The 57,671-nt window shown below is 42.9% G+C and carries 39 protein-coding genes (2 of these 39 only partly in view); 4 read left to right on the forward strand and 35 right to left on the reverse strand.

What is annotated here, in order from left to right:
- Positions 1-223: the 5' end (the start) of a ribulose-bisphosphate carboxylase large subunit family protein gene (locus NXR94_RS11050; RefSeq protein ID WP_258104688.1), read on the reverse strand. The gene continues 1,028 nt to the left of window position 1, outside the view; only the first 223 of its 1,251 coding nucleotides appear in the window; the start codon lies at positions 221-223; its stop codon lies beyond the left edge, outside the window.
- 187 nt (positions 224-410) lie between these two features.
- Between NXR94_RS11050 and NXR94_RS11055 the strand changes: the two genes are divergently transcribed.
- Complete coding sequence (locus tag NXR94_RS11055) at positions 411-2,483, forward strand: glycoside hydrolase family 127 protein (protein WP_258104689.1); 2,073 nt, start codon at positions 411-413, stop codon at positions 2,481-2,483.
- A 77-nt stretch (positions 2,484-2,560) separates the two neighbouring features.
- Here NXR94_RS11055 and NXR94_RS11060 read toward each other — a convergent pair whose 3' ends face one another.
- The 19 genes from NXR94_RS11060 to NXR94_RS11150 all read right to left on the reverse strand — a co-directional run bounded on the left by NXR94_RS11060 (position 2,561) and on the right by NXR94_RS11150 (position 28,578).
- Complete coding sequence (locus NXR94_RS11060) at positions 2,561-5,116, reverse strand: adenosylcobalamin-dependent ribonucleoside-diphosphate reductase (protein ID WP_258104690.1); 2,556 nt, start codon at positions 5,114-5,116, stop codon at positions 2,561-2,563.
- Positions 5,117-5,244: 128 nt separating this feature from the next.
- Complete coding sequence (locus NXR94_RS11065; protein WP_258104691.1) at positions 5,245-6,315, reverse strand: Gfo/Idh/MocA family protein; 1,071 nt, start codon at positions 6,313-6,315, stop codon at positions 5,245-5,247.
- A gap of 10 nt (positions 6,316-6,325) precedes the next feature.
- Positions 6,326-7,372, reverse strand: coding sequence for an L-rhamnose/proton symporter RhaT (locus tag NXR94_RS11070; RefSeq protein WP_258104692.1), 1,047 nt, complete (start codon positions 7,370-7,372; stop codon positions 6,326-6,328).
- Positions 7,369-8,226 carry an amidohydrolase gene (locus NXR94_RS11075; protein WP_258104693.1) on the reverse strand — a complete coding sequence of 286 codons (858 nt, stop codon included), beginning with the start codon at positions 8,224-8,226 and terminating at the stop codon, positions 7,369-7,371. The genes NXR94_RS11070 and NXR94_RS11075 overlap by 4 nt, the downstream gene beginning before the upstream one ends.
- A 43-nt stretch (positions 8,227-8,269) precedes the next feature.
- Positions 8,270-9,412 carry a CaiB/BaiF CoA-transferase family protein gene (locus NXR94_RS11080; RefSeq protein WP_258104694.1) on the reverse strand — a complete coding sequence of 381 codons (1,143 nt, stop codon included), beginning with the start codon at positions 9,410-9,412 and terminating at the stop codon, positions 8,270-8,272.
- Positions 9,413-9,414: 2 nt separating this feature from the next.
- Positions 9,415-10,554: a CaiB/BaiF CoA-transferase family protein gene (locus NXR94_RS11085; protein WP_258104695.1), complete on the reverse strand. Its 1,140-nt coding sequence runs from the start codon at positions 10,552-10,554 to the stop codon at positions 9,415-9,417.
- A gap of 6 nt (positions 10,555-10,560) precedes the next feature.
- Positions 10,561-11,703, reverse strand: coding sequence for an ABC transporter substrate-binding protein (locus NXR94_RS11090; protein ID WP_258104696.1), 1,143 nt, complete (start codon positions 11,701-11,703; stop codon positions 10,561-10,563).
- Positions 11,696-12,145 (reverse strand): MaoC/PaaZ C-terminal domain-containing protein, encoded by a 450-nt coding sequence (locus tag NXR94_RS11095; RefSeq protein ID WP_258104697.1) that lies wholly within the window; start codon positions 12,143-12,145, stop codon positions 11,696-11,698. The genes NXR94_RS11090 and NXR94_RS11095 overlap by 8 nt, the downstream gene beginning before the upstream one ends.
- A 68-nt stretch (positions 12,146-12,213) precedes the next feature.
- Entirely contained in the window at positions 12,214-13,980 is a 1,767-nt protein-coding gene (locus tag NXR94_RS11100; protein ID WP_258104698.1) for an L-fucose isomerase, read from the reverse strand.
- 111 nt (positions 13,981-14,091) lie between these two features.
- Positions 14,092-14,970: a hypothetical protein gene (locus tag NXR94_RS11105; protein ID WP_258104699.1), complete on the reverse strand. Its 879-nt coding sequence runs from the start codon at positions 14,968-14,970 to the stop codon at positions 14,092-14,094.
- Positions 14,967-15,872 carry a DMT family transporter gene (locus NXR94_RS11110; RefSeq protein ID WP_258104700.1) on the reverse strand — a complete coding sequence of 302 codons (906 nt, stop codon included), beginning with the start codon at positions 15,870-15,872 and terminating at the stop codon, positions 14,967-14,969. Before NXR94_RS11110 ends, NXR94_RS11105 begins: the two co-directional genes overlap by 4 nt.
- A gap of 48 nt (positions 15,873-15,920) precedes the next feature.
- Positions 15,921-16,922, reverse strand: a complete 1,002-nt coding sequence (locus tag NXR94_RS11115; protein WP_258104701.1) for a hypothetical protein — start codon at positions 16,920-16,922, stop codon at positions 15,921-15,923.
- A 33-nt stretch (positions 16,923-16,955) separates the two neighbouring features.
- On the reverse strand, positions 16,956-18,440 hold the full coding sequence (locus NXR94_RS11120) for a sodium:solute symporter (RefSeq protein WP_258104702.1): 1,485 nt from the start codon (positions 18,438-18,440) through the stop codon (positions 16,956-16,958).
- Positions 18,441-18,482: 42 nt separating this feature from the next.
- Positions 18,483-19,427 (reverse strand): dihydrodipicolinate synthase family protein, encoded by a 945-nt coding sequence (locus NXR94_RS11125; RefSeq protein ID WP_258104703.1) that lies wholly within the window; start codon positions 19,425-19,427, stop codon positions 18,483-18,485.
- A 14-nt stretch (positions 19,428-19,441) separates the two neighbouring features.
- Positions 19,442-22,777 (reverse strand): glycoside hydrolase family 2 TIM barrel-domain containing protein, encoded by a 3,336-nt coding sequence (locus NXR94_RS11130; protein ID WP_258104704.1) that lies wholly within the window; start codon positions 22,775-22,777, stop codon positions 19,442-19,444.
- On the reverse strand, positions 22,767-24,359 hold the full coding sequence (locus NXR94_RS11135) for a sodium:solute symporter (RefSeq protein ID WP_258104705.1): 1,593 nt from the start codon (positions 24,357-24,359) through the stop codon (positions 22,767-22,769). Before NXR94_RS11135 ends, NXR94_RS11130 begins: the two co-directional genes overlap by 11 nt.
- Before the next feature lie 108 nt (positions 24,360-24,467).
- Positions 24,468-25,211: a phytanoyl-CoA dioxygenase family protein gene (locus NXR94_RS11140; RefSeq protein ID WP_258104706.1), complete on the reverse strand. Its 744-nt coding sequence runs from the start codon at positions 25,209-25,211 to the stop codon at positions 24,468-24,470.
- Between the two features lie 23 nt (positions 25,212-25,234).
- Entirely contained in the window at positions 25,235-26,314 is a 1,080-nt protein-coding gene (locus NXR94_RS11145; RefSeq protein WP_258104707.1) for a Gfo/Idh/MocA family protein, read from the reverse strand.
- A gap of 8 nt (positions 26,315-26,322) precedes the next feature.
- Positions 26,323-28,578, reverse strand: a complete 2,256-nt coding sequence (locus tag NXR94_RS11150) for an alpha-xylosidase (RefSeq protein ID WP_258104708.1) — start codon at positions 28,576-28,578, stop codon at positions 26,323-26,325.
- A gap of 185 nt (positions 28,579-28,763) precedes the next feature.
- Between NXR94_RS11150 and NXR94_RS11155 the strand changes: the two genes are divergently transcribed.
- Positions 28,764-29,591, forward strand: a complete 828-nt coding sequence (locus tag NXR94_RS11155) for an alpha/beta fold hydrolase (RefSeq protein WP_258104709.1) — start codon at positions 28,764-28,766, stop codon at positions 29,589-29,591.
- 35 nt (positions 29,592-29,626) lie between these two features.
- On the opposite strand, the gene galB is transcribed toward NXR94_RS11155, so the two are convergent.
- The 9 genes from galB to NXR94_RS11200 all read right to left on the reverse strand — a co-directional run bounded on the left by galB (position 29,627) and on the right by NXR94_RS11200 (position 44,421).
- Entirely contained in the window at positions 29,627-32,041 is a 2,415-nt protein-coding gene (gene galB, locus NXR94_RS11160) for a beta-galactosidase GalB (RefSeq protein WP_258104710.1), read from the reverse strand.
- Between the two features lie 158 nt (positions 32,042-32,199).
- Positions 32,200-33,333 (reverse strand): glycosylase, encoded by a 1,134-nt coding sequence (locus tag NXR94_RS11165; protein WP_258104711.1) that lies wholly within the window; start codon positions 33,331-33,333, stop codon positions 32,200-32,202.
- Positions 33,334-33,371: 38 nt separating this feature from the next.
- Positions 33,372-34,037 carry a DUF3826 domain-containing protein gene (locus NXR94_RS11170; RefSeq protein WP_258104712.1) on the reverse strand — a complete coding sequence of 222 codons (666 nt, stop codon included), beginning with the start codon at positions 34,035-34,037 and terminating at the stop codon, positions 33,372-33,374.
- Between the two features lie 59 nt (positions 34,038-34,096).
- Positions 34,097-35,026, reverse strand: coding sequence for a sugar phosphate isomerase/epimerase (locus NXR94_RS11175; protein WP_258104713.1), 930 nt, complete (start codon positions 35,024-35,026; stop codon positions 34,097-34,099).
- Positions 35,023-36,258: a glycoside hydrolase family 105 protein gene (locus NXR94_RS11180; protein WP_258104714.1), complete on the reverse strand. Its 1,236-nt coding sequence runs from the start codon at positions 36,256-36,258 to the stop codon at positions 35,023-35,025. Before NXR94_RS11180 ends, NXR94_RS11175 begins: the two co-directional genes overlap by 4 nt.
- A 10-nt stretch (positions 36,259-36,268) precedes the next feature.
- On the reverse strand, positions 36,269-37,654 hold the full coding sequence (locus NXR94_RS11185; protein ID WP_258104715.1) for a S9 family peptidase: 1,386 nt from the start codon (positions 37,652-37,654) through the stop codon (positions 36,269-36,271).
- Positions 37,655-37,658: 4 nt separating this feature from the next.
- Positions 37,659-40,400, reverse strand: a complete 2,742-nt coding sequence (locus tag NXR94_RS11190) for an alpha-L-rhamnosidase (protein ID WP_258104716.1) — start codon at positions 40,398-40,400, stop codon at positions 37,659-37,661.
- 9 nt (positions 40,401-40,409) lie between these two features.
- The gene (locus NXR94_RS11195; RefSeq protein WP_258104717.1) at positions 40,410-41,522 is read right to left on the reverse strand and encodes an exo-alpha-sialidase; all 1,113 of its coding nucleotides are present in this window, start codon (positions 41,520-41,522) and stop codon (positions 40,410-40,412) included.
- Between the two features lie 88 nt (positions 41,523-41,610).
- Entirely contained in the window at positions 41,611-44,421 is a 2,811-nt protein-coding gene (locus NXR94_RS11200; RefSeq protein ID WP_258104718.1) for a glycoside hydrolase family 2 TIM barrel-domain containing protein, read from the reverse strand.
- A gap of 427 nt (positions 44,422-44,848) precedes the next feature.
- Here NXR94_RS11200 and NXR94_RS11205 point away from each other — a divergent pair, with 427 nt between their 5' ends.
- Positions 44,849-45,433, forward strand: coding sequence for a hypothetical protein (locus NXR94_RS11205; protein WP_258104719.1), 585 nt, complete (start codon positions 44,849-44,851; stop codon positions 45,431-45,433).
- An 81-nt stretch (positions 45,434-45,514) separates the two neighbouring features.
- Here the strand turns inward: NXR94_RS11205 and NXR94_RS11210 are convergent, their stop codons facing one another.
- From NXR94_RS11210 to NXR94_RS11235, 6 genes are all read right to left on the reverse strand, one after another.
- Positions 45,515-47,023: a RagB/SusD family nutrient uptake outer membrane protein gene (locus NXR94_RS11210; protein WP_258104720.1), complete on the reverse strand. Its 1,509-nt coding sequence runs from the start codon at positions 47,021-47,023 to the stop codon at positions 45,515-45,517.
- A 35-nt stretch (positions 47,024-47,058) separates the two neighbouring features.
- A complete protein-coding gene (locus tag NXR94_RS11215; protein ID WP_258104721.1) occupies positions 47,059-50,343 on the reverse strand; it encodes a TonB-dependent receptor in 3,285 nt (1,094 codons plus the stop codon).
- Between the two features lie 144 nt (positions 50,344-50,487).
- Positions 50,488-51,513: a FecR family protein gene (locus tag NXR94_RS11220; RefSeq protein ID WP_258104722.1), complete on the reverse strand. Its 1,026-nt coding sequence runs from the start codon at positions 51,511-51,513 to the stop codon at positions 50,488-50,490.
- A gap of 137 nt (positions 51,514-51,650) precedes the next feature.
- On the reverse strand, positions 51,651-52,229 hold the full coding sequence (locus tag NXR94_RS11225) for an RNA polymerase sigma factor (protein ID WP_258104723.1): 579 nt from the start codon (positions 52,227-52,229) through the stop codon (positions 51,651-51,653).
- Between the two features lie 269 nt (positions 52,230-52,498).
- Positions 52,499-53,824 carry a vanadium-dependent haloperoxidase gene (locus NXR94_RS11230; protein WP_258104724.1) on the reverse strand — a complete coding sequence of 442 codons (1,326 nt, stop codon included), beginning with the start codon at positions 53,822-53,824 and terminating at the stop codon, positions 52,499-52,501.
- A 1-nt stretch (position 53,825) separates the two neighbouring features.
- Positions 53,826-57,131 (reverse strand): VCBS repeat-containing protein, encoded by a 3,306-nt coding sequence (locus tag NXR94_RS11235; RefSeq protein ID WP_258104725.1) that lies wholly within the window; start codon positions 57,129-57,131, stop codon positions 53,826-53,828.
- A 236-nt stretch (positions 57,132-57,367) separates the two neighbouring features.
- On the opposite strand from NXR94_RS11235, the gene NXR94_RS11240 reads away from it, so the two are divergent.
- A protein-coding gene (locus tag NXR94_RS11240; RefSeq protein ID WP_258104726.1) for an AraC family transcriptional regulator crosses the window boundary here: on the forward strand, positions 57,368-57,671 show its 5' portion. It continues 617 nt past the right edge of the window; the window shows 304 of its 921 coding nt (coding positions 1-304); the start codon lies at positions 57,368-57,370; its stop codon lies off the right edge, out of view.

Consider the following 57,671-nt stretch of genomic DNA (forward strand, 5'->3'; position numbering starts at 1 on the left):
TGTAAACCTTATTGGCTCCCGGGTCTCCGGGCATACTCGGCCCGGAGGCTTCTCCCAGCTCCTCAATGGCTTCTACCCTCGCCGCAAATCTGGTTTTCAATTCTTCGGTTTCACCCGGCACGGAAACAAACGTTCCACTTGATTGCTCTCCAGCAAGCACAGCTGCGGCTTTTTCAACTTCATGGGGTGTTTCAATCAGGTATGTTGCTGTTATACGTTCCATCAAATTTAGGGCAACTTGATATTAAGAGTACATTTTACAATTATCCAAAAGTCGTGTGAATTATTGATCTTAGTATCCTGTTATGTCATGGCTTTCCAGTATTGAAAAAAGACGCATGATTGTGCAGGATTGTAATTTACTTCAATTCGTATCTTTTTGTACAAACGTTTTCACTTAAATACCAAAAATGAACAAGCCCCTTCTCCTATTAGTGTTGATCTATACCATTTCATGTTCACCACAAAAACTTGAACTGGAAAAACCGTCACCTTTGGATAAAGATGCCCTGACTCCTAATAAGAGTTTAGTAAACACGACAAAAAGCCCCTATGCCAAACTTGAGGCTATAGGTATTGAGGACATCAAGTTTACGACCGGATTTTGGGCAGAACGGGTGAAAACCTGCACTGAAACCATGTTGCCTGAAATGTGGAGTATCTACAAGGATCCGGACGTGAGTCATGCTGTTAGAAATTTTGAGATCGCCGCAGGCCTGGAAGAAGGACAACATGAAGGTGCTCCTTTCCATGATGGCGATTTTTACAAGCTTATTGAAGCGGCATCCATGGCTTATGCCCTTACCAAAAACGAGAAATTTGATCAGATGATAGATGAAGTCATTCCCCTGATCGATGCTTCTCAGAGAGCAGATGGCTACATACATACTCCCGTCATGATCCAAACGAAAAACAATCCTGAAACAGCCGTTGAGTTCAGAGATCGCATGGATTTTGAAAGTTATAACATGGGGCATCTCATGACGGCTGCCACCGTACATTACAAGGCAACAGGCAAAACCTCACTGCTCGAATTAGCCAAGAAAGCGGCCGATTACCTCTATACCTATACCGAGAAATTTCCGGAAAAGATGGCTCAGAATGCCATCTGCCCTTCTCATTATATGGGAATAATAGAAATGTATCGAACCACTGGTGATGAGCGTTATTATGAGTTGGGTAAAAAATTTATAGATATCAGAAGCCTGATGAAGGATGGCACGGATCATAATCAGGACCGCATTCCATTCAGGGAACAAACTCAGGCCATTGGTCATGCGGTGAGGGCTAATTACTTGTATGCGGGTGTAGCCGATGTCTATGCAGAAACCGGAGATGAAACCTTAAAGACCGCTCTGGACAAAATCTGGAATAACCTCGTGTCTACCAAACTTTATATCACCGGAGGTTGCGGTGCGTTATACGATGGCGTTTCTCCCAATGGAACGACCTACGATCAGCCAGCCATTCAGCAGGTACATCAGGCCTACGGACGAGAGTTTGAACTACCCAAAGCCGGAGCTCATAACGAAACCTGTGCAAACATTGGGAGCGTACTTTGGAACTGGAGAATGCTGCAGGCAACCGGAGAAGCTAAGTATGCAGATTTAGTAGAACTGACTCTCTTTAACAGCATCCTGTCAGGTGTCAACCTTAATGGAAAAGGGTATTTCTATACCAACCCCTTAAGCAATAATACCAGCTTACCATTTGAATTAAGATGGCCAAATGTAAGAGAGGAATATATTTCCTTCTCCAACTGCTGCCCCCCTAATACCATAAGAACAATCGCTGAAGTAGGCAACTACATGTATAGTAAAGATGATAAGGGTCTCTACCTAAATATGTACAGCGGCAATGAGCTGACTACCTCCATTGGAAATGAGACTCTTTCGCTAGAACAAGTAACGGATTACCCATGGAGTGGTGAGGTGAAACTGATCATAAAATCGGCACCACAAAAGGAGACATCTCTTTCATTTAGAATTCCCGATTGGTGTGAAAAAGCTACTGTATCGATAAATGGCAAGGAAGCAATAACCTCTAATGAATCAAGCAGTTATGCGACCATTAGTCAGGTTCTGGTAGCAGGAGATGAAATCACCTTTACCATGGAAATGCCAGTCACCCTGATAGCAGCAAACCCATCGGTGGAAGAAACCCAAAATCAGGTAGCGGTTAAAAGAGGACCTGTCGTCTATTGCCTGGAGGCCAACGACCTAAAAGAAGGCCAAAAGCTCTCAGATATTTTGATCCCGGCAGATATAGCACTGACTCCTACAGAAATTCAAATAGCGAATACCTCACTAAAAGGGCTTAGTGGAAAAGCTGAGGTAGCGGCTTCCGGAAATTGGGATCAACAGCTTTATCAAAAATTATCAGATTCGAAACCTCAGAGTACGGATATTCTCCTTATCCCACATTTTGCCTGGGCTAACCGGGATGAAGCTGATATGTCCATCTGGTTACCATTGGATCGGTAATGCCAGAATCAAAATAGACATAATTAAAAAGTTAAGATCGCCCCGACGGGGCGATCTTATTTTTCAACCAAAACCTGCTAGCTACACTTACTGTAGCCGCAGCTCTTACACTTCAGACAGCCTTCTTCGAATATCAGACCTTCTGAATCTCCGCATTCAGGACAGGTATGTCCTTCGGCTACTGTTCCCTGTGGAATAAATGTCTTTAACGCCCTCCTGACTCCATTTTTCCAGGTATTGATATAATCCTTATCCAGGTTCAAATTATCGATGAGGTTGACCACATCTGCAATAGGCATCCCATGTCTCAGAATACCGGATAGCAACTTGGCATAATTCCAATACTGCTGATTGAAACTTCTGGACAGCCCCTCAATAGTTACATTATAGCCCTGACGATCCACATACCTGAAGTCGTAACGGCTTTTCCCCTGAGCATCATGATTCTTAATAACCCAGCCTTCATCCACCCATGTGGGTAAAGCAAATGCATCTTCTGCACGACCCGTGAAAATCTCATAGGGCTTATCATCTAACAGCCCCACGAAGGCCAGCCAGTGTTCATATTCATTCTGGAACCTGATCACCTTTGTCTTCAACTCATCCGGACGTTTGGGTGCCTTAGTCTCTACAAACCGCTCCTTCTTCTTATCATCCTTCGAAACGAGTACCCCTGAACGCGAGCCATCCCGGTATACCGTAATTCCTTTCAAGCCACTTTTCCAGGCCTGCAGGTATATCTTGTTAATAGTGGATATCGGAGTATCCTCCGGAAGGTTAATGGTAGAACTAATGGAATGCGTGACATACTTCTGGATAACCGATTGTATTTCAATGCGTTGCTTCCAGTCAATTTCACCCGCTGTAGCACCCTCATAAGGGTTGGCTTTGAGGGGTTTATTGGGATGTTGCTCCATCCACATTTTGAGCTTGTTATGATAGACATCAAACTCTTCCCACCAGTCTCCAGTATCATCTTTGAAATGTATTTCTTCATTCACCTTGCTGCTATCTGCCAGCTTTCTCCTTCGCTTATAAGAAAGCATAAATACCGGCTCAATACCGGAAGATGTCTGCGTCAACATGCTCACCGTACCCGTCGGGGCCACTGTACTAATTGAAATATTTCTGCGACCATAGGTTATCATCCGCCCGTAACTCTCCGGGAATACCTCTTTGAAGTACTCCACGAATTTAGAATTCGCTTCAACTTTAGGATCAAAAGCTTCAAACCGCCCTCTTTCAATGGCCATATCAATACTGCTATCGAATTCCGCCCGACATTTCATTTGCATGATCTTCTCAATAGCCTCCACTGCTGCCGGCTCATCAAACTTCAACCCAAGCGCTGCCATCGCATCAGCCAGAGCAGTAAAACCTAAACCGGTCCTTCTCCCCTTTTTTCCATTTTCATATAGCATCTTCCAGGTGTCAAGTTCCACCTGCTTGATGTAATCTGGCTCCTCATCCTGCTCAATTTTATGAATGATCCCTTCGACGGATTCAAGTTCGAGATCAACCAGATCATCCATAAGTCGCTGAGCTTCATAAGTCACCTCATAGAATTTTTCATAGTTGAAAACTGACTCAGAGGTAAATGGACGGTCAACAAAGCTGAAAAGGTTAATAGCCATCAATCTGCATGAATCTCCTCCCTGCATAGCGATTTCTGAGCAAGGATTGGTGGATTCATTGGTGAATTCCGGGTAAACAGAAGAGGTAGAGTACCAATGCTGATGATCCCAGAAGATGATGCCAGGTTCTGCTGTATTATGGGCACATTTAATGATCTTGTTCCACAGGTCGACAGCGGAAACAGTCTTTTGAACCTGTGGTAATGTGGCATCAACCGGCCATCTCAGGGCAAACTCCTTATCCTGATCTACCGCTTTCATAAACTCATCCGTCACACGAACGGATATATTCGCTCCGGTCACCCTGGTAAGGTCCTGTTTTACGGTAATGAACTCTTCGATATCCGGATGGGTCACCTCTATGGTCAACATCAAAGCTCCCCTACGCCCATTTTGACTTACCTCACGGGTGGTATTGCTGAACCTTTCCATAAATGACACTACTCCGCTCGATGAGCCTGCCGCATTCTTCACAGACACTCCACTGGGTCTGATCTTAGACAAATCAAAACCTACGCCGCACCTCCTCTTGCACAATTGGGCCAACTGCTGATCCGTGTACATGATACCTCCATAGGAGTCCAATGGCGCTTTGACTACCACACAATTCGAAAGCGACCCTACGACATAGGGGTTGCCCAGTATGGACATAACACTACCTTGAGGAATCACATATTTGAAGTTTTTGAACAGCCCGTGAATCACCTTTTGTGTGAGGGGCTTTCGCTTTTGACCGTATTCTGAAAGACTCTTTTTTTCCTCTGGGTCCAGATTGTATGATTTTTCAACCCGGGCAAATTCAATGGACATCCGAAGGTGCATATCATCGGGCGACAACTCAACAAACTGGCCACTGTTATTCTTGAGGCAATACTTATTGATCCATGTTGTAGCCGCTAACTCATCTCCCGAAAAATACTGGAGACATTTTTTAAGGATTTCATCGTAGGTATAAGTCTTGGCTGGTGCTTTGGAAGAAACTGGGAGCGAATCGGTCATGGTGTTTTTGGAGGATAAAACTAATCCTCACGGTAAGCAGGCTCCATGATCAGAATCAGATAAACAGGTGACCTTTTTTACCTCATCGTCAATTCAGAGGTTTGAGTAATTAATTCACCTGATTAAGATCATACCTTAGGTAAGGAAACTCCTCCTGTTTCGCTGGAATGGTAGGCTGCTTCCACACAAGCCATCGTGTAAATGCAATCTTCCACAGTATTGTCCGGCCGGTTTATTTCACCAGTTGCCGCTAACATCACCTGCGCCATACTGCCAATGAAGGCATGAGGAAACCATGTTCCATCAATTTCCCGGGTCTGCCACTGTGGCTCTTCTCCTTCTTTGACTACCACATATTCAAAGCGGTCAGGTTCACCCTTAGGATAATTCATCAAAACCCCAAAATTGATCTTGATGGCCCCATTTGTACCTTCAAACTTGATATAGGAATGTTGATTGTGTAAACCATAATTATGAGCATGATTCGTAATGATATTGGCCCTGATCATGTCACCATAATCCATGATCATAGAGGTACGAACGGAGGCCAGCTCCTTCATCGCCGGGTGTTTCACTGTCTTTGAATAAATCCTTCCGGGGTTCCCCAAAAATGATCGGATTAAATCAACATAATGAATACTATGGTAGAGAATCTCCACTCTCGGAATTTTGAAGAGAAAGTCCCACAGATGCCAAGGGGTAAAAACATTAACATTTACGGCAATGTCACACAATTCCCCAATTTCACCTGATTCAATCATCCGGCGCGCCTCATTCACATAGGGAGCATAGCGCATTTGGAAGTTAATCGCCGCGTTGAGGTTCTTCAACCGACAGTACCTAAGGATCTCCTGTGCCTCATGCAAGTTTTCTCCCATGGGCTTTTGAATCAACACATGGCTGTTATCCGGAAGCTGGTGGATCACGTTAAGCACAGCACTACCCGGTACTGCTACATCGTAAATCACTTGCCGGCCTGAAGTGGCCTTTACCAACGCGCTTATATCATTGAAAACTTTCGGAATGGAGAATTTCTCTGCAAGGGCTTTTGCTTTATTCCGGTCGATATCTACGATTCCTGCGACCTCAAAACCAGCTAGTTTATACGCAGGTAAATGAGCGTCATTTACAATACCCCCTGCCCCGATGATATAAATGGGAAGAGTTGTTTGAGGAAACCTGATACCGTATTTGATCATATCCAAATAATTATGCACCCATTGAATTACCTATCGTCAAAACAATAACTGATCCTATAAGCACCAGTAACGCCAGGGAAAGTAGCCATACCGTCTTCTTACTGCTGCCCACCCACTCCTTAAGCAACAATCCTGTAACCAGACTCAGCAACACCAACATAATCATATGAATGGCCCAGCTCGTAAACTCATAATCTCCCATACGGGTATGACCTAAACCATAAAAGAAAAACTGCGAATACCATAGACAACCGGTCAATATCGCAAGTAAATAGTTTCGGGCAAGAGGTCGACGTGCCCCAGCTTCGGCCGGTGTAAAATACTCCTTGAAGGTACCTTCCTTTCGATGTAAATAGAGACTATAGACCATCGGAAAAATAAAAGCACCGGTATTTGAGAATATATAGATCACATTTCCCTGAAATTGCCCTGCTCCGTACTGCGCTGCGACATCCGCTATTGGCTGTCCCTGATCCAGTGAAAAACCATAAAGCGCAGAAAGCACTCCTGCCGAAATAGACAGAAACAGCCCTTTTCCCAGGTTGAAGTTCTGGGCCCGGTCCTTTTCCTGTGACGCTATATCCACCTCTTTTGAACGGCCTGCTATACCACAGAATGCAATGCCACATACACCCAACACCATTCCTAGTATAATGAAGCCAGAACCAGGCTGACTTAGCACAGTTGTCAGCTCACCTTTTACCCAGGGAGGCAATAACGTGCCAAGCACACAAGAAATACCGATGGAAATGGCATAGGTAAGAGAAAACCCTATGTGCTGGATGGCCAATCCGAAAGCCGTTCCGCCAATTCCATAGGCCGCACCTAATGCAAAGGACTTCCACATAGCATCAGCTGGTGCATGCCGCAAAACAGTAGCCAGTTCGGGAATGGTAATGTAAGCTCCAATAAGAGGCAACAAAAACCAACAGATAAAAGCCTGCGCCAACCAATAGGATTGCCATGACCAGCGTATCAATTTCTTTTCAGGCGTATAACAAAGCGAAGCTGCCGAAGCTCCTACACCATGCAATAATATGCCGTTGATTACACTCATGCTTCCAGGTTATAAAAATTGACAGCATTTTGAGAATAGACCTTCTCCAGGTCTGCATTGGTAAGTAAGTCATTCAATAGCTCCTTGTAAACGGACCAGGTTCGGACATAATCTCCTGCCAAAAGCGAAACCGGCCAATCACCACCAAGAAAGCATCGGTCTGTACCAAAATGATCCAGCACAAATTCAACATACGGCCTGATATCATCTACGGACCAGCTATTGAAATTCCCTGAAGCTGTGCCCTGACCGGATATCTTTTGATAGAACATTGGATGACCTGCCGCTTCCTTCATCAACTCGCCCCAGGGACCAAACATTTCTTTTGAAGGGATCGGTGGTTGGTTGAGGTGATCGAAAACCATTTTGAGCCCAGGAACCTTTTCGGCCACCTCAAGTGCCGATTGTATATGCTTTGGCAATACTCCCACTACATCATATGGAACCCCACGCTCAGCAAGAATCTTTAAACTCTCAATGACCTTAGGCTGCAATAACCACCTTGGATCCTTCTCATCATGAATCAAATGTCTCACACCCTTGAAGTGATCATTCTTCAGAAACCTATCCAGTGCATCTGACGTCCTTTGTGGATCAAGCAACGGAACCCAGCCAACCACGCCTTTTATCCAGGAATGTTGTGCTGCATTCAACAGCATCCAGTTAGTGTCTTCAAAATGATTTTCCGCCTGAACCAGCACGCCCGCTGTTATACCTGCGGCTTGACGAGTCTCCTCTAGCTGATCCAGGTTATAGGTTTGATTAAGTATGGTGGTGTTTCCTTCAAGCCATCGGTATTGGATGGTTTCCAGTTCCCATATATGGATGTGGGTATCAATGATTTTGGGGTTCATTTTCTGTTGTTTATCTCTACCTTTTGGATGATCTATTCTCAATTCATATTTGGAATTCTTTATTAATGGCTTCGGTATCAAAACCTAATCCGGGTGCTCCGATACTTGATTTTAATGCTCGTCCGTTTACCTTAATTGGACATCTCGTCGTCTTCACTTCCTTACCCGAACTGGTCTTTACGATAATTTCCATACCCAAACCTTTGTAGCCTTCTTGCTGCAATAGTTCTGCATAATTTAATACTTCAGCGCACCAAATATCAGCCGGCTCCAGCTTTAATAGCCAATGTTCGGTGGTATTCGTACTTAGATGTTTAGCCAGCACCAGCTTAATTTCGTCCCGACGATCAAACCAATCCTTTCTTTCGCTAAAAACAGCCAGATCAGGACAATCCAAAAGTTCTCCCAGAAAAAGGATATCACCCATCGCCAATGCCAGGTAACCATCCTCAGTGCGGTAAACTCCATACGGGGCAGCCACATAAGCATGCGCATGATTTACTTTACTTCTCTGGGGTAATAACTGGCCATCATTGAGAAAACAGGACAACACCTCAAACTGAAAGTCAAGTGCACTCTCCAGCATACTCACCTGTACCAGGCTGCCTTCTCCGGTTTTGGTCTTCTTGTACAAGGCTGCCAAAATACCCTGGGCACAATGTGTGCCTGCCAATATATCAACCACTGCCACTCCCATAGGAGTTGGTGGGCGATCAGCATTGTTGTTCAAATACGGCAAACCGGAAATAGCCTGCAACAGCAAATCCTGACCGGGAAGGTCCTTAAAAGACCCCTCGGTACCATAACCGCTTATTTCCGCATAGATTATAGATGGTTTCAAGTCTCTAACGACTTCATAACTCAATCCCAGTCGTTCCATCACTCCAGGCCGGAAATTATGCATGACCACATCTGCCTGAGCTATCAGCTTTTTGATGGTGCTCAGATCGTCAGGGTTCTTTAAATCGGCGGTGTAACTCTCCTTGTTGCGATTGATTGCATGAAATATCGTGGATTCTCCGTCTATCTCAACATTCGAAACATATAATTGACGACAGATATCTCCCTGTCCCGGCTTTTCCACCTTTATCACACGAGCCCCCAGGTCAGCCAGCCTTAAACTGGCAGAAGGACCTGACAGAAACTGACTAAAATCTATGACCAGTATATCCTTTAGCAACTCCATGATTATTTCAAACCAAATTCTGTGATAATCCTATCTGTATCTGCCCCCAAAAGTGGTGCAGCACGTCGACTGATTAACTTTTTTCCATCCATCCGAATGGGACATCTCGTCGTAACAAATGATTTTTGGGCATCCAAAGCCATCTCCATCTCCAGCGCCTGATAGCCTTCGGATTCCCTTAACTGATTCCAATCCATCACCTCCATCGCCCAAAGGTCCTTTTCCCGCAATTTCATCAGCCAATATTCTGATGGTCGGATCTTAAGATGATCTGCCAGGGTTTGCTTGATCTCATCACGGCTATCAAAGACATCTGATTGCGTAAATGCTTTTAATGGATCGCATTCCAGTACCTCCGCCAACAATTCTATATTCACCATTGCAATGGCGATATAGCCATCAAGTGTCCGATGCAAACCGTATGGTGCTCCCAGCAATGGGTTGCCATTATTGGCCTTTGACCGTTCGGGTATCTTCCCGCTCGCATAGTAAGTGGTAAGTAATTCGAATTGGAAATCAAGCAGCGACTCTAGTAAGGATAGCTGAAGTAACGCACCCTCTCCCGTTTGCTCCTTATGTACCAACGCCGCCAGAATGCCCTGAACAGCCTGAGCTCCGCAGAGGATATCACCTATCGCTAAGCCAAACGGAACCGGCGGGTCATCGAAATTTCCTGAAGTGAACATCAACCCACTTTTAGCCTGCAGCAAGAGGTCCTGGCCCGGTTTTTTGACCCAGGGGCCTCCATCTCCATATCCACTGATCTCGGTATAAACGATCGCAGGATTGATGGACTGCATATCTTCATAGCCCAATCCAAGCTTTTGCATAACACCGGGTCGAAAGTTGTGCATGACCACACCTGCCCTTTTGATCAGTTTTTTGATGATGGTAATGTCTGATTCATCTTTCAGATTGGCCGTGAAACTCTCCTTGTTTCTATTGATGGTATGGAAGAGCAAAGAATCGTCCTCATCCATCCATAGATTTTCTATCGCTAATTTGCGACAAGCATCACCCTTTGGAGACTCAATTTTGATCACTCTGGCTCCTAAATCAGCCAGTCTTAACCCGGCAGATGGACCAGATAGATATTGGCAAAATTCCAGAACTACGACTCCTTCTAAAGGCAATGCAGACATATTCGTTTAGCTTAAACTATCCCGATAAATTTTATTGATTTTGTCTAGTACCTCTTGTGAGTTACCTCCATCTCTCAAGTACTCCTGGATAGGATGACCTGCATGATCCTGAAAATGCAGGTACTTATTGTATCTGGGTCTCACATAAGCCTCCTGCAAGGTCTCTAATGTATTCTTGAAGAAGTGGTGAGTCAGCAAGTTGTTAGTTTCACTTTCCCATGCCTTCAGGTGCCCCGGCTGACCTCCGTTTTCCGTATATAAAGTGGCCTGGATCTCCCCTGAAACTACCTCTTCAGCAAATTTCACAGCCCATTCTTTATTAGCACTACTTGCTGAAACAGCCAACCCTGTACCTCCCAGCGTGCTTCTTAATCTTTTCCCAGAGAAAGTCACCAACCCTGTGTAATGAAGCAATTTGTCCGCATATCCCACCCGAGAATAATTGGAGTACCCATAGGCGAATGGGCAGTACCAGTAATCATCGGATGTACTCATCAGGTTTGCAATGGCAATTGGATTTCGGGTAAACATATCCTTATCCAGCAGGCCGTAAAACTCCCTCATGATCTCTAAGGCCTTCAACCCTGTTTCAGCATCTATTACCTCTTCCTTACTCTGAAATGGTTCTACTCCCTGGGCGACACAAAACATATAAAAATTCATGAGTAGATCAATGGGTATAGCCGGCGCCGACACTTTGCCTTTCGCGGCTAAACCAAGCAGGTCCTCCCATGTCTCAGGCAAGCTGGCGCCATTTGCTTCAAATAAATCTTGTCGATAACTGGCCACAGGTGTTGCTGCATCTATCGCCAACGCCCATTGATGTCCTCCATAGTTATAACTGGCATGGGAAAAACCAACGGAATTTTTGGCCTGATCTTCCAGATATTCTTTTGAAAGGTATTCATCCAATGGTAAAACACATCGGGTTGCATCTGCACATCCCACCCATGGATGATCAATAATTAACAGATCATAATCATTGACCAGCTTCTCAATTGGGAAATCAGCAAACTCCTGTAGTGTCCGTTTTTTCCAGGTTACCTCAACATCAGGGTGTTTTTCGTTGAATCGCTGTGCATAAGCCAACAAAGGTGTGATCCCTCTGCTATGCCCCCACGTAATGCCCTTCAGTGTGACCTTAGCCATTTTCTTCTTTTTTATGAGTCAACAGCAAGTGTTCGCAAAGCATGACCAACTCATCGTTCTGATTAAAAACCTCGACCAGCTCAGTCACCACCCCAAAACCAGGCTTTTTGTGATCCTTCATATCCTTGATGGAAACTTTTACCCTGATGGTATCTCCTATAAACACGGGTTTAGTAAAGCGCAGACGTTCATAACCGTAGGTCATAGCCACTTCATTGATAAAACTGGCCGTCATTCCCACCGCGACACTAAAAATGAGTGTGCCATGAGCTATTCTCTTTTTAAATGGTTGCGTCTTACACCATTCTTCATCCATATGATGTGGAAAAAAATCACCGGTCTGACCTGCGTGAATCACAATATCCGATTCTGTAATGGTGCGCCCCAAAGTTTCCCGGGTTTCGCCTATTTTAAATTCTTCGTAATACTTTTTTACAAACATAATTTGACCAGTTATCCCTTATGGGAAGATTCAAAAAGTCCAGTAAATGAGTTGTAACCTTATGATGATCAACTATAGAGCGGTCCATAGTTTTGACACGCCCGGTAATCAGCTCCTTCAGGATCCATACCAAAGGATACCCAGTCCTTCGGACGGAAGAGTTTGTCATTCTCCACATTGTGCATGTTCACCGGAATCCTAAGCATCGAGCATAAAGTAATCAATTCGGCCCCATAGTGACCATAGCTAAATGCACCATGATTAGCGCCCCAATTTGCCATTGCCGAATAGACATCCTTAAAAGCACCTTCCCCGGTTGTTCTTGGCACAAACCAGGTAGTAGGCCACGTTGGATTAGTCCTCTGATCCAGTTTATCATGAACCTCTTTTGGTAGCTCCACAGTCCAACCTTCAGCTATTTGCATTACCGGTCCCAAGCCTTTCACCAAATTGATGCGGCACATGGTAACGGGCATCCCTCCTTTGGTCACAAAATGAGAAGAGAAACCACCTCCCGGAAAGTAATCCACCGCAGGAGGCCAATCGGTAGCATCCAGGCATTTTTGCTTTTCCGATTCGGAAATATCCCAGAATGGTTTCATAGCCGGTTTCCCATCAATCTCTTGTTCACCACTACCATCCAGACTGCTTGAGCCCGAATTAATCAAATGTATAATTCCTCCTTCAGCCAAGCCTTCTAATTCATATCCGGTCACACGCTTCACTGAGTCCTTATTCCAATAGGTTCTGACGTCGGAAAATACCTGGGCCTGATTCGTCAGTAAATAACCAAAAAGCATTGAAACCCCATTGAGGGAATCATTTTCCGTGGCCATCATATAAGGGGTTCTTATCCCGTTCCAATCGAATGACGAATTGAGCATAGCCTCCATGAAATCCCCATTGGGCATATAATCCGTCCACTGACGCTGTCCCTGAAAGCCAGCCACAATAGCATTGAAACCTAAAGCCTCTTCACCAAAACCCATTTCTTTCAGCTTTGGATTACCAATCATCAGGTCTCTGCAGATGAGAAACATTTTCACAACCTCTTCCCATTCCTTGTCGAGTTCCTCACGTGATCTGTTCCTGAAATTGTAATCAGGATTCTCCTTACAGTTTTTCTTCACCCATACTAAAGCCCTTTCGAATTCCTGTTTATCATATATCCCCTTCTCCATCCTTCTGGAGAGCTCAGACATGTCAACATATTCATTGCGCATCCCCAGGTAATCCTGAAAAAGGTCCTCTTTGACAACAGAACCAGCAATCCCCATAGAAACAGCACCTATCGATAGATAGGATTTACCTTTCATGGTGGCCACAGCGATTCCAGCTTTGGTAAACTGTATCAGCTCCTTTTGGATCTTTTCAGGAATAGGTTCATCCACACTATCCTGCACATCATGCCCATAAATACTGAATGCCGGAATTCCTTTTTGAGTATGTCCTGCCAGGGCTGCCGCCAGATAAACCGCACCCGGCCTTTCGGTTCCGTTAAATCCCCAAATAGCTTTGGGCCTTGTTGGATGCATATCTATAGTTTCCGTACCATAACACCAACAGGGTGTAACTGAAATGGTAAGCCCAACGCCCTCTAATTCAAATTTGGCATCACAGGCAGCCGCTTCAGCCACCCTACCAATAGTAGAATCTGCAATTACACACTGAACAGGTGAGCCATCAAAATAGAAAAGTGAGGAAGAGATCAGGTCAGCTACTTTATGCGCCATTTGCATGGTCATATCTTCCAGCGACTCACGTATACCACCAAGTCGTCCATCAATGATGGGTCGGATTCCAACCTTGGGTAGGTTGCCAATGAGCTTAGTCATTCTAACACAGGGTTAATGTTGTATAAAAATTAATCGGGTTAGTAAATGTAACTATTAATTGTAATTTTTACCCTTATTTCAAAGCACTTTTTCAATCGTTTGCACAACCGCTTATAATTTTAACCTGTTTTGTGCTTCAGCCCAGCATTCTTTAGCGAGTTCACAATACATAATTGCCTGTGACCAGCGATCCCCCGCTTCCACATATTCACCAGCCTCATTTCTCATTAATTGTGCATAATAGTATTCCGATGGCAACAATTCCGGAGTAAAGCATATATAGTCTCCTAATTGAGCATTCTTCAAAAATCCTATAAAAGATCTCGTCCACATTTCTTTGAAATGGGCCACATAAGGCTGATCAATTCCTTTTGGTATATCCATTTGTATACATCCGGGGGTTCCAATCCTCCCATGAATGAATCTCACCCGCTCAAAAACCGGAGCCATAAACTCCCATTTATCCTCTATATCTCCGTTGACCATCTCGAGCCCGGTATACCAATGCGAAAAATCTCCATTGAACCGAATATTCGGAAACCTCCTGATCATCGCTTCCGTCCTTTGCATATCCTGAGTCACCGTTGCCCTGTGGGTTTCTACATAAATTGGAAAATCAGATTTAGTCGACGTTTCAATGACATAATCAATCAGTCTATCCACCTCTAAATCAGATTCCATTCCCCACCCTACATGTATCGTTGCACAATCATAGGGTCCATCGGTCCATTCTTTTACCTTCTCGTCCAGCTCCCCAACTTTATTCATTCGAAACTGACCGGTAAGTTTCAAACCAATTTCCTCACAAATCTTTGGATTTCCATCCTGTACTCCACTGTACCCTGCCGCCATAATTGCAAGATGCCTCTCCAAATCGCTGGCGTTATGAGGCCCTGAAGAGAATTCAGGTAGATCGTGACTGTTCCAGTAGTTCAGGTCGAGGCGTAAATAAGGCTCACTAGTCCCTCCATCATTGGTGTTTTTTATCATCCTTTCTTTCGTTTAAGCATAATTATAATTCCTGTAATCACCAACACGCCACCTGGAATTACCCAATGATTAGGAATCTCATCGAGTATCCAAAAGGCGAGCAGCGTAGCGGAGACCGGGATCGTTAATCTTAAGGTTGTTAGTTGAACTGCAGATATGTGACTCATTGCCATGCCATAGGCTACTGATGGAATTACCGTACTGATCAGCCCTAGCCCTACGATCAATAAAATATTTGAACCTGTAAAATCCAGATCGAATGGGTGCACCGTGTCAACTATTAATGACACGACAAATAACATTGTGGCTCCAAGAATATAAGTGAGCAACGTAATTCCTGAATTACTCAACTGCACGCCTTTTGATCTAAATGCTTCTAATTGGGTAGCGTATACTGTAATGCAATAGCTGCTGGTTAAGGCCAGCACACATCCAAATAATCGGGCAAAGCCATATTCGCCCACTGTGAGAATATCAGGAAGCACAATTAGCAGTAAACCACCAATCGCCACAGCAGCCCCGACCCATTCTAATATTTTCACAGTGCCCCCACGATATACTCTGATCAATAAGGCAAATACCGGGGAAGTGTTCAATAGTAGCGCCACTTCGGCCACGCTTGTCAATTGGTAAGCAGCTACCGCTGTCACATAATAAACGATCATCAGGGAGGCCAGCCACCAATTTGTCCATTGGCGAAGGATGTAATTCAGACTGAAGTTTGAAACGAGTGCCACAAATATGATGGTCGCAATGAGGGCTACAGCACTTCTGGCCGATACCAAAAACCACGCACTGAAGTCCGGAAGCAGTTTAACAAAAATCCCAGTCGTGCTCCAGCCTAAAGCTGAAACGACGCCTGGGATCATTCCTTGAGTCAGGTTTGAAGTGGATTGATTCATTAACACAAATGTTATTGACGAACGCGAATCCACCTAAACAAACAATTCTTATTTAATAAATATTTTCTTTCTGATTCCCAAAGTCTCTGAGGTTACTATAAATAACCCTTTACCCACAGAAACAGACTGGCCCCTTCCAACGAATTGACCTGAGATCCTGTACACCGCAATATCCCCTTTTTGGACAGAGATGGCACCATTTTGGATTTTAAGCTCTGCGGGCAAATCATTATCAATATTACCTAGTGGTCCTTCATTTCCGCCTCCGTTGTTCTCAAATGCCTGAGAGGAATCAGCAACGATGGATATTTTATGAACATTCAGGTACTGTCCTTTCATCTCCTTCAGGTCAGGGTCATCCAGGTTTGTAGTGAATCGTAACATGACATTGCTCGATTTTGAATCTGTGATCATTTGAGCAAAATCCGGGTCACTATTATCAAAAGTCGCTCTGGTCCCGCTTCTGGTAGTAATTACTTCCAGGATATAATAATTGTCAACAAAAGTTTCACCACTATCTTTAGAATACAGAATTTGATAAGGTATTTGTCGACTTGTCTGGATACTAATATCGGCTGAAATTTCAAAGGTTACAGAAACGAGATTACTCAGGTAAGGACTTTGAATGTAACTGTAAGCAACATCCACATCGGAGGTGTCGAGATTAGGTCTTAGTTGAACGAAGCCATGTGAGACCGGAGGATCTATCTGCTCAAGATCATCTATGTATTTATGATCACAATCAGGTAGAATCATTGCGTTTCTATAAGTAAATCCGAATTGCTCGCCGTTTTCATTATGTGCATCATAGGTTACATTGAAGGGATCCCTTCTTTCATAATCTTCAGGATCAACATCTACCGTAGGACACCCATTTTCGTACTCAGGTATTCCATTTCCATCGAAATCGAAAGTCAATCCGGCAGTGTAGAATCCATTTGACTCAGGGGTCATTTCTGAAGGAATTAATTCAAAGGTCGTTTGAGCAAACGATTGTACTCCGTTGCCTAAAAAAATGGCTAAAAAGAATAATTTGTAAATTTTGATCATCTTATATGGGTTTATTTATAGTACAATTTATTATTATACAATCGATTGTCTATCCTGCCCTATCCTACTCACCGTCAACAATATTCCAACCAGGAAAATAGCAGTTGTCCCAACCACAATAGTGAGGTTCACATGAAAGGGATTTTTAAAATATTCCATCGGACCATCTGTAAAGATCATCGGTGAAAGACTCATCCATAAAATCACCAAAAGCCCTACACATACAGCAATGGCCGCTTGAAAATTCTGTGCTTTTTTAGAGAAATAGCCTAAAAGAAACAATCCTAACATACCCCCACTAAAAATGGACGCCAATGACCACCATGCATCCAGAGCACTCTTGACATTGATCATAGCCAATGCCACTCCTATTCCTAATAATCCAAAGACTAAGGACGCTATATACAGCACTTTCATATTAGACCTTTCTGACGTCTTCAGATTCATCCTTTTATAGTAATCCGTCAAGATGATCGTCGCTGTACTATTAATACTTGTAGAAACGGTACTCATACCGGCAGCGAAAATGGCCGCAATTAAAAGCCCGGTAATCCCCGTTGGCAGTGCATTAACAATGAAATGCGGAAAAACCTTATCAGCTGCGGTCCCTTCGGGCAGCAAATCGGGTTGTGCGCTATAGTAGCTGTACAATGCAGTCCCAATAAAGAAAAAGACCATCGAAACCGGAACATAAAGCAGAGAACCAAACAGCGCAGAAGACTTTGCCTCCTTCTCCGAACGTGCACTCATGTATCGCTGCACATAGTTTTGGTCAATTCCGTAATTCTGAAGATTAATGAATAACCCATAGATGATCATCACCCAGAATGTGGACTCAGAGATATTCAAATCAAATGCTCCCAGGCTAAATTTTTCATTTTGAGTACCAATCTCAAATAGCTGTGATGGACCTTCCGGCATCCCGAAGAGTAATAGTGCCGCACAAACCAGTGCCCCTCCAATGAGTACAATACCCTGAATAGCATCCGTCCAGATAACTGCCTGAATTCCGCCCAGTAAGGAGTAAAATATGACCGCTAATCCGGTTATGATAATCAGGGTGGCAATATCCCAACCAAACATCAGATTCAGTGGAAGTACCAGCAAATAAAGAATAGAGCCGGTACGCATGAGTTGTGTCAGGATATAGCAAATAGAAGCATATCTACTCGCCCACAGGCCAAAACGCCTTTCTAAATAGGTATAAGCAGATATACTATTAATGCTTCGGTACAGCGGCACGAAAAATTTAACCGCCATGATCGATGCTATGGGAATAGACAAGCTGAATACAAAAGCATTCCAGTCTGATAAATAGGCCTTTCCAGGTATTGCCAAAAAACTGATACTACTCACAAACGTCGCGAATATTGACATGCCCACTACCCATGAAGGCAATCGTCCACCACCAGAAGTATAAGCCTCACTGTCTTTGTTTCGGAAATAGAAACTGCTTCCGAAAGCTACTATGGCGATCATGTAAACAAGAAAAACAATGAGGTCAATGGGGTTGATCATTAGTAAGGTCAGTTATCAGTTATCAGTTAAACAATAATGATTTTATAAGTATTGCTCCGTAAAACGGGTCATATCTAATTTCTCAAGTCGCTCCGCTATCAATTTTCTCTGCTCCTGATCAAATCGGAAAAAAGGCTCAGGTAAGTAGTCATCGCAAATACCTAGAAGGGAAACCGCACATTTCAACCCCTGTAGATAGGTGGATGAACCATATTTTCCCAGGGAATAGATCATTGAACTGATTTCAAGCACTTTATTTCTTAGGATCTCCAGTCTTTCGAAGTCCTTATTAGCTGCGGCTTCATATTGTTCGGAATAGAGCTTTGGAAACATGTTCGCTCCTCCATTTACGCCACCAGCACCACCGAGCAAAACGGCATCTGCCGTGATCTCCTCCGGTCCGCAAAATATCGGAAAATCCTTTCCACGCATTTGATACTGAATAGAACGGATATAATTCATATTGGCAGAACTGTCCTTCAAACCAATGACGTTGTCACTTGCTTCGGCCACTGCTTTGACCGTTCCCGGATCGATCACCGTCTTGGTATGGACCGGCATATTGTACAGGAACAATGGTAATGGCAATCGTTTAGCCAATGAAATAAAATAATGGGTCAATTCCGGCTGCGAGGCTGCAAAATAGTATGGCGGAGTAGCCACGACGGAATCCGCACCACATTCCGCTGCCTTTTGAGCCAGGTTCACACTTTCTGTAATTGAAGTGTCTGCTACTCCGACAAGCACTTTAGTGCGACCCTTGACAAGCTTACACACACGCTCAATCATTTCCTCTCTGAGCTTAATGCTGATGTGGCTGAATTCCCCGGTAGTTCCGAGGATAAAGACACCTGAGATCGGTGCTACCAAAACGTGCTCGACAAGCTTTTCCAGTCCCTCTACATCCAGTGAATCGGTAGCCTTGAGAGGTGTAATCAATGGGGGGATCACCCCCTTGTAAGCGTTAAAATTCTTTCCTTGGTTCATATCCGTATATATCGCTATTGTCTAATGAAATTTTGGTTGATGATTTTATCAATATTTCCATCTCCTGAAATTGGAAGGAGGAAGAAGCTATAAGCATAGTATCCAGCCGGGATCTGATACTTTTCGAGCGGTGCAGCCACCGATGACCAACTATCGTTCCCTCCTACACCCATTTGTCTGAGATCGATGTTTAATGTAAGGAAACCGGGGCTTTGGAGTTCATAAATGTGGGTCGCCTGGTTAATGTTTTCCTCAGTATATCTCCACACACTCATACTCAAAAGACTATCCGCTACAACGAGTAATCCGGTCGCTCCACCAGTTAGGGACATCCATCGGACATCCGTCAGGTTACCTCGCTCCTGAGGCATTGGGTAAGGTTCATTGATTTGATCCAGATTGGCCTGATATACTTCCGCATCAAATCCATATGCCCGATCTACATAATTTTCCAAGGGACCTTTACCATACCATTTGGCCTGATCGTATTCATTTGTGATTCCCATCTGCATTCCCACCTTAGGCATATTCGGTAAAGCTTCATTGGCCGTGAGCTTATAAGCTATCTTCACTAAACCGGATGGTACTACCGTGTAAGTGACCTCAACAAACGCCGAATCAGCTATCATTTCATAATTTGAGACCACTACAATATCTCCGTTCACTTCAGAAACCCCACAATCTTTCAAAACAGGCCTAGCTTCATACCATGACCTCAATTCCCTCTGAGGCTTCCAACCCTTCTTATCATTATCGGTGAGCGGACGTGTAAAATGTGGCAATAACGGCGCAAACACTTGTTGTCTGCCTGCTGAGATATACGAGCTAAGAGCTCCCAGGCGTTTGTCAAAAGTGAGCCTAAACCCTTCGCCGGAAACCAGAACCAAAGAGTCATTTTGAGTCAAATTCAAAGGACCTTTGGCAGATTTTACGGAGATGGTTATCAGATCAGTCAGTGCAAATTGATTGGAGGCAATCTCATATCCTTTTGGTGCCCAGAGTTTGGAATCCATTAATTTCCATTTGATTTCACCTAGGGTTTCACAGCCATCAGGTGTTTTAGGAACGTATTTTGAAATATCGACTACCATGGTATCTCCGGGCATAATACTGATTGCATCAAGTTCTTTTCTAGAATAGACCTGCCCATCTCTCAGGAAGATCAGCACTGGCTTATACATCTTGGTATTTAGATGTGCGTGACGATTTTCAATTTGCAATTGACCATTTCCCAGATAAGTCGACTCAATGGGCTGATATACCCGTTTGCACTCGTATATAGCAGCTTTGGGTCTACCATCTGAAGCTACGATCCCGTTCAAACAGAAATTTCCGTGATGTCGCTCTTCACCAAAATCACCTCCATAAGCAAAGAAATCATTGCCCAATGAATCCTTTTTCAGAAGTCCCTGATCCTTGAAGTCCCAAATGCAGCCACCGATCATTCTTTTGGTAGTCCTGAAGGCATCCCACCATTCTTTCATATTGCCGGTAGAGTTACCCATGGAGTGTGAGTACTCAACAAAGATGATTGGACGGTTATCGCCAGGTTGGTTCGCTAGGAGGTCCACGGTGAATAATCCCGGATAAAACCTACTGACCATATCCACATAAGGTTGGTCTGTCGGCACCTGTATGCGATGCGAATGATCTTTTGGGTAATCAGGGTGCCCCGGAGGTATATAGCCTTCTGCCCTGTGGTTGCCTTGAGCCGGCTCGTAATGAACAGGACGAGTGATATCAAAATCATGAGCCCACTCGGCCATAGCCGCATGATTCGGGCCTCTTCCCGCTTCATTTCCAAGGCTCCAGATGATGACGCTTGGGTGATTCTTATCTCTCATGACCATCCTTTGCAGACGCTCCATATGCGCCTGAGTCCATTGGGGATCATTGCTCAACTTCCCACCAAGTCCATGTGTTTCTAAATTGGCTTCATCCATCACCAGAATGCCATATTGATCACACAGATCGTAGAAATATGGGTCATTGGGATAATGGCTGGTACGAATACAATTGAAATTGAACTGTTTGATCATTCGAACATCAGCTTCAATATCTTCTCTACTCAAGGCTTTTCCCTTCACTGCGTGATGATCATGTCGATTGATCCCATACAGGTAAGTGATCTTTCCGTTGATGAGCAGCTTGCTTTCGTCCTTAGAAAATTCAATACTTCGAAACCCAACCTTACAGCTTTTGGCCTCCAGTACATTTCCAAGCGTATCCTTCAACGACATGACCAGCGTATAGAGGTTAGGCGTTTCATCACTCCATTTCAATGGGTTCTTCACTGTTTCTTCCAGTAATCCGAACTTGACATTGTCCAGCCGTGGATATGATTCATTAATGATCTCCTGTGCTGAAATCGTTAACGGGCTGTCAAAAACAGGTCGCTTATTGGCATCATAAAGCTGTGCCTCAAAGTTGATAGCAGAACCTAACGCATCGCCGGTATAATTATCCAATCTTGGCCTTAGGCTAAAAATGGCATCCTCATAGTTATCATCAAGCTTGGTTTGATAATGGAAATCTGCGATACGAAGTTTAGGCTCAGCCAGCAACAGTACTTCTCGCTGAATGCCACTCATGCGCCAATGATCCTGATCTTCGAGATAGGCTCCATCACTCCACCGAATGACCTGAACAGATAATATATTTTCACCCTCCTGAAGGTATGGCGTGACATTAAACTCGGTGGGCAAACAGCTATCTTCCCCATAACCTAAAAACTTGCCATTGACCCAAACTCTGAAGGCTGAACTTACACCTCCGAAATGCAGCGTTATATTCATATTGTCCCAACTGTCGGGAACATCAAAGGTTCTTTGATAGGAACCTATGCCATTGTAATCCTTTGGGACATAAGGTGGGTTAACCGGACGAAATGGATATACCGCACTTGCGTAAATCGGGATATCGTATCCTTTAAGCTCCCAGTTAGAAGGAACCTCAATTTGATCCCAACCTGACACCCTGCTGTTATAAAAATCCTGCGGAGCCGCTTCGAAATTTTCAGCATACTTAAAATCCCATAACCCATTAAGGTTCAGATACCTATAAGACATTTCCCGTTCTCCAGCTAAAGCTTCCTGAACGGTAGCATATGAATAAGCCGTAGCTCGTGCCTGGTCGCGATTGATAGAGGTAATCAGGGGTTCTTCCCACGGTGCAAACTCATAAACGGAAGGTTTCGGGGGAATACCCGCAGGCTCCCCTGTTACTGTCTGAGCAGTTACCTTAGGGCTTTGCAGAAAAAATACAACAATAACTACAAGACATGCCGAACATCTGTTCCAATGCCTACACCGCTTATCATTGCCATATGAATACCTCCACCTAATGACCATTAAACAATATATAAAGTCCTACCATTACAATGATCAACGCTACCCAGAGTACCCATACCTGCCTGTCTGGCTTGGTGATTCCTGACATATCAAAATCTCTTTCCTCCTTTTGTCCTTCTTTATCAAATGACGAAATGATCCAGGCCAAAATCATGAGTACCACGAATATGTAGAATGAAAGGAGTAGAAAATGAGGCCAAAATGGGTATTCCGCGGCCGGCCATATCCAGAGATAGCATATTCCTGTCCCAACGCTGATTAAGGTCCCTCCTGCTAAAATGAAGTTAGCCGCTTTGGTCGTCATCTTCTTCCATAGTACACCTGTCAGGAAGACCACGGACATGGGCGGCGCGATGAAGCCAAGCACAGCCTGAAACACGTCAAACAAGTTAAGGCCCTTGATACTGTCTATTGCCAGGGTCATTACAATAGCTGTAGACGCTCCTACTATCGTCACGATCCGACCAATTTTGATAATGTCCTTCTGAGTAGCCTCCGGCTTATACTTCTTCACATAGATGTCCATCGTGAAAACTGTACTTAAAGAATTAAGTGCTGAGTCGATCGTGCTCACCAAAGCCGCAATCAGTACCGCCATAACGAGTCCCGTCATACCTGCGGGGAACAGGCGAGTCACCATCGTCATATAAGCCTCATCCGGATTATCCAGATCAGGAAATAATATAAAGCAGACAATCCCCGGAATGATGAATAAGGCGACATCAAATATTTTCAACCATCCGGTCAAGTTGGCGCCCATCTGACCTTGTTTCAGTGTCTTGGCGCCCAATACGGATTGCACCATCGATTGATCGGTACACCAAAACCAAACCCCCATCACAGGATATCCAAGCGCTATGGCCAGCCATGGATAATTTGGATCATCCATGGGCAGCAGTAGATTCCAATAGCTTGCAGGTGCCCCTTCAAATACTTCCATCGGACCACCGGCCTTCATGACCCCCACAACGGTCAATGCTCCAGAAACCACAATCAAGAGGATCATTTGAAATACATTGGTGTAGGCGATAGCTTCCAGGCCGCCCGCTATTGTGAAGAATGCGGCTATAAGCACCAGCACAATCACCGAGGACCAAAGCGGCATGTTAAGGATCTGCCCCACAAGTATTCCTCCGGCAAACAATGTCAGTGAAAGCCAGGAAACAAGTATGGTAATGGTGGTATACCATGCCAAAATATTACGTGTAGAATGACCAAACCGCTTACCCATAAACTCAGGAAGAGTCTGAATATCAGCTTTTAGATACCTCGGTGCAAAAACGACGGCCAGCAAAAAGATAAAAGGGAAAGCATACCATCCAAAGTTACCGGCCACCACACCGGTGGTATATCCGATACTTGCCGATGCAATCAGCATAGATGGGCCCACGTTAGTCCCCCACATGGTCAAACCGATGCTATACCATTTCAATGAACGACCAGCAAGGAACAGGTTTTCCCCCTCCTGGTTTTCCCTTTTCTTGACAAAGCTCACCCAGTATCCAATGCCAATCAGAACTACCAGGTATACGGCGACAATTACGAAATCAATGGTTTGTAAATAGTCGTGAATGTTTTCCATGCAGGGTTATTGTGGATTACTAAATCTATCTAATTAATGGCAAATAAGTCAGTGGAAATCAGGAAGTTTATCCCAATTCCACTCAACTTACTTTAAAACTGTATCTGATTATTTCTGAAGAGCTCCCTCTACCACAAATGGCTCAGCCAAATAAAGTGGCTCACCATTTTCAACGGTAATCGGTTCTACGGAATACTGCATCAATAATACTCTTCGGGATTTGTTGGTGTTGTTCGACCCACTCCGGTGGAAACAAACACTTGAGAACAAAGCAATGTCACCCTTCTTCAGAATGGCCGCATGCCCTGGATTATCTCCATGATACCCAATCATATCATTGGTGCCTTCCTCAAGTTTATGCTCGATTTTTTGATGCACTCCCGCTTCATCGTATGTCAATAGATACACCGTACCATTCTCCTCATCTACATCATCCAGGGGCAACCATGCAGAGAGGTAGGGCTTGTGATCATAAGGCACATACCCGGAATCCTGATGCCAGGAAAACTTCATGCCCTTATCAGCAGCCTTCACTACAAACTGCTCCAAAAACAGGTATACATTATCACCTAACACCGCCCTGGTGATGGCCTCCATCTCCTTACCATAAAGAAGCTCCTGCATCGGCTGGCTGTCTTTATTTTTCATGGCGATGAAATAACGCTTGCCTTTATGATTGATCTCATCTATCTCCACGCCTTTGGCATCCATCTCTGCATCTTTCTCCTTGATGAAGCGCTCACACTCATTCTGAATCTTCTCGATGAGTTCCTGAGTAATGACATCTCTTAAGATCACAAAACCATCTCTTTGGTATTGCTCGATCTGTTCATTTGTAATAATCTGACTCATTTTTGGGTATACTTTATTGTTAATTATTTATCCAAATATTGGGTTAATCCAAATTGATCAATGGTGTCCTGAACCTTCTCAGGTTTGCCCGAATCCAAAGCTCTTTCCATAGTCTTAAGCAAAGCAATAGTACCCAGTCCCTCTTGAAGATCAGGGTACGCTGTAAATCCTTCAGCTATGCTATCAGCAAAATGTTCAAGGTAATTATTGTACTCTCCGGCATGATGACTTTTTCCTTCAAACCTGAAATAATGCTTCATTTTCTTTTCCCAGGTAATTAGCTGCTCCTCACCGTCTTTCGTTGTCACGGCATAGCGGAGGTCCATGTAATCACCCTGGCTACATCCCTCCGTACCTCTGAGAATGCAGCTCATTTCACTATCTCTGACCACTGGCTGTATCGGCCCGGAATAAGCTCCGGAAATCCTGGCCAGACGTCCATCGACAGCTTTGAAGATAAAGTGCATGGTGTCTGCGTTTTTCAAACCTCCTTTGTGTCCATTTGAGCTAAGCATTCCATAGCCCATTACTTCCTCAATCTCAGGAAGGTACCATCTAATAAAATCCACCGGATGACTCAATCCTCCATACAACCATTTGAATTGATTCTCCAACGCCCATGGCTTGTTCAGAAACCATCGATGATCCGCATGGTAGTAAGCTTCAACAGTGATCAGATCACCGATCAGTCCCTTTTGGAAATCCTCTCGCTGACGTTTCATTGGTTCGAAAAACCGGCTGCTCTGACCTACAAATAGCTTCATTCCTGTTCGCTTCTGTATTTCTATGATCTCGACAGCATCTGATAAATCGTCCAACAATGGTTTGGTACATACCACATGCTTTCCGGCTTCCATGGCCATTTTGATATGGGTCGCATGAAGTTTATCCGGAGTATAGATACCCACAGCGTCTACTTCAGGGTTGGCCAGCATTTCCTCATATTCCGTGGTATAATGGTGGAAATCAAACTCCTTAGCACGCTGCTTACATAGTTCAAGGTTCCTGTCACAAACCTGCACCAGCTTGATCTTTGTACTGTTAAGGGTCGCAGACATGGTGCTACGCCCCTCACCTAATCCAAGAATTCCAAAACGTAACATTTTCTTTTCTATTGAATATTTAACACCTTCCAAATTCCCTTGAAAGATTGATTGATCTCTAATTTTATTGTTTTTGATAGGTCCATATCATCTGTGCAATTGACTCGATTTGGATAATATGGAATGGAAGCCCCTTTCCTCACCCACACAGGCATATCGTGCAATTCGGTCTTAAAGCCCTTCAGCCATTTACCTCCCATTTGCTCTTCTCCGGTAAAAAAGTTGACCCAGTCGCCCTCCGGCAAATAGACATCTCGGATCCCCCTGTCATTCATCACAGGAGCAACCAGAAAGTCGTCTCCGAAATAGTACAGATCATCGATGTGCCAGCATTGCCTATCATCCTGATGATGGAATATCAAGGCTCTCAACACCGGCATACCCGTATGAGTGGCTTTCTCGCCTTCCTGTAGAATGTATGGGATCAGAGCATATCGCAAATCCCACCAATTTCGAACCGTATTGGCAATATTTGGATACTCATAGGGCTCGCGTTTGGAAGTGCCGTGGTAACGAATATGTGATGAAAAGACTCCAAATTGTGTCCACCTCACGTACAGCTCATCCGAAATAACAGAGTTCATAAAGTCTGGAACTCCGTGAAATCCCGGCACGTCATGACTCCAAAAACCAAAACCCGACAATCCAAGATGAAGCCCCCCTTTGAGGGAACCGGCCATTCCATCCCAGGAACATGCTGCATCTCCACCCCAATGAAGTGGGTACCGCTGACAACCCGCCCAACCGGCTCTTGCCCAAACAATTCCTTCACCAGCGACCTCTTCGGTAATCTCATAGGCAGCCTTTTGATAGAGCAAAGCGTAGAGGTTATTCAGCAGCTTCGGATCCATATCATGATACTGAGCATCCATGTGGATTTCCTCTCCAAAGTCTGTTTTGATACAGACCACACCCATCTCCAACAGTTCCTTCAACAACCCTTTGTACCAGTCTACCGCTTTTGGATAGGTGAAATCTATGGTGCCTGCATAGTCCAATGCACTGAAATTAGATCCACCCTGTTCCCTGGACTCCAATAATGGCCCGATGTAATTATTGGCCACAGCTTCATCATGTTGTAAGGCCTCTTTCGCTATATAGGGCATTTGCCAAAGGCTCACCCGGTAGCCATCTGCCTTCAATTTTGAAATGAAACTGGCTGGATCTGAAAACCTCTCAGGGTTGAATTTCCATTCGCAAAGCCAGTCAGTTACAAACCAGCCTGTATCCAAGTGGATCACATCACAGGGATATTTCTCTTCTCTTAACCTATCGCAGATGGTTTGTACCTCATCCGCTGAGAAATACGTCATACGGCTCATCCAAATGCCGAAGCTCCAAAGCGGAGGCATATTTGGGAACCCTGTTAATTGCTGATATCCTCTAATAATTTCAGCTGGCTCATCTCCTCCAATAAGAAAGACATCCAATTCGGGATATTCGACAAGCAACTGAGCAGAACGTGTTGAATGATCCGCCAGCGAAAATTTTGAATAAGCTGAGGTATGCAAAAACAGTCCATACCCCTCACTAGACAGATAGAAAGGAATGTTCTTATAAGTTCGTCGGCTATTGACCCCCTGTCCATCCTGATTCTTCAACTGGAAGGTTTTCCCGGAAAGGTCCATTTTCGAAAAGCGCTCTCCGGTCCCAACAAAAACCTCATCAGGATTAGCCTCTAGTGAAAATGTCGCCCTAACCGGCTGACCATCCTTTTCCACAAACGCCAGGGCCATGGCATCATTTCTCGCAGGAAAAAACTGATCAAAGGCACTCACCTTGATTTCCTTTTTTCCATCAGGAAATACAGATAACTTCAACGTCTCATGTGGCTCCGGCAGCAGGTTACTCCAATAATCAATCTTGGGCTGTGAAAAATCAAAAATAGCCCTGGTGATTTCACTTTGATCCTTTATGATCCATTGATCAGTTATGATCTCATAAGTCAATGGATTTGCAACCAATTGAGGGTCCAATTGAAGCATTTCAGATTCCTCAGTCAATGCTTTTTCAAACCCGATCGATAATTTCAGGATCTTCTCCCCATAAGCACTGATGACCAGATCGTAGCTCTTGCGAGGCATATCAAGATCTGGCTGAATGTCTACGGCTTGTAATTGCCTTTGAAAAGGTATGGTGACGACAATTTTCCCGTCGCGCTCCTCAATAGAAGTTGGAAAACAGGCTTTCCATAGGAATTCATCCTGCTGGAAACCTGGGTCAAATTCCAGAAAATCAATTAACTGGTAGTTGGTCTGATTCATCCTTGGTACTCACGTTGTTAATAGGGTCATCTCAACCCAATTCATTCACTCATGCACTGAAAATCTTCTCATGGTATTGAATAAGGATGTAAAGTAGAAATTACAAAAACAACCACCTGCCAGATTTTATCAGTGGTGTTTTTTATAAATCAAACCATTCCCTACTGCTGATCGTTTTAGCCAAAGTGAGGCACCCATTTATACTCCTTATCTTAATTATTCTTATCTCCTGTGATGGATTTCGGCACTCGGATGAGGAAATCACAGCCGCATTTTTAGATGAACCGGTAAAGCCTTTATTCGATAGTCTGCTGTGGAATGACCGAACACTCTTTTATGCCTACACCGATCAGGGAAAAGACAGCCTCCTTGTCTTTGTGCATGGATCACCTGGGTCATGGGATGCGTATATCAGGTATTTCCAAAACGATTCCCTGTTACAGCATTTTGATATGCTCTCAATGGATCGTCCGGGGTTTGGAAAGTCAGATTATGGAATTCCCGACAAGTCTATTCGCAACCAGGCCGAAGGGATCAAAGCCATCATAGAGGAATTCCCTCAATCCTATAAAATGATCATCGGGCATTCCATGGGTGGACCGATCGCTGTTTACATTGCCATGTTGGAACCAGAACTTATTGACGGTATGCTCCTCATCGCACCGACCATTGATCCGGGGGTTGACAAAAATGAATGGTATCGCCCGATTGTGAGGAGTAAAATTGGCCAACTTCTGACGCCTACTGACCTGTACACTAGCAATGAAGAGATTTGGGGGCTGGAAAAGCAACTGGCACAAATGGACTCCCTGTATTCAAAAATTACTGCCCATACCCTTATCATTCAGGGCACAGATGATATTCTCGTTCCCTGGGAGAGTCCTGAGTATGTCAGAACAAAACTACCCGACTCATTACTCCAGATCGAATATCTTCAGAATGTAAATCATTTCATTCCATGGACGCATCCTCAAATTGTAGTGCAAGGCATCATGGAGGTTTCTGATAACTAGCGCAAGCGTCCGCTTGTGCTATTTTTCCAAGAACATCACTTCGTAACTATAACAGTAGATGCCTGTTTTAGTCCTTTTGAACTGGCGATCAATTCAATCTCTCCTTTTTCCCTGTTTGACTGTACAATCACCAAACATTTTCCTTTCCAGGCCTTTCGCTTATTCGTTTTAAAACCTTCCCAACTTGCCTGATAGCCATTATCCGTTCCAATAATTTTTCCGGGACCACTGATTTCAAACTCAATCAAATTATCCGCATTTGGAGCCAAGGTGCCACTATCATCCAACACATCTACCGTCACAAAGGAAAGATCATAACCGTCTGCCTTGATCGTACTTCGGTCAGCATTAAGTTGAATTTGAGATGGCTCATCTGCAGTCCTGATCACTTTACGCATCACCTCCTCACCACTCTTACGGGAAACAACTTCAACGGTGCCTGGCTCATAGGCCAAACGCCAGAAAACATGAAACTCATCATCTCCTTTACTTTTGATACCTTGAGATTTTCCATTCAGAAATAGCTCAACCTGATCAGCATTGTTATAATAGGCCCAAACATCTATTGTCTGACCTGACTCCCAATTCCAGTGCGGAAAAACATGCAAAACAGGCTCATCTACCCATTCGCTTTGGTACATGTAGTAGGCATCCTTTGGAAAACCTGCCAAATCAATGATACCAAGGTAGGAGCTTCTTGCCGGATAAGGATAGGGATCCGGCTCCCCCAGGTAATCGAAACCTGACCAGATGTAGATGCCCGCCATATGATCCAGTTTTTTTACCACCCTCCAGGTTTCCTCATGGGTCGATCCCCAATAGGCGGAAATCATATCATAAGCTGAGACAGTATAATCAGGGTTAGCGTTCGGTATGGGCTCATTGTATTTAGCCGGCCATTGCTGGATACTGTCCGAAGGCATATCATAATGACCCCGAGTGGCAAATGCTGAAGAAGTCTCGGAAGCTAGCATGGGATAGCCCGGAAACCTGTCAGGCAAATCCTTATAGGCTTTATGCTTGTAGTTAAAACTCAATAAGTCGAGGGCTCCGGATTGTACGATGTAGTTTTTTTCAGGTTCGTTCTCCGTCAGTCCACTGGTGACCATTCGGGTAGTATCCAGTTCCCTCACAATACCTGCGAGTTCTTTGGTAATGGTCAACCCTGTGGAATCAAACTGCTCTCGAATCTCATTACCAATGCTCCAGATGAAAATAGACGGGTGGTTTCGATCTCTCTTCACCATATCTTGCAAGTCACGAATATGGCTGTCTTTCCAGTCTATGTTGTAGTCATATTTTTTCTTGCGTTTTGCCCAAACGTCGAATGATTCATCCACTACAATGAAGCCCATTTCATCGCAAAGATCAAGCAATTCCTCAGCAGGAGGATTATGAGCCATTCGGATACCATTCACTCCCATTTCTTTCAAGATCTCCAGTTGACGTTCTGCAGCCCTTTTATTAAATGCAGCTCCTAAAGCCCCCAAATCGTGGTGCTGATTGACACCATAAATTTTCAGGTAAGATCCATTGAGGAAAAAGCCCTTTTCCGGATCAAACTCGAAAGAACGAATCCCGAAACGGGTTTCATATAGATCCGTGACTTCCCCATGCACATGAACCTTTGTCAAAGCTGAATAGAGCACCGGATTATCAACAGACCATAGCTCCGGCGTGGCTATTTCAAAGCTATGAAGCTGTGTATATCCTGAACCTTTCAGGGCCATATAAGCCTTATCGCTCGTCAGTTTTTTGCCGTTCGGGTCGAAAATGGTAGTCTCAATGGATGCTGTGGCATGGGCATCTGAGCGATTTGCCAGCTCTACTTCAATAACTACGTTAGCAGATTCCTTTGACACCTCTGGAGTAGTAACGAAGGTCCCCCATTGAGCTACGTGAACCTTTTCAGTTTTCACCAACTCCACCTTTCGGTAAATCCCGGACCCAGTATACCATCTGGAGCTAGGCTGTAAGGAATTATCCACCTTTATGGCGATTACATTAGGCGAATCAAAATTTAAATATGGAGTGAGATCATATCGAAAGGATATATATCCAAAGGCTCTTTTCCCTAAATATTGTCCGTTGATCCAAACCTCGCTGTTTCGGTAAACGCCTCCAAAATCAATGTATATTTCCTTTTCACTATCGGATGGATCAAGTTTGAAAGTTTTTCGGTACCAGCCAATACCTGCGGGAAGTGCTCCACCGCTTTGCCCTGTAGCATGCTCCACGCTGAAATTGCCTTCAATACTCCAGTCATGAGGTAGATTCAGGGACCTCCAGTGAGAATCATCATATTCGGTTTGATAAGCCAGACTGTCCTTTCCCATGTAGAATTTCCAATCCCAGTTGAAGTCAGTGACCTGTCGAAATTTAGGACCAGAACAGGATGATACAAATAAAACACTGATTATCAGTATTAGATATAAAGACTTTGATCTCATGATTTTAGGCTTAATTCACCCTCAAGCCGGGTAGGCTCCTACCTTTTTCATTTAAAATGTAGGAAAAAATTACCGAAGATTCAATGACTTGAACCCAGGTTCACCGCAGAATCCCATTAACCGAAATCCTAATAAACGGGGATATGCATAATTTGAAATTACTTTAACTCGGTATCTCCATTCCCTGGTTTTCTCACATATTCAATTTGGCTCTTGCCTAAATCTTTGGATGTGGCAACCGCAATGCCTCGCTCCTGGTCTCTATTGGTGGCACAGTAGAAATGATAAACCACCCCGTCATTTTTGACGACATAGGACTTATGCGCGAACCAGTTGTCATAGGGCTCCGATGGGGCGATCAGGTCATCCCCTTCCCATTCTGTCCAGTTGACTAAATCATAGGAGCAGGCAAACCGGTTGAAGGCATCATGATCTTTACGAGTTGGCCAGAAAGCCCCAAAATAGAACATCACCCAAACATCATCTATTTTCTGGATCACCGCATCTCCGGAGATCCCTTTATGATGATTGATTACAGGATCTTCTCCGAAACGCTCCCAATTGACCATGTCATTAGAAACGGCCATGCCAATACGCTCTGCACCTTTTTTGGGGTTGATGCTATCTCCTCTGGCGTTGTAGTACATCACAAATGGATATCCGATTATTTTACTATCGTCCTTAAGTACCCAGGTTTTATAAATCGTGCTATTCTCCCACCATCTGGCATCCTCATCGGTCGCCTTGAATATCGGCTGATCAACTCGATCCCATTGATGCGGTTTAGTTGGATCTCCATCTGTATAGGCCATGCCTATGGACAAAAGCCCGGCTTCATATCCTGTACTACTTCCACCGAAATAAGGCATCCAATACTTACCATCATACTGCTGAAGCTCGTAAGAACCGCCCCATTTTGGATCTTGAAGACTAGGATAACCGGCCTTCTGGTTTTGATCCCATTGCGTGCTATCATCCGAAAAAGCCATCACCTTTCCAAGCTCATTCCAGTCCAAAAGGTTATCACTCGTAGCTAACCAGGTCTCATATCCGCGGCCATCATAAATGAAATAGGTCATGTACCACTGACCGTCCTTTTGGAAAACGGTTGGGCAATCTATTTTCTTTGACTGATCCTCAGGTGCCAGTACAAGTCCATATTTAAAAGGTGTTTTTATTTCTTCATAAACCTGTTTCATTACTTCCTGAGGTACTACCCTGGGAAGCTCCTTTGGCTTACAGGACCCTAAAACGCCAACAGCGGCTAGCAATCCAATTAACAGGTTTCTCATATATAGGGATGTTGACACGGTTTTCTAATTTCTATTTATCAAAACTTCTTACCCTCTGCCCGCATTCTGTCATGCCATGCCTTGCTTTCCGCATTAAGATCATAGCCCTGCCCTGACAGATAATTATTAATGCGGCCTTTATACTTTCCAAACATCTTATGCTTGTCGTCCGAGGAGCTTTGGTCCATGGCCCTTTCTCTTGCCTCATACAGCCAGGTCCATATTTTCTTCTTCTGTTCATCAGTCAGGGTCTGAATCATGTCGAGGAAACTCGCATAGGTATTAGGAAAAACACTGTAGGTCATACCATCTTTGATTTGGTCCACCTGCTCATTGGTCAACCCCGCTCCTAACAGCTGCGCGAGATAGGCATTATGTCGAATGTATAGTTTTCGATCCCTTTCATTTTCCAGATTGACAATCATTTGATCCTTCTCCTCTTTTGAGATCTCCAAAGGCCTCAAGGCAACCTTACGCGTATCACAAGAATCATGAATGGCACTGAGGTTACAATACTGTTCAATGACAATCGACTGGACTTCATCATATTTATCTCCCAATTCCATCGGATCAAGGAATTTAGCTGTACGTCCCTTCAATACATTGACATATTCGGGATTTACTTTCTCTATGTCCACAAACTGCGCCTGTACACACCATAATGTGGCAACAGTTAAGACGGTGGTTAACATTAATTTTTTCATGTTTATCCTATTTTAAAGCCGAGGTCCAATTGCCTTATATCAAATAGACCAATAGCTAATTATTGAAAAATTGATTTAAGATATCTAGTGTTTGCACCGTAATTACCCACGACATCTCTTGGATTATTGGCATCCCTGGAACGTTCGATTACAAGCCAACCTCCCCAGCCTATGTCATCAAGACATTTCTTGACAGCAGACATATCAATGCGCTCATTGTTCTCTAACCATACGCCATCTTCATCTGACGCATGGATCATGCAAATTCGATCTTTGCCCAGGGTCTCAAGCTCTTTGATGAGGTCACGATCATTTTGTAAGGCATTTGCGAAATTGAAATAGCTCTGAATATTGGGAGATCCGATTTCTTCCAAAAACTCAGCTTCTCTGGCGGCGTCATAAGCAGTTTCAATACCTATGATCACATCCGCTGCTTCCGCCTTTGGTACAACTATTTCCTTGAACTTCTGGAGCAGAATCGGTCTCAGCTCAGGGTTCTGAACCATATCACCTTTGACGCCAAATGGCAGAAAAGAAGTTTTCACTCCCATCATGACCATACTATTGATCGCATCATCGATCATGGGCGCAATATCTCGCTCCGCAAGAGACTGCGCATAGAAACCTGACATCGCAATAGAGCTTAGCTCCAGGTTATACTTCTCCAGCTCCTCCCTGAACATCTTTCTAAATACTGGATCACGCATTTTATTATCAAAAATGGGCCTGTTACCCAAACCTCCCATATCCAACTCCAATCCATCTGCTCCAATCTCTGCAGTACGCTTGAATGCCCCCATTTTCTGACGCTTCAGGATCATCCAGTCACAAACTGAGACTTTATACCGCTGTTTCTTCTTTCTCAAGTTATCCTTAAGTACTCGCTCACCCGGCTCAGCTCCCACTCTAATCAATGGTGCAGAAACCAATGCCGCAGTAGCAAAGGCAGAATTTGAAAGAAAACTTCTCCTACTCTGCTTATCACTCATTTTGACTCTTGTTTATTTTCCAACATCTCTTTTTCCATACTCATCCATATGAATGCGCCGGTTGCTTTCGCATCATTGTCGATGATCGGTTCGCTGATATAATACTCAAAGCTTCCATCTCTTCTCGGGTTGTCAGCCGGGCCTAATCCGGCAACTGCACAACATTTCTGAAGCGTCAGGGTGCCATCTTCATTTTCCTTTAGAAACTCCTTCAATACACCTGCATATCCCTTATCCGCAACCTCCATATATGAATCATCGATATAACCTTTCCTCATTGCTTTGTAAAGTGTATACACGAACATCACTGAAGCAGAGGCCTCCAGGTAGTTGCCTTCTCGGTCTCCCTGATCAAGTACCTGGTACCATACACCAGATTCAGTATCCTGCATGTTCTCAATACCCTTTGCCACTTTCCCAACCATTTCAACCAAAACGGGTCTATCCGGATGATCCTCTGGTAGGTAATCCAACACATCTACCAAAGCCATTCCCAGCCAACCCAAACTTCTTCCCCAGTAATTGGTGGAAAGCCCCGTTTCTGGGTCGGCCCAAAAGATGGATTTACTCTCATCCCAGGCATGATGATACAGACTCGTTTCTGGGCTGTAATTATGCTCATCAATTTGCTTGAACTGAGTAGTGACGACATCAAAGTATTCGGGCTGATCAAACTCAGCAGCATACTGAGCCAGAAAAGGAGAACCCATGTAAAGTCCATCCAGCCACATTTGGTATGGATACCTTTTTTTATGCCAGAAACCACCAGTCGATGTTTTTGGGTGATTGTCCAGTTGCTCCACTAACAACTCAATGGCCTGCTTATATTTTTCATCGCCGGTCTCTTTATAGATTGGAAAAAGAATTTTACCGGCGTTGATCATATCAATGTTGTATTTGGATGAGTCATACGTGTAAATACTACCATCATCAGCAACCAGACTGTCAGCGTACCTCAGCACATGATTGAAATAGATAGAGTCTTCGGTATACCTCCACATATCCAACAAGGCCTTTCCCTGAACGCCCTGCGTATAGCCCCAGTAAGGCTTACCATGCCAGTCGATCATCCAAACCTCTGGAAATCGTTTCATTTCGGATTTTGCAAAACGCACAGACAAACGTTTGTCTTTCTGTGACTCAGATTGTTTTTCAGAGGGAGTAGTACAACTCCAAATTAGAGCAAACATTAGTAGACTTAATATTTGGGATTTAGCCATTGATAGGTTCATGAATGGTTGTTTATTGATTCAGTTTATTCATTAATTCGTCGTAATTAAGCACCGCATTTTGAGGAAAATTGATAGCCTGGTTACCAAATACATAGAGTAACTCTTGTTCTTCAACAGTAATTCCGGACTCGTCGATTTTACCTCCTGACTGAATAGCACTTAAATCCAGACCAAGTTTACTGGCCATAAATTCGTACATAGCATTACGCTTGGACGGACCATAGTCATGTTTCTCCCTTGCAAAGTGTGCATTTTCAACCTGATCATCTGCTCCGTAAAATTCATATGTTCGCTTGATAAATGGATATTCTACCTCCGGCACCTGAAAAGTCCAGTCGCCACCATCAGAAATGATCATCATGGGCTTAGGGGCAAACATAGCTGCCACTTCCGCATTATTGGTTTTACCCCCACAGAGATGAATCCCCATTCCACTTTCACAAGGGCATCCGCCTGAATGAAAAGAAGAAGTCATCACCGTAGGCACACTAACTTTTATTCGATCCTCAATAGCAGCAATCAGCATTGTTTGAGAACCTCCTCCAGATCCTCCGGTAATCCCCACTCGCGAAGGGTCCGCATATTTTTGAGCCAGGAGATAATCCAGCAGCTTCAGTCCATTATTGATCTGGATCGTTTGGGCTATACTTTTCCGATGAGATTGTGAACCTACTTCTTGCGCCGACTCGCCCCAACCAAACAAATCATAGGTAACAACAACGGCACCCATTTTAGCCAAACCAGCCGCTCTCGTTTGAATGTCTTTATTATATCGGCCATCTCCAAAATGCCCATTTGGAGATAAAATAACCGGAACCCTTCCCTTTATTTTTTCAGGTTTATAAATGGAGCCCGTGACGTAATAACCCGGAATGGTTTCTAATCCGATATTCTCAACCGTATAACCTGCATACTTTCTAATTTTACTAATCACTGTTGTCGGATTAGCCACAACCGGAAGACCATTTAGACCTAAAGCTTCAATGAAACACGATCTAAGTTCGGCTTTTCTGCTTTCCCATTCTTCTTTGTTGGAGTACAAAGTGGTATAGTAATCCAGAGCAGCCGATCCCTCCTCGGAAGTTACCAAGTGATATTGGAAAGGTTTCAACTTATAGGTTCGCTGATCCTGCTTCACATAGATATGATCAAAAGGAGCTAAAACCGCTTTTAAGCTCGCCTCCAAATCTCCGGGAACCAGTCGCCAATCGGCGTACTTTAATTCGTAGTTTTCAAAGTCCTGAACATTGTATTTAAACCGTACCTGATAACTTTCCTGAAGATCATCCAGCACATCGATCAATGGCTTAGTGAAATCGTCGTCCGATATCTGCGCCACCGAAAGCATCGTGGTCGATAGGAATAAAAGGATTGTAAATAGGTTTTTCAATTTCATTTCATCAGTTTTTCGAGACGGCATAGGTAAATGAATGTTGTCCTGAAACCAGTTCCACTGCTCCCTCCTCCTCCAAACCATCCGGAATGATAAACGTGGCAGAGGCATTCACCGGAACTTCTAATTGGATGCTAAACATTCCTTCCTGAATGCTCCAATTTACTGCTATTTTGCCATAAAGTGTTTCAAAGCCACCTTTGGCCCAGGTTATATCCCCGATAATATCCGGTTGAACAACATAATGCTTAAATCCCGGCTCATTAATATCAGAAACAATGCCAAGAATAGATTTAAAGAACCATTCCTCTACCTGACCCATCATGAAATGGTTCCATGAATTACCTTTTGCAGGATCCCATTGTTCGGTGAGGGTTGTCAGCCCATATTGCAACTGATAACCATAACCCGGAGCTTCATAATGATTCAACATCTTGTACATCACCTCATTTAGTCCATTTTCAGCCAAAGCCTGGAAAAGATACCTGTTCCCTACATCGCCCGTGGTTAGCCTCCATCCATGAGATTCAATATCGGTGACCAGATTCTGTAACACAGCTTGTTTATCTTCCTGATCTGCTAGTCCCATATATACAGCAACTGCATTACTGTACTGGCTGCCCGTACCATATTGTTTTGTCTCAGCATCTAAAAAAGCCTCATTAAATGCGACTCTAATCTTTTCTGCCAGCTCACCATAAACCTGCCTATTTCGATCATCTCCTAACAGCTCTGCAGATTTCTCCAGTGTCAAGGCACATAAATAATAGTGAGAGGTAGCTGAAAGCGCAATCGGGCTATTTTTAGAGTAGCCTGCAGCGTGGTCACCATAGTCATACCAATCCCCCAATCCATGCGAAACAATGTGATTTTCTGATCTCGATGTGAGGTAATTAACGTATCGTTTCATCACCTCAAAGTATTCGCTTATCAGCGAACCGTCACCGTAATATTCATAATATAACCACGGCACCAATACGACAGCAGCTCCCCATTCTGGTGAGTCCGTAAAATCTGCTCCCCAGGAGTATGCTGAAAAATCGGTATACTCAGGCGCAATATTCGGAACCATCCCATTAGCTCTCTGGGCATCTGCCATATCCATCATTGATTTCCTTAAAAGCTGAGTGAGGTCATAATTGTAAAGGAGTCCCGGCCCCACCAGCTGAATCTCTTCTATCCAACCAAGCTTTTCACGATGAGGACAATCCGTAAACACCGCCTGCATATTGCTCTTGATAGCATTATTAATCAGAGTATGCGTTTTAGTGAAAATCTCATTGGAGCATGCAAACTCCCCCAGGGGTTGAGCATTGCTATAGACGAAGTTGGATTTAAGGTCTATTATTCGAGGCAAATCCGGTGATACGTCCTTACCATAGCTCACACCTTCAGCCTGGATATACTGATAGCCATAATAGCTGAACCTTGGAGTCCATTCCTCCACACCATCTCCTTTGAGCATGTACTCATAATAATGAGGTCCTCCGGTATTTCTTTGAGTCACCAAACTATCCTTCAGGCGCTCCCCCACGATCAGCTTAACCCTCTGCCCCTTACTACCCTGAACCTTTAGGGTCGGATATCCGGAAAGGTTTTGTCCCATATCAAATACATAAGTAGATGAATCTGCCTGAAACCAATTCTTGATATTGTATTTTTCCTGAACTTCAACTGCGGGAGCCATCTGAGGTTTCAAATTTCCTCCGGGAGCCCCCTGAACAACCACCGGGTACCACGATTCATCGTCAAATCCTACTCTGGCCCAGCCTTCCTGTTCAAGGTTGGCATCATAATCCTCTCCTCCAAAAACGCAATTAAAAGTGATCGGGCTCTCTGAGTATTTCCATGATTGATCAGACTGTATCGTTACCTTTTCACCATCCTGATACTCAATCTCCAACTGGAAGAAGAGTGTTGGAGGACCAAAGCTCACCCAAAATTTGCGATACCGGTTTCCAATGACATTATACATGCCATTCCCGAGTAGTACCCCAAAAGCATTTGCGCCTGATTTTAGGGTTGTCGTGAGATCGTAAGTGTTATAGAAAACAGTTTTATCATAATCTGTCCAGAGAGGTGCAAAAACACTCTTCCCTACTTTTGTTCCATTAACATTTAGCTCATAATGCCCCAGGCCTGAAATGAATACCGTTGCAATTTTAATTTGCTTGGTTACATCAATTTCCTTCCTGATCATAATAGATCGCATAGCCATCTCCGGTATGCTGTCATAGAAGTCACCGTACTTTTTCAAAGAAGGTGAATGCCAGGCACGGCCTTCAGGCAGATGAGCATCTTCCCTTCTAATGGCACCAATCCATTCGGCTTTCAAATCACGATTATCGGGTGCTGTGTGAAACCATGATGACTTCGTTTCTGTGGGTCTGTCCTTTTGATCCCATACCTGAACTTTGAAATCATACCTGGTATCAGGCTTTAAAGGTGCCCCCTGGTAACTCACCCTTTGACTCTTGTCGGAAATAACTTTTCCCGTTTTCCAAACCTCCTCGGATCCGTCAAGAACTGTAATCTGATAAGCACGCTGCTCAACACCGTTTTCTTCGGCCTTCAGCTTCCACCCAAAACAAGGAGACCTGGAATCGATACCCAAAGGCTTTTCCAGGAATTCAACCGTCAGGCCATCTATCCTGATAGCACTTTGAGAACTACAGGAGACAACCCAAAATGCAAGGCAAATCAGGCCACCGATGTATTTGAATTTCCGTTTTAGGGTGAAGAGATTCATGAATCTGATTTATAGGCTTGGCCAGCTCAGAGAATCAATTTTAGTAAGCTCCAATTGCGTAGGATCTATTTCTACATGTTTGACCTTCAGCCTTCTCCAGGTATAAGTCACATGTAACATGCCGTCCGAAGTTTGAATGATCGCCGGATAAGAATACTGGCTAATCGGTGAATCCTCCAATATCAAAGCTGCATACCAATTGATACCATCTTCCGAAATTGATAAGTGAAGAGGCGTTCTCGGGCCTTTCGGGCCACCATCGGGATCAAGTGTATGGTTGTAAACCAGCGCATGACGGCCATCAGCCATCGTGACAGCATCAGTACCCGAGTTGTTCTGTGGTAGTGAAGTGAGTTCTATTTCCGACCAGGTCTCACCATAATCTTCTGACCATGCTGTCGCCAGTCTTCTGCTTCTACTTCTGCTCAGCATTTGCAGTTTTCCATCGCCATGTATCAATACACTTGGCTGGATCACATTATGATCGCCATTTGGCTCACCCTTATTGATTGGCCCAACCATTTTCCAGGTTTTGCCAAAGTCCTTCGATAACTCGAAATGTATTTTCCATCCATCCCCTTCTGTACTACTGCCTGATATCAATGTTCCATTTTCCAATAAGACAGGTTTATTCTTTACTGGCCCAATAAACCCTTCCGGTAATGCTTTTTGCTCAGACCAGGTCAATCCACCATCATTAGAGGTTCGCAAAAAACCAATCCAATTGGATGGGTGCGCCCCTATTTTATAATAAAGCTGAAGCTCCCCATTAGGCACCTGATAAAGAACCGGGTTCCAGGTAGGATAACGAGTGGAATCTCCTTCGATAAATCCTTCTGCAACCAGCTGAGGATCCGTCCAACCATCGGCTTCTTTACGACAAACCCAAATACAAACATCCGGGTTTCGTTCCTTGGTCCCACCAAAAAACGCTGTGATCAATGTTCCATCAGTTGTTTCCTCAATAGTCGTAGCATGACATTGGGGAAATGATGCCGTATCGTAAACAAACTCATCAACTAGAATACCACTCTTCCAGTCAGTTCGCTTTTTTGGTTGACAACTGGTTACAATGAAAGCTGAAATCAATACAGCCAAAGACAATTTTAGAAGGTTAATCATTCAATGAGGGGTTAATGAAATTTAATGTGTTCTATTAATCCGAAAATTTAGTGTACTAAATACACTTTTGTATCCTGCTGTGTCTGTATCATGGCCTTGAACTGAAATCAAAATACAGATCCATAACCTTACTACGCTTCCTCCACGAATCGTAGGGTCCATAATCAAAAAACATATTCTTCTTGCCCTCAGGCCCCATATTCCAGGGATCGTTGGTCTTGGTACCAATTGGTGGTATCGCTTGCATAAAAGAAATATCTCCACCAGGGAATGGCGGCGACAAACGAGGATCCTTATCCTGAACTGGAGTAAACAACCTCAAAAAAACGCTCTCAGAGGATGTCCCCACTACAAATGACTGCTCACTGCTTTGAATTTCCGCCCAGTAAAGGTTGGCATGGTACCCTTTAAACTCAGGGTAGATCACCGGTGATGCCCCAGTCATAGTATTGTTGTAATCTTTTTGATGAACATCCAACTCAGCACCGTGAACCCTGTTTTTCCAAACACGGTAAGGGCCATCTCCCATCCATCTTACACCCTGAACCAATTCTTCAGGATAATCGAAGTTGACGCCCATATAATCAAAATGAACATCGTAAATCTCCGGAACGTAATAAATGTTCAGTGAAACCAGTCCGGACGGATAAAAGGTCCACGTAAACTCTTTCATGCGGGATTCCTTTTCATCAAATGTGCATACTAGCTGAAGGTTATTTTCTTGCTTTTTCACATTGATGCCATTGAACTTCACAACCCCGGCACTTAAGAATGGACCATTGTTGAATGGAATCTCACCCTTCTGATTCATCACCTTTTTAAGAAAACCATTTTTCTTATCAATGGTATATTCCATTGAACCTGCCTGTATGACAAAGGAAGATTCGTTTTCGGTGTAGGTCACCTTTTGTTTACTCACTTCTTTGGTCAATTCATTAAAAATATCCTCAGGAAGCGTAATAGGCCATACATTGGTATATAGTTCTTCACCCGATGGACCATAGGAAGCTATTTCAAGTACGTCAAATTGCTCCCAGCCTTCAGGAAGATTAACATTCAATATGCCCTTGTAACCTGGATTCACCGATGGTGATTCGATTTCACCTGTTAGCTCCTTTTGAATAACATCTCCATTTGGAGAGGGTAAATCCAGTAGTTTCCAGGTGAAGCTACATTGCTCAAGGTTGGTATAGAGGTATCGATTCTCCACCTCAATGTTACCATCAAAGGCGATGGTAATATCCTCTTCAGTTAATCGTACAGGAGACCAGACCTCCTTAATTGTATAAAAGCTGGCTTCTTTTTCATGAAATGGACCAAGAATTCCATCATTGGCTTTATCGCCATAAGTATCAATTTTTCCATTTAGATCAGTACGAACAATACCCTCATCCGCAAACACCCATAGGAATCCACCGGCCGCTTTTGGGTTCTTCCACATTAATTCCCAATAGTCATACAGACTGGCACCAGACCCTCCATCGTACAGACCATGTAAGAACTCGGTTGGAAAGGTAATCATCGGGCCATTCCAAAAGGTGCCAACCCCATAATCGTATCCACGATAATGCTGCGTAGCTGTGCCGTTAAATTCCTCCCATGGATGGATCACCAGACGATCCTGTAGGTCATACTTACCAAACATTTCATCAAAATCCGGGTTATGCCCTCCTTCATTGCCATTGTCCCAGATCACGATGGAAGGATGATTCTGATCATGAAGAACCATCTCTTGAAGTAGTTTGGATCCAATTTCGGTATCATAGGCATCATGCCATCCAGCTAACTCCTCCAGCACAAACATGCCAAGGGAATCGCAAGCATCCAGAAAATGAGCATCAGGTGGATAGTGAGAAGTGCGAACCGCATTCATGTTCATTTCCTTCATTAAGAGGATGTCGTCGATACTCATTTGCTTATTCGTGGTCCTTCCTGATTCCGGCCAAAATGAGTGATGGTTTACCCCTTTAAATTTAATTTTCACCCCATTCACGTATATACCGTCTCTTTGTCGAATCTCAATTGTTCTAAAACCAAACCGATTGCTAGTTTCATGTACCAGTTGGTTTTTGGAATACAGCTGAAAATTGACCTCATACAAGTTGGGTTGCTCCGGATTCCATGTTGCGATTCCGCTTAACTTAGTCTCCAATTGAATCTTACAGTCCTTTTTACCGACCTTAACCTCAAACGGCGCTCCCACAGGTTGATTATCCAATGTGTAAACCTGCGCCACGACCTTGTCAGATGATCCGGATTTGTGAAGGCATACTTCTGCTTTGAATGATCCATCTGCTTTTGCATCGATGGCTACCTGACGGATGTTTTGTTTAGGCTTTACCTCTAAAAACACGGGTCGGATAATTCCTCCGAAGATCCAATAGTCAGCATAGCGCTCAGCCTTATTCACCGAGGCATTAGCAGAATGTTTCCAAACTTTCACCTCTAAAAGATTTCTTTGACCAATGGTTACCAACTTTGATATATCGTATCTAAAGCTGTAGAACGATCCTTGGTGAAGATCACCGGCAAGCTTGCCATTAATTTTAACTTCTGTATCAGTCATGGAGCCTTCAAAGACAATCTCTATCTGCTTTTCTTCCCACTCTTCCGGCACTTCAAATTCCAACCGATATTGTCCGTATTCTTTTCCGCGCACCGAATCTTTCGCATGACCATAATTGTATTTACCAAAGCCTTCCAGTTCCCAGCAGGATGGCACCGGTATTTTCGTCCACTGTCCGGAACCACGGCCCTCAGATAAATAAAAATCCCAATACACCTGATCTCCATATCCCTTTCCCGAAAGGTATTTGGTGATGGTCTGTGTTTGTGCCTGAGCAACCAGACCTATAATCAGAGCAAATAAGACGTTAACGTTTTTGGGTTTAAAAATCATTGACAAGGGGTATTAGAATTCCGGGTTACACTGAAATTAAGAAATCATCTCCGATTTACTGCAAATCAATTGTCGAAAGTATTATTTACAATATCAATCGAGCCACATTATCAGTCAATGAACAATTATGTAATATCAGTTTAACCATCCGTACTTTATTCTTCCGGTGTTTCATATTGATTAAAAAACCCTTCTACTCCCCCTCTAAATGCCTTATTTACCCATCCAAGCTAAAATTTTAACGGTTATTTAAAATCACCCGAAAAAGACATTGAATTCTGATGAATTGGCAACAAAGCCTACTTTGATTAGATATATTAAATTATTTATCCTTTTATCAGTGTTTTTCGCAAAAAAATATCCATTTCACTGAATGAATTAATAGTCAATCACCAATTTTGTCTCATAATTCATAATTCAAACACTTATGAGACACACATTTAAAACACTCGCAGCGATTTTAACGGTATTGGTTAATGTTGCTGCATTTGCAAAGACAGATTCTGCAGACGCAACTTTTTTCAAAGTGGTTGCGCAGAAGAATGAGTATGCATTCAAAGTAATCTATAAAGGACTTGAGAAATCTGTGGTGAACGTACAATGGACCAACGAATACAATGAAGTAGTATATAAAGAAACCCTTAATTCAATCGAAGGCTTTGTTAAACAATACGACCTTTCTTCACTGCCAGACGGTGAATACAAGGTGACATTAAAAACAAAGGATTTAGAATTCTCTGAATTGGTAGAGACCGGGGACCTATCGGATTTCAACTTCAGCCTAAAGGGACAGAGCGGTAAGAACGTTGTTCTAACCGGACGTCATCCTCAGGGAAAGGACGTAACTGTGGTTATCCTCGATGAAAAAAGGGATGTTATTTATAGTTCATCCCTGAAGGACACTCAGGCAGTGAGTAAAAAATATAATTTTGAAAAAATTGATACAGATGCTGTAACTTTTGTCCTGTATCATAATGATAAGCTCCTCAAAGAAGAATCAATTGCCTTTTAAGGTTAGATAATTTGAATATAAGTAAGGCCGATCCAGTGGATCGGCCTTTTTTTATTAACCAACAACCACTACTAATTAATATCAATATCCAGGATTCTGTTCTAGATTGGGGTTAGCCATAACATCTGCTTTAGGAATAGGGAATAGCAGATACATAGGATCTGATGGCTCCTTCAATGTCCAGGATTCCAGGAACGTTCCATATCTAATCTGATCATTTCTTCTATAACCTTCCCAAAACAACTCTCTGCCTCTTTCTGCCAACAATCCTTCCAAATCGAGAGTACCTAACTCAGCTACCTGACGATCCGTTCTTATTTCGTTCACTATTGTCAATGCACTCGCTGCATCACCTTTTCTTAATAAGGCTTCAGCTTTAAGCAACAGCATATCAGCATATCTAAACAAAACATAATCGTTATCAGCATTACTCCAGCCATTATCATAATCAGGAACATACTTAATAGGCCTATATCCATCATAAAGACCAGCATTTTGGATTACTGAGATTTCTTTAGAAAAAATAATTTGCTCTTTTAGATTATCATCACTGTCGTATTGAGGGTAAGCATCCAGATACCTTTGGGTCACAAATCCTACATTATATCCACCCCCTTCTATGGTTATGGGATGCTCATAATATCTTCTAATATCGGCCTCTTCAAAGGAGTTATAAAATTCAGCTATTGTAGCCCAACCATTCCAGCCCCCACCAATCTCCCCAGGTAATATTGCATACCAGGTTGTCCAAAGACTTGATACTCTTCCTCCTCCAATGCTTTCTATCGAAAATATTATTTCGGATGAAATATCGTTGTTATCAGGACCAAAGCTATCCCAGTAAAAATCCAGAGCCTTACCATCAATCGCATCCACATATGATATTACTTTATCCATATCCGAATCCAGGAAAGTTGGAGATTCACGATTGATATAAACTCCCCTATTGATATAAAGCTTGGCCAATAATGCTCTGGCAGCATTTTGTGTAGCTCTATAGGCAGGATTCGTTGTTGATAAATCCGGAAGCACTTCCTCGACTTCCGAAATAATAAAGTCAATTGCTTCCTGCCTACTCAGTACCAATGGAGCCTCTCTTAGGTCTTCTCCAGGGTTTCTAAAAGGAACCTGTCCCCATAGATCTAAAATTTGCCAAAGGAAAAATGCGCGTAGAAACCGGGCTTCTGCTGCAACTTCAACTGGCGGATCAAAAGAGAGAATGTTTGTCGCATCAAAGTTTCCGCGATTTAGCTTTCCCCAAACCGAATTATTTATTGGGTGTGCTGCTGTCCAGGTATGCTGATGGAGTGTTCTATACTCTCCTCCATTATCCCAACCTGAAGGCCTTGAAGGACAAATACCTTCATCGGAACTGATAATATTCATCACATTCACGCCATTTTCATAGTTCACCATTGAACCATCAAAATCACGATAAACTACCTCCAATAGAGCATCATAATCCGCATTTGCTATCAAATACGCCTGCGCTTCCTCTGCTGTGGCATCCGATTTAAGTTCCTCATCCAGGTCCGTACATGATAACTGAGCGATCAGGGGAAGAACCAATAAATATTTATATAATTTCATATTTGTTTTCTTTTTCATTCCTAAAATTCAACTCTTTAAAATGACATGTTAACACCCAGTGTAAATGTCCTTGCCATAGGATACGGTATATATTCAATGCCAAAAGAAGGCACCCCATTAAACCCTCTGTTCGTATTGACTTCAGGATCAAATCCGCTGTAATTAGTCACTAAAAACACATTTTGACCAGTGACGAAGCATTCCAAATTTCTCAACAATCCTATCTTGTCAAACTTGTAGGACAAAATCACATTCTGCAATCTCAGGAAATCGCCATTTTCAAGATATCTGGTAGAAACAGTATTTGAGTTTGCAATACTTTCTTCACCAAGAGCAAGTGAAGGTGAAACATTTCGACCAATAACGAAATTGGAAGCCGTGATCAGGGCATTTTCAGTGTTATTGTATATCTGATGCCCGAAAGCCCCATTAAAACTCATTTTGAAAGACCAATTTTTGTATTCAAGATTGGTATTGATCCCTAAAATAAAGTCGGGGTTTGGGTTTCCAACATAGGATGGTTCATCAGAATACGTCGCCAAACCATCATTATCAAAACCCTCAAATATTGGCATGTAAAAAACAAAAAGGGGTTCCCCGTCGGCTAATTGCTGCGAAGTAGCTCCTGAGCCTCCAAGTCCATTTCCTTTGATCTCACCAGTTGCAACAGGAACTCCATCATATCCAATTAATTTATTCTTTAACCATGTTCCATTCACTCCCAGATCAAAATAGAGACCATTTGGTTGATTGACCAAAACAGAATTAAGAGATAGCTCTAATCCACGGTTATTTACCGTTGCGGGAAGATTATACCAATAGGACGTTGAAGGAGCCGGTTGAATTGTATTCAACTGGAATAATAAGTCCTCTGTGTTTTTGTCGAAAATTTCAATAGTTCCACTTAACCTACTATTGAAGATGGCAAAATCTAGTCCGAGATTAGACGTTTGGGTAGTTTCCCACTTAAGATCAGGGTTGGCAACATTGGCTAGAGCCAACCGTCCTTGTCCATAAGCATACCTTTCCTGAGCGGCACCAGCGGGGAACTCCTGATTACCTGTCTTTCCCCAACCCAATCTCAATTTTAGATTGTTGATCACAGAAGACTCCTTCAAGAAAGACTCTTGAGAAAGCACCCATGCACCAGAGAAAGAAGGGAAGAATCCGTACCTATTGTTTTCACCAAATTTGGTTGATCCGTCTGCCCGAAAAATTGCAGTCATCAGATATCTATCCGAGTGACTTAAAAAGACTCTGGAAAAATAGGATTGAAGTACATTTGTAGGGTCTCTAAATGATGACACCGAGATATTTCCCGAAGGAATGTTACCCATGATATCTGTCCCCCAAACATCGAAATTGGTGAACCCATTTCCAGCCATCGTACTTGTAAATCTTAAATAGGTTTGATATTCATAACCTACCAAGGCATTCACCTTAAGCTTTCCAAACTTTTTATTATAACTCAGGGTATGATTGAGCGTATTGCTGGAATTTTCAACTCTACTAATCGAGGAATATCCAAGATCGGTAATTTGACTCAAGAAAAGCTCTCCAGAAAGATCAGAATTCCTTGTTCCAATTGCTTGATTTGTTCCATAAGTAACCTTAAAAGATAAATCTTGGGTAATATTCCAGGTCAGGCCCATACTCGCAAGGGTACTGGACACAGTAGACTGATCTCTATGATACTTCAAGAGTGCCAACGGATTTGTCGGGATTCCTACGACAGAATTATATGACTCCTGAACCAGCCCATTTTCATCTTGAAAAGGAACAGTGGGATTCCACTCAATCGCATTTCCAATCAAAGATCCATTAATATTAGAGTTATCTGCAATTGGCGCACCGTTTTCATTCGTCCTTGAGGATATAAGACTTACATCCAAATTCAGTTTGTCATTCTTCAAAAACTTATATGAAGCAATTAAACTTCCATTATACCTGGTTAACCCGGACTCCTTAATGATACCCTGCTGATCATACATACCTCCCGACACCCTATAGTTCATTTTATCATTTCCTCCACTTACAGAAACATTGGCAGTCTTCGTAATTCCGGTTCTAGTAATGGCATTGAAGGCATCTACATCAGAGCCGCCATCATAAGCTGCAGCGTCTAAACCTCTGGCAGAAATAGCAGTTCTCCATGTTGAGGCATCCATCAAGTCCAATTCTCGAGCCATAATACTTACGGCAGAAGTAACTGAGACATCAACCTTCGGCGCACCGCTTACTCCTTTTTTGGTCGTCACAATAACAACTCCATTCGCACCACGAGATCCATAAATAGCGGTGGCTGATGCATCTTTCAAAATATCTATCGAAGCAATGTCATTAGGATTAAGAAAGCTCAAAGGGTTCGAAGCAGGGGAACTTCCAAGCTCACTTAAAGAAGAGCCCGGATTAGTATTCCTACCGTCTAATGGCACTCCATCCACCACAAACAGAGGTTGTTGCCCGGTTCTCACCGAAGAAGTACCACGAATTCTAAAGGTTACCGCACCACCAGGCTGACCACTGTTGTTTACTATATTTACCCCTGCTACTTTTCCTTGAAGCATTTGGTCAGGTGAAGCATTGATTCCTTTGATGAAGCTCTCCTCTCCGACTCGGGTTACAGACCCTGTCAGATCTTTTACTTGTGATGTCCCATAACCAACCACGACAACTTCTTCAAGTTGCTCAAGGTCTTGTTGTAACGAAACATTGATAACATTTCTTCCGTCCACAGGAATTGTCACCGCCTCATAACCGATAAACGTGATTTCCAAAATAGCTCCTTCGGGTACCTCAAGAGAATAATTTCCATTGAAATCTGTAATAGTGCCTTTTGATGTGCCCTGAACTATGACGGTAGCTCCGGGTAAAGGCTCTCCTGTCTCGTCTGTAATGGTACCGGTTACCGTAGCGCTCTGATCAATGGTAATTGTTAATTCCTTCCTTTCCGATTTAGTGCCTTTCTTCACACTAATTGAATTATTCACTTGCCGAAACTCAACATTTACCTGCCTGGCAATATCTATGAGAAATTCGGCTACACTGGCTTTGTTAGTAGAGAGTAGTATTTCCTCCCCCAGGTCCAGACCTTTGTCCGTATAAAAAAATCTAAAATCTGTATTTGACTCTATCTGATCAAAGATATTGTCCACTGTTGCATAGTTCGATTCCATTTGAACGATCACATCTTTTACACTTTTAACTTGTGCATTGACCGTATCCGATACGGCCGATGAGATCGTTATTACAAACAATACAAATACATATAGTGTGTGCTTTGCAACCATATAGATGGTTTGAAATAGGCTATATTTCATACTTTTGTAAAACTTTAATTAGTAAAAGGTTAATTGCAGGCAAGGAAGCGGCAACTTCCTTACCTTGAGAAACTTAATCTTTACGAAGGCCTTTTGAGGCCTTCGTTTTTTCTAATATGAGGGTAAATTTTCTTTCATAATCATTTAGGGCTTGGGTTTAAAGTTGATTTTCACTTTCTTATCGTTTATTGAATAATCAAAATCAAGAGTATGACCTAGTACCTGCAGTACGTTGGCTAAATATTCATTATTAAAAGTTCCTGAACATTTGAGATTATGGATATCACCATTAACCTCAAACTCCACTCCATACCACCTTTCTAGCTGAGCTATCACCTCCTTTAAAGGGACCTTATCAAAATAGATTATTCCGTCTTTCCAATAAGTAACCAATTGCCCGGAAACACTCCTTTTATGCAGATGGCTTACATGCTCGTTGACTATCACCTGTTCATTTGGGGACAAGATGATTCGCTCTTTGGAGATTTCGTCATCAACACTAACTTTCCCTGTAATCAAGGTTACTTTCACCTCACCCAAATCCTTAAAACTTTGGATATTAAACGAGGTACCAAGAGCAGTTGTAGAAAGCCTACCACTCCTTACCACAAAAGGACGTTCTGTATCTTTAACAACCTCAAAATAGGCTTCTCCCTCAAGTGTTACCTCTCTAATATTGGAGAACTGTGAAAGGTAGCTAATCCGACTGTCAGCATTCAGGTAAACCACGGAGCCATCAGGCAAATGTACTTTTGACTTTTGACCTTCCGGATTAGCTTTTGTTATTAACCTGGATTGTCCTGGCAAATTTTCTCCGTCAATGGAAAGCAATTCTGGATTCAATAATACACTAACTCCGAGCAGTAAAGGGATAAAAGCAGCAACAGCCCATTTGATCCAACTAGCTTGAAAAGTCCTGGTAGAATCTTCTGGGATTACAACCATTTTTCTCAATGATATTTCATTATCCTTCTTTTGCTGGATTTTTTGAAATAATTCATTGTTATCAAAAGCCAACTGATCATCAGTTCCTTTCTCCCACAGGGCATCTAAATAAATCGAAAGCTCCTCTTCAGATGCCCCGGATTCTAACCACCGCATAAAGGCCTCCGCCTCTGCACTTGACATCTGTCCACTAAAAAACCTTTGGCTTTGCTTTTGTATATCCATTAGTGATTTTTGGTCTACATATTATATAGCCGCAACTCACACGAAATACTCACGGGAATAATAATTTTTTCATCTAACCACCATAAATAGGTATAAATAATAATGGCTATTTAAAAATTCAGCTATTTTATTGAAAATCAAACAAACAAAAACCATATCAACACAGAGATTACTCTCATGTTAATCAGTTTTTCTTTAAGAGATTTTGTTGCACGATAAATTTGATTTTCAACTGTTCTTACCGAAATACCAAGTTTATCTGATATCTCCTCGACAGAATGGAAGTCCACATTTTTCATCATGAAAATTTGCTTTTGCTTATCAGGGAGTTCATCCAACGCCTTTGCTGAGAGGTCTTCCATGTTAGCAAAAATGATATAGTCTTCTGTAATATTTGACCGGGAATCCATATTGGAGATGGCGTATTGTTCGTAGGCTGTTTTGTAGGCTCGGTCTCTAAAATGTTTAATTACCAGAGACCGGGTAATACTTAGCAAGTATGAATTAATGGAAAGCTCAGGATCAAGGTATTCACGCCTTCTCCAAAGTTTAATAAATACTTCCTGAACCACACCTTCGGCATCTTGATGGTCCAGCCACATCTTACGACAGGTATTGTAAAGCTTTGCGGAAAAATGATCATACAACCTTCCAAAGGCCTTTTCATCTCCTGCTTTCAATTTTTCAACAAGCCCGGAAAGCTCCTTAATCTTCAATGCTCTGTGATGTTATAATGCCTATAATATTCCAATGTAAACATTTTAGTAATTACACAATTACAGATTGATACATTGGTTCTTTTTATAAATAATAATATATCTGCCTTACAGCCCACAATCTTTGCGATTTTTCTAATTGTTACAAAAAAACACCAACACTCTGCTTTTCATATTTACAATTAAGCCTGACCTTTCAATTAACAATGACAAGGCCCTGACTTTAAACATTTGAGCATCAATTGGTTCGCCAATAGGACTAATCAAATCTACTTGACGGCAGTCACCAGGTTTTTCACGACTTGTTCCCCGATTTTATTACCCTGAGTAACACCGTTCACAACAGCCATTCTGTAATGTATACCACCATAGAGCCTACTAATTGCCGCTTCTTCAGAAGCTTCCAGGAAGGATGAAAATTGTCTTTCGAAAAGCCCATACTCCACTTCGGTATCATCATTGAAACCAAAATTATCTCCGAAAATATCCGTAAGCGTGACAGCAGCGGCCCGAGAAATTACACTATGGCCACTGGTATACTCAGGGAATGGAGGGGTTTGCAATAATGGCTTCCAATCTTCATCAATATGCCGATTAATTAAAGTTTCCGGCCTTACCAATATGCTTCGCCACTTTTCATCCCAACAAGAAATAAAACCATCAAATAAAGAAATAGAAGTGCGGGTAAATGCTTCACAAGTGTTAATAAAGTCCACTTCTGATTGCCTACATGCTATAGATGCAATACCAATCCAATGCCCTCCGGGCGTTATTTTCTTAGTACCAAACATTGCATGTCCATAATGATGTGAAACATAAGGATTACAATCCCAGAATTTAGCAATATTCAATTGTTCATCATTCAGGTTCACACCAACATCATAAACCTCATATAATTGTTTATAAAAAGTACTCTGTTCATCAAGACTGAAAGGAATAGGCGGCAATGGAGCAAATTGATTAGCAGAATCAAGAACCATCGGCCTTATTTTATTCCAATGGGGCTCAATCCCTTCCATATAATCCGGAGGAGTTGGTTTCCAAAGCCCTTCAGCTGATTGTGGTGTATATTTTGGGAAGGTTCTAGTCTGCTTGTAAAAATCATCATCCATCCAATTCTTAACATGATCAGCTACAGCCTGACCATACTCAAAAGAAGATTTCTTTACAGACTCATCAAGCCCTTCCTGCTTTAGTCGCTCTAATAACAAATGGTACGGCTCATCCATCATTGATTCAGAAAATATTAATGCCTTGCCGACCAGGTAAAAAGCATGAAGACTTGCTAGCTTAGGATTGACATTCCCTGAAGGTGCAACAGGAGAAGTAAATTCATTTAGTTGGCCTCCCAAAGACTTCAATCGGCCTGGGTAGCTTTGGGCCAGTACCTCATATCCAGCAATATTAGAGTAAGCATAGACCCGACTTGCAACTGGTGGAGAGAAGATATCATAAACGACTGTATTGGTAAGGCTTTTAACCATGCCCTGATAAGTATCAGGGTTATCAAGTGTTGTTTTGTAAGTTTCATTTTGCTCGCAACCAGACATCCAAAACATGGCACCAACAAAGCCAATTATCATTAGTTTCTTCATATCAAAAAGTATAACCAAGTAGTTTTTCGTTATTTCTGGCAATCATCATTACCGGCTCGCCACCCAGGTCAATGATTTGAAAATCACGTACCTCTCCAGTTAAGTATAGTCCAGTTCGCGGAACGGAAACAGAACAAAAACTTCCCTCATCTTCTCCTAGCATCAATGTACCAAAGCTTGCATCATAACGGCCAGCTTCCGGCTTGGCACCAAACAAATTCCCACCGAGGAGTACATCTAAGAGTCCATCCTTATTAAAGTCCCAAATAGATATTGCATAAGTGGGACTGTTTTGAGACTCCACAGGAATTAGAGCGCGATCAAAACCACCAGAAGCGTTACTAACCAACAGCGTTGTTTCCAAAATATTAGCCATGTGAATTTCGGCAGATTCCAGTTCTTTTGAGCTAAATATATCTTCAATCCTGGCCTCCTTATATTGTTCATACTTTACGAACCTTTTTTTCAATCCAGGCATTTGCTTCCACAGGTCATGGAGTAAGGGCATTGGGTAAACATCACTACCCTGAAGTTGACAGATTACTTGTTCAATTGCCCCATTACCATCAAAATCAGCAACATAACAATTGATCGGATTTTCCATTGATGCAGTAAACCTTGAATTCAATCCATGGTTCCCAATTAGGTAATCAGGTTTTCCATCTCCGTTGAAATCATCTGACTCGACTGTATTCCACCAACCGCTATATTGATCCAGGCCAACATCCGAAGAGATATTTGTGAAGCTACCATTTTCATTTTTCAGGAGATGCGGATACATCCATTCGCCGACTACAAGTAAATCCGGGTCTCCATCAGCATCAAAATCAGTGAACAATGCATCGGTAACCATTCCCATATCTACTAAATCCGGAGCAAATTCACTATTACCTTCAGTAAATATTCCCTGTCCGTTATTAATATATAAATGGCTTGATAGCTTTACACCATAGTTTCCTGACTGCATACGTGAACCAACAAAGAGATCTTGATCCCCGTCTCCATCAAAATCCTCTGCAACTACTACAGAGCTGTTTGTGCCTTCCTCAGGAAGGGCCTTCTCCGCCTTGTAAAACATACCCGAACCATCATTTAAATAAATTCGATCCACAAGATACCTCGATGAATTGTTGTCATTTCCTCCACTGCACACATATAAGTCCAGGTCTGCATCATCGTCAGCATCGAAAAACACGGCACCCATGTCTTCTGAAAAACGATCCATTTTAAAATCTTCAATAGGTAATTGCTCAAACCTACCACCTTCCCGCTGGATGAATATTGATCCGGGTTGTAAACGTGCCCCTCCGACATAAACATCTTCCAAACCATCACCATTCACATCACCAACTGCCATTTTAGGCCCTTCAGTGGATTTCATATGGTAAAGCATTCGCTCAAAATCGAAATCAACAAAAGAATTTTCAGAATGAACAAAGTTAAAACCAGCCAAGTCAAACACCTTAAAAATGCCTTTTACAGGCTTAAATCCTTCAGTTGTTCTATTGATTTTATCTTTCTCACTAAGTGATATAAGCTGATCTGAAGATACATCCTTTAGTACCGTCTTCCCTCCAAGGTTCCATTCCACAACCAGCGAATCCACCAGGGTAGCATCTCCAAGACCAAATGTCAATTTTGGATCAACAGAGGACTGAAATCCTCGCGTAACAGACTGCTCCTGAAAAAAAACTTTACCACTAGCCCAAAGTGTCACTTTAGTCCCAATAGCCTGAAGATTATCACCGGATCCCTCTAAAGCTACCTGTAAAAAGTGTTGGTCGTCATTAGTGTTGTTCTCATAGATGAAAACCGGCATATTCACATTATTAACTACAAGATCCAAATCTCCATCATTATCCAAATCTCCGTAGGCCGATCCATTAGAATGACTAGGGGAACCCAAGCCCCATTCTTCGGCCTTATTCTCGAACCCCAATTTTCCATTACCGGCAAATGCATAGTTCGGAATTTTAGTAACTGGGATAATATCAATAAGCTTGTTGTAATTAACTTTTCCATCTTTAACAACCATTTTTATAAAGGCCTCATTGGAAATGTATTTGAGATAATCCTGATTAATAATATCCTGATAAATGCCATTCGAAACAAAAATGTCTTTATTTCCATCATTGTCTAGATCAGCTATGAGCGCACCCCAGCTCCAATCGGTAGCTTCTACTCCGGAACGACGTCCAACCTCCGTGAAAGTTGGTTTTTGATCTTCAGAAACTCCATTGTGAACATGCAACATATTGCGCATAAACTGATGATAATAGTCGTTTTCAACATTATATTGATGCTTGTCCCAACTTTCGAAATTGACCATTGTTTTCAACCTTTCATGGGATTCCGGAAGCATCTCTGTTACAAATATGTCTGGATAAGCGTCACCATTTAGGTCTGCAGCATCTGAGCCCATAGAAGCTATACTTATTGAGCGCATTTGAGATTCCAGCTCTTCACTGAAGGTACCATCACCATTATTCATGTAGATATAATCACGCTCAAAAAAATCATTAGAGATGTATAAATCTTGCCAGCCATCTTTATCAAGGTCTGTTACTGAAATCCCAAGTCCAAAACCTATATAGCTACCATAAATCCCTGCCTGTTCACTTACATCTGTAAAAACTCCTCCATTATTTCTATATAATTTATCACCACCTTTTTCATCACGGATGTGACGTTGGTTCTTCATCAGATTAGCACTACCAATGGCAGTGAAGGAATTATTGAGTAAATAAACATCGAGATCACCATCTTTATCGTAATCGAAAAAGGCAGCATGAGTAGAATACCCGGGATCAGCTAGTCCCATCTCACTCGCAAGGTCAGAAAAAGTACCATCGCCATTATTAATAAAAAATTCATTTTCCTTACTGCTACCCTTGGCATCACCACTATTGCATACATAAATATCAACCCAACCATCAGCATTGATATCAATCATCGATACACCTGTAGACCAGGCACGTGCACCCGCGGTCATTGATTTACTCGTAATATCTTCAAACTGGAAATTGCCTTTATTCAAATAAAGCTTATTGGGTTCCATATTGGCAGTGAGATAAATATCAACTAATCCATCGTTGTTGATATCGGCCAAACCAACCCCTCCTCCATTATAGAAATTACGATAGGTGTAAATGTTAAATTCATCAGTTGAAGTCAAACTATTTTCAAACTGAATGCCTGTAACTTCTGATGCCTTAAGCTCGAATTTATAATCGGTCGGTGTAGGTTTATTACAACCAATAATAGCCAATAAGCAAAGTGATACTGAGAAGGCAGGAATTTTAATCATTTGGGTCAAATTAAAGGCTAAAAATATCGGCGAACTCCGATTCCGCCTCAATTACATCGAAAATCTACAAACGATTGCAAATGATCCTGCGTAGGAATATTCTATAAACAAGAATCAGTTTTTCAAAAATTTAAAGTACCCACCAATATCCACGGTCAATTCTGTAACTTTGAGATAATTCGAATGATGTATTAGGACTCACCGCCTGTCATTCCACAAACAGATGAATTGATCTCATGGAAACACAAACCATAAATAAGCCCGGAATGAACGGTGTTTGGTGGTACGAACATAACCCCGGCCCCATCAAAAACCTCCCATTCATTCGTCAGTTCGGACACATGAAAGTCACCAGAATAAATCTGGATGAAAACATGAAGCCGCATCTGAATGATGGTATTGAGATTCATTATATCGAAAGTGGAAAATATGACTGGGTGATTGAGGATAAAACGGTAGAGCTCCTTACAGATGACCTCTCCATCACCGCCCCCTGGCATCTTAACGGCAGTCCTTCCGGGAAAATGGATTTGGGAGAGC

The sequence above is a fragment of the Marinoscillum sp. MHG1-6 genome, assembly GCF_024714475.1.
Classification (GTDB): domain Bacteria; phylum Bacteroidota; class Bacteroidia; order Cytophagales; family Cyclobacteriaceae; genus JAMZMI01.

Bases quoted from the DNA above. Each gene is read 5' to 3' on its own strand.
- NXR94_RS11140 (WP_258104706.1), bottom strand. From the start codon at position 25,211: ATGAGTCAGATTATTACAAATGAACAGATCGAGCAATACCAAAGAGAT.
- NXR94_RS11115 (WP_258104701.1), bottom strand. From the start codon at position 16,922: ATGATCAAAATTTACAAATTATTCTTTTTAGCCATTTTTTTAGGCAAC.
- NXR94_RS11075 (WP_258104693.1), bottom strand. From the start codon at position 8,226: ATGAACCCCAAAATCATTGATACCCACATCCATATATGGGAACTGGAA.
- NXR94_RS11190 (WP_258104716.1), bottom strand. From the start codon at position 40,400: ATGAATCTCTTCACCCTAAAACGGAAATTCAAATACATCGGTGGCCTG.
- NXR94_RS11110 (WP_258104700.1), bottom strand. From the start codon at position 15,872: ATGAATCAATCCACTTCAAACCTGACTCAAGGAATGATCCCAGGCGTC.
- NXR94_RS11070 (WP_258104692.1), bottom strand. From the start codon at position 7,372: ATGAGTGTAATCAACGGCATATTATTGCATGGTGTAGGAGCTTCGGCA.
- NXR94_RS11130 (WP_258104704.1), bottom strand. From the start codon at position 22,777: ATGGTCATTAGGTGGAGGTATTCATATGGCAATGATAAGCGGTGTAGG.
- NXR94_RS11055 (WP_258104689.1), top strand. From the start codon at position 411: ATGAACAAGCCCCTTCTCCTATTAGTGTTGATCTATACCATTTCATGT.
- NXR94_RS11215 (WP_258104721.1), bottom strand. From the start codon at position 50,343: ATGAAATATAGCCTATTTCAAACCATCTATATGGTTGCAAAGCACACA.
- NXR94_RS11085 (WP_258104695.1), bottom strand. From the start codon at position 10,554: ATGTCTGCATTGCCTTTAGAAGGAGTCGTAGTTCTGGAATTTTGCCAA.
- NXR94_RS11120 (WP_258104702.1), bottom strand. From the start codon at position 18,440: ATGATCAACCCCATTGACCTCATTGTTTTTCTTGTTTACATGATCGCC.
- NXR94_RS11145 (WP_258104707.1), bottom strand. From the start codon at position 26,314: ATGTTACGTTTTGGAATTCTTGGATTAGGTGAGGGGCGTAGCACCATG.
- NXR94_RS11175 (WP_258104713.1), bottom strand. From the start codon at position 35,026: ATGAGTGATAAGCAGAGTAGGAGAAGTTTTCTTTCAAATTCTGCCTTT.
- NXR94_RS11195 (WP_258104717.1), bottom strand. From the start codon at position 41,522: ATGATTAACCTTCTAAAATTGTCTTTGGCTGTATTGATTTCAGCTTTC.
- NXR94_RS11205 (WP_258104719.1), top strand. From the start codon at position 44,849: ATGAGACACACATTTAAAACACTCGCAGCGATTTTAACGGTATTGGTT.
- NXR94_RS11150 (WP_258104708.1), bottom strand. From the start codon at position 28,578: ATGAATCAGACCAACTACCAGTTAATTGATTTTCTGGAATTTGACCCA.
- NXR94_RS11125 (WP_258104703.1), bottom strand. From the start codon at position 19,427: ATGAACCAAGGAAAGAATTTTAACGCTTACAAGGGGGTGATCCCCCCA.
- NXR94_RS11095 (WP_258104697.1), bottom strand. From the start codon at position 12,145: ATGTTTGTAAAAAAGTATTACGAAGAATTTAAAATAGGCGAAACCCGG.
- NXR94_RS11165 (WP_258104711.1), bottom strand. From the start codon at position 33,333: ATGAGAAACCTGTTAATTGGATTGCTAGCCGCTGTTGGCGTTTTAGGG.
- NXR94_RS11230 (WP_258104724.1), bottom strand. From the start codon at position 53,824: ATGAAGAAACTAATGATAATTGGCTTTGTTGGTGCCATGTTTTGGATG.
- NXR94_RS11080 (WP_258104694.1), bottom strand. From the start codon at position 9,412: ATGGAGTTGCTAAAGGATATACTGGTCATAGATTTTAGTCAGTTTCTG.
- galB (WP_258104710.1), bottom strand. From the start codon at position 32,041: ATGAGATCAAAGTCTTTATATCTAATACTGATAATCAGTGTTTTATTT.
- NXR94_RS11100 (WP_258104698.1), bottom strand. From the start codon at position 13,980: ATGACTAAGCTCATTGGCAACCTACCCAAGGTTGGAATCCGACCCATC.
- NXR94_RS11210 (WP_258104720.1), bottom strand. From the start codon at position 47,023: ATGAAATTATATAAATATTTATTGGTTCTTCCCCTGATCGCTCAGTTA.
- NXR94_RS11090 (WP_258104696.1), bottom strand. From the start codon at position 11,703: ATGGCTAAGGTCACACTGAAGGGCATTACGTGGGGGCATAGCAGAGGG.
- NXR94_RS11235 (WP_258104725.1), bottom strand. From the start codon at position 57,131: ATGATTAAAATTCCTGCCTTCTCAGTATCACTTTGCTTATTGGCTATT.
- NXR94_RS11180 (WP_258104714.1), bottom strand. From the start codon at position 36,258: ATGAACCTATCAATGGCTAAATCCCAAATATTAAGTCTACTAATGTTT.
- NXR94_RS11170 (WP_258104712.1), bottom strand. From the start codon at position 34,037: ATGAAAAAATTAATGTTAACCACCGTCTTAACTGTTGCCACATTATGG.
- NXR94_RS11065 (WP_258104691.1), bottom strand. From the start codon at position 6,315: ATGATCAAATACGGTATCAGGTTTCCTCAAACAACTCTTCCCATTTAT.
- NXR94_RS11105 (WP_258104699.1), bottom strand. From the start codon at position 14,970: ATGATAAAAAACACCAATGATGGAGGGACTAGTGAGCCTTATTTACGC.
- NXR94_RS11135 (WP_258104705.1), bottom strand. From the start codon at position 24,359: ATGGAAAACATTCACGACTATTTACAAACCATTGATTTCGTAATTGTC.
- NXR94_RS11200 (WP_258104718.1), bottom strand. From the start codon at position 44,421: ATGATTTTTAAACCCAAAAACGTTAACGTCTTATTTGCTCTGATTATA.
- NXR94_RS11060 (WP_258104690.1), bottom strand. From the start codon at position 5,116: ATGACCGATTCGCTCCCAGTTTCTTCCAAAGCACCAGCCAAGACTTAT.
- NXR94_RS11220 (WP_258104722.1), bottom strand. From the start codon at position 51,513: ATGGATATACAAAAGCAAAGCCAAAGGTTTTTTAGTGGACAGATGTCA.
- NXR94_RS11185 (WP_258104715.1), bottom strand. From the start codon at position 37,654: ATGAAATTGAAAAACCTATTTACAATCCTTTTATTCCTATCGACCACG.